Origin of the sequence: Pseudomonas sp. Fl5BN2, from assembly GCF_009908205.1 — a bacterium.
GTDB lineage: Bacteria > Pseudomonadota > Gammaproteobacteria > Pseudomonadales > Pseudomonadaceae > Aquipseudomonas.
Genome location: NZ_JAAARL010000028.1, coordinates 1 through 56,143, shown reverse-complemented (window position 1 = coordinate 56,143; position 56,143 = coordinate 1). Strand labels below are relative to the sequence as shown.

General features: G+C 59.2%; 56 protein-coding genes and 1 pseudogene. 23 read left to right on the top strand and 34 right to left on the bottom strand.

The genetic code is table 11. The features are described from left to right. Window positions 1-515: 515 nt before the first annotated feature. The 8 genes from GV819_RS28885 to GV819_RS28850 all read right to left on the bottom strand — a co-directional run bounded on the left by GV819_RS28885 (window position 516) and on the right by GV819_RS28850 (window position 8,401). On the bottom strand, window positions 516-956 hold the full coding sequence (locus GV819_RS28885) for a CBS domain-containing protein (protein ID WP_161759436.1): 441 nt from the start codon (window positions 954-956) through the stop codon (window positions 516-518). 169 nt (window positions 957-1,125) lie between these two features. Then, a complete protein-coding gene (gene solA / locus GV819_RS28880) occupies window positions 1,126-2,295 on the bottom strand; it encodes an N-methyl-L-tryptophan oxidase (protein ID WP_161759460.1) in 1,170 nt (389 codons plus the stop codon). A 22-nt stretch (window positions 2,296-2,317) separates the two neighbouring features. Then, the gene (locus tag GV819_RS28875) at window positions 2,318-2,842 is read right to left on the bottom strand and encodes a DUF2867 domain-containing protein (RefSeq protein ID WP_161759435.1); all 525 of its coding nucleotides are present in this window, start codon (window positions 2,840-2,842) and stop codon (window positions 2,318-2,320) included. A 388-nt stretch (window positions 2,843-3,230) separates the two neighbouring features. Further along, on the bottom strand, window positions 3,231-4,328 hold the full coding sequence (locus GV819_RS28870; RefSeq protein WP_161759434.1) for a polyamine ABC transporter substrate-binding protein: 1,098 nt from the start codon (window positions 4,326-4,328) through the stop codon (window positions 3,231-3,233). A 135-nt stretch (window positions 4,329-4,463) separates the two neighbouring features. Beyond that, window positions 4,464-5,360, bottom strand: a complete 897-nt coding sequence (locus GV819_RS28865) for an ABC transporter permease subunit (protein ID WP_161759433.1) — start codon at window positions 5,358-5,360, stop codon at window positions 4,464-4,466. Continuing rightward, complete coding sequence (locus tag GV819_RS28860; RefSeq protein ID WP_178125163.1) at window positions 5,357-6,238, bottom strand: ABC transporter permease subunit; 882 nt, start codon at window positions 6,236-6,238, stop codon at window positions 5,357-5,359. Before GV819_RS28860 ends, GV819_RS28865 begins: the two co-directional genes overlap by 4 nt. A gap of 29 nt (window positions 6,239-6,267) precedes the next feature. Then, window positions 6,268-7,410: a polyamine ABC transporter ATP-binding protein gene (potA, locus tag GV819_RS28855; RefSeq protein ID WP_161759431.1), complete on the bottom strand. Its 1,143-nt coding sequence runs from the start codon at window positions 7,408-7,410 to the stop codon at window positions 6,268-6,270. Window positions 7,411-7,645: 235 nt separating this feature from the next. Beyond that, window positions 7,646-8,401 carry a gamma-glutamyl-gamma-aminobutyrate hydrolase family protein gene (locus GV819_RS28850; protein ID WP_161759430.1) on the bottom strand — a complete coding sequence of 252 codons (756 nt, stop codon included), beginning with the start codon at window positions 8,399-8,401 and terminating at the stop codon, window positions 7,646-7,648. A gap of 266 nt (window positions 8,402-8,667) precedes the next feature. Between GV819_RS28850 and GV819_RS28845 the strand changes: the two genes are divergently transcribed. From GV819_RS28845 to GV819_RS28825, 5 genes are all read left to right on the top strand, one after another. Further along, entirely contained in the window at window positions 8,668-10,044 is a 1,377-nt protein-coding gene (locus GV819_RS28845) for a glutamine synthetase family protein (protein WP_161759429.1), read from the top strand. A gap of 100 nt (window positions 10,045-10,144) precedes the next feature. Beyond that, a complete protein-coding gene (locus tag GV819_RS28840) occupies window positions 10,145-11,635 on the top strand; it encodes an aldehyde dehydrogenase (protein WP_161759428.1) in 1,491 nt (496 codons plus the stop codon). A gap of 56 nt (window positions 11,636-11,691) precedes the next feature. Further along, window positions 11,692-12,972 carry an NAD(P)/FAD-dependent oxidoreductase gene (locus tag GV819_RS28835; RefSeq protein ID WP_161759427.1) on the top strand — a complete coding sequence of 427 codons (1,281 nt, stop codon included), beginning with the start codon at window positions 11,692-11,694 and terminating at the stop codon, window positions 12,970-12,972. A 241-nt stretch (window positions 12,973-13,213) separates the two neighbouring features. Further along, on the top strand, window positions 13,214-13,762 hold the full coding sequence (locus GV819_RS28830; RefSeq protein ID WP_161759426.1) for a cupin domain-containing protein: 549 nt from the start codon (window positions 13,214-13,216) through the stop codon (window positions 13,760-13,762). A gap of 190 nt (window positions 13,763-13,952) precedes the next feature. Then, a complete protein-coding gene (locus GV819_RS28825; protein WP_161759425.1) occupies window positions 13,953-14,888 on the top strand; it encodes a PoNe immunity protein domain-containing protein in 936 nt (311 codons plus the stop codon). 64 nt (window positions 14,889-14,952) lie between these two features. On the opposite strand, the gene GV819_RS28820 is transcribed toward GV819_RS28825, so the two are convergent. Next, window positions 14,953-15,489 carry a hypothetical protein gene (locus tag GV819_RS28820; protein ID WP_161759424.1) on the bottom strand — a complete coding sequence of 179 codons (537 nt, stop codon included), beginning with the start codon at window positions 15,487-15,489 and terminating at the stop codon, window positions 14,953-14,955. A gap of 262 nt (window positions 15,490-15,751) precedes the next feature. Here GV819_RS28820 and GV819_RS28815 point away from each other — a divergent pair, with 262 nt between their 5' ends. Next, entirely contained in the window at window positions 15,752-16,111 is a 360-nt protein-coding gene (locus GV819_RS28815; protein ID WP_161759423.1) for a hypothetical protein, read from the top strand. 134 nt (window positions 16,112-16,245) lie between these two features. Here the strand turns inward: GV819_RS28815 and GV819_RS28810 are convergent, their stop codons facing one another. Next, window positions 16,246-17,766: a 2OG-Fe(II) oxygenase gene (locus GV819_RS28810; RefSeq protein ID WP_161759422.1), complete on the bottom strand. Its 1,521-nt coding sequence runs from the start codon at window positions 17,764-17,766 to the stop codon at window positions 16,246-16,248. A 104-nt stretch (window positions 17,767-17,870) separates the two neighbouring features. Here GV819_RS28810 and GV819_RS28805 point away from each other — a divergent pair, with 104 nt between their 5' ends. The 3 genes from GV819_RS28805 (at window position 17,871) to GV819_RS28795 (ending at window position 19,596) form a co-directional block, all read left to right on the top strand. Continuing rightward, on the top strand, window positions 17,871-18,479 hold the full coding sequence (locus tag GV819_RS28805) for a TetR/AcrR family transcriptional regulator (protein ID WP_161759421.1): 609 nt from the start codon (window positions 17,871-17,873) through the stop codon (window positions 18,477-18,479). Further along, window positions 18,476-19,156, top strand: coding sequence for an HD domain-containing protein (locus GV819_RS28800; protein WP_161759420.1), 681 nt, complete (start codon window positions 18,476-18,478; stop codon window positions 19,154-19,156). The genes GV819_RS28805 and GV819_RS28800 overlap by 4 nt, the downstream gene beginning before the upstream one ends. 155 nt (window positions 19,157-19,311) lie before the next feature. After that, window positions 19,312-19,596: a bacteriocin immunity protein gene (locus GV819_RS28795; protein ID WP_178125161.1), complete on the top strand. Its 285-nt coding sequence runs from the start codon at window positions 19,312-19,314 to the stop codon at window positions 19,594-19,596. Between the two features lie 64 nt (window positions 19,597-19,660). Here the strand turns inward: GV819_RS28795 and GV819_RS28790 are convergent, their stop codons facing one another. Then, a complete protein-coding gene (locus GV819_RS28790) occupies window positions 19,661-20,557 on the bottom strand; it encodes a LysR substrate-binding domain-containing protein (protein WP_256667649.1) in 897 nt (298 codons plus the stop codon). 215 nt (window positions 20,558-20,772) lie between these two features. On the opposite strand from GV819_RS28790, the gene GV819_RS28785 reads away from it, so the two are divergent. From GV819_RS28785 to GV819_RS28775, 3 genes are all read left to right on the top strand, one after another. Beyond that, window positions 20,773-21,456 carry an NAD(P)H-dependent oxidoreductase gene (locus GV819_RS28785; RefSeq protein ID WP_161759418.1) on the top strand — a complete coding sequence of 228 codons (684 nt, stop codon included), beginning with the start codon at window positions 20,773-20,775 and terminating at the stop codon, window positions 21,454-21,456. 47 nt (window positions 21,457-21,503) lie between these two features. Next, entirely contained in the window at window positions 21,504-21,794 is a 291-nt protein-coding gene (locus GV819_RS28780) for a DUF1330 domain-containing protein (RefSeq protein ID WP_161759417.1), read from the top strand. A 255-nt stretch (window positions 21,795-22,049) separates the two neighbouring features. Further along, the gene (locus GV819_RS28775; protein WP_161759416.1) at window positions 22,050-23,027 is read left to right on the top strand and encodes a GIY-YIG nuclease family protein; all 978 of its coding nucleotides are present in this window, start codon (window positions 22,050-22,052) and stop codon (window positions 23,025-23,027) included. Window positions 23,028-23,493: 466 nt separating this feature from the next. Here the strand turns inward: GV819_RS28775 and GV819_RS28770 are convergent, their stop codons facing one another. From GV819_RS28770 to GV819_RS28745, 6 genes are all read right to left on the bottom strand, one after another. Beyond that, a complete protein-coding gene (locus tag GV819_RS28770; RefSeq protein ID WP_161759415.1) occupies window positions 23,494-24,747 on the bottom strand; it encodes a reverse transcriptase domain-containing protein in 1,254 nt (417 codons plus the stop codon). A 1,315-nt stretch (window positions 24,748-26,062) separates the two neighbouring features. Further along, the gene (locus tag GV819_RS28765) at window positions 26,063-26,491 is read right to left on the bottom strand and encodes a hypothetical protein (RefSeq protein ID WP_161759414.1); all 429 of its coding nucleotides are present in this window, start codon (window positions 26,489-26,491) and stop codon (window positions 26,063-26,065) included. A 306-nt stretch (window positions 26,492-26,797) separates the two neighbouring features. Then, window positions 26,798-27,457: a hypothetical protein gene (locus tag GV819_RS28760; RefSeq protein ID WP_161759413.1), complete on the bottom strand. Its 660-nt coding sequence runs from the start codon at window positions 27,455-27,457 to the stop codon at window positions 26,798-26,800. 183 nt (window positions 27,458-27,640) lie between these two features. Next, on the bottom strand, window positions 27,641-28,348 hold the full coding sequence (locus GV819_RS28755) for a lecithin retinol acyltransferase family protein (RefSeq protein ID WP_161759412.1): 708 nt from the start codon (window positions 28,346-28,348) through the stop codon (window positions 27,641-27,643). A gap of 122 nt (window positions 28,349-28,470) precedes the next feature. Beyond that, the gene (locus tag GV819_RS28750; RefSeq protein ID WP_161759411.1) at window positions 28,471-29,031 is read right to left on the bottom strand and encodes a hypothetical protein; all 561 of its coding nucleotides are present in this window, start codon (window positions 29,029-29,031) and stop codon (window positions 28,471-28,473) included. Then, complete coding sequence (locus GV819_RS28745) at window positions 29,028-29,597, bottom strand: hypothetical protein (RefSeq protein ID WP_161759410.1); 570 nt, start codon at window positions 29,595-29,597, stop codon at window positions 29,028-29,030. Before GV819_RS28745 ends, GV819_RS28750 begins: the two co-directional genes overlap by 4 nt. Window positions 29,598-29,939: 342 nt before the next feature. Between GV819_RS28745 and GV819_RS28740 the strand changes: the two genes are divergently transcribed. From GV819_RS28740 to GV819_RS28725, 4 genes are all read left to right on the top strand, one after another. Continuing rightward, complete coding sequence (locus GV819_RS28740; RefSeq protein ID WP_161759409.1) at window positions 29,940-30,446, top strand: sigma-70 family RNA polymerase sigma factor; 507 nt, start codon at window positions 29,940-29,942, stop codon at window positions 30,444-30,446. Then, on the top strand, window positions 30,443-31,408 hold the full coding sequence (locus GV819_RS28735; RefSeq protein WP_161759408.1) for a FecR domain-containing protein: 966 nt from the start codon (window positions 30,443-30,445) through the stop codon (window positions 31,406-31,408). Before GV819_RS28740 ends, GV819_RS28735 begins: the two co-directional genes overlap by 4 nt. Window positions 31,409-31,505: 97 nt before the next feature. Further along, a complete protein-coding gene (locus GV819_RS28730) occupies window positions 31,506-34,340 on the top strand; it encodes a TonB-dependent receptor (protein WP_161759407.1) in 2,835 nt (944 codons plus the stop codon). 164 nt (window positions 34,341-34,504) lie between these two features. Further along, window positions 34,505-34,792 (top strand): barstar family protein, encoded by a 288-nt coding sequence (locus GV819_RS28725; RefSeq protein ID WP_161759458.1) that lies wholly within the window; start codon window positions 34,505-34,507, stop codon window positions 34,790-34,792. A 119-nt stretch (window positions 34,793-34,911) separates the two neighbouring features. On the opposite strand, the gene GV819_RS28720 is transcribed toward GV819_RS28725, so the two are convergent. From GV819_RS28720 to GV819_RS28710, 3 genes are all read right to left on the bottom strand, one after another. Further along, entirely contained in the window at window positions 34,912-35,325 is a 414-nt protein-coding gene (locus GV819_RS28720) for a hypothetical protein (RefSeq protein ID WP_161759406.1), read from the bottom strand. 157 nt (window positions 35,326-35,482) lie between these two features. Then, on the bottom strand, window positions 35,483-36,109 hold the full coding sequence (locus GV819_RS28715; RefSeq protein WP_161759405.1) for a TetR/AcrR family transcriptional regulator: 627 nt from the start codon (window positions 36,107-36,109) through the stop codon (window positions 35,483-35,485). 12 nt (window positions 36,110-36,121) lie between these two features. Beyond that, the gene (locus GV819_RS28710) at window positions 36,122-37,342 is read right to left on the bottom strand and encodes a multidrug effflux MFS transporter (RefSeq protein WP_161759404.1); all 1,221 of its coding nucleotides are present in this window, start codon (window positions 37,340-37,342) and stop codon (window positions 36,122-36,124) included. 239 nt (window positions 37,343-37,581) lie between these two features. On the opposite strand from GV819_RS28710, the gene GV819_RS28705 reads away from it, so the two are divergent. Further along, window positions 37,582-37,815, top strand: coding sequence for a hypothetical protein (locus GV819_RS28705; RefSeq protein WP_161759403.1), 234 nt, complete (start codon window positions 37,582-37,584; stop codon window positions 37,813-37,815). Between the two features lie 5 nt (window positions 37,816-37,820). Here GV819_RS28705 and arsH read toward each other — a convergent pair whose 3' ends face one another. The 5 genes from arsH to GV819_RS28680 form a co-directional block, all read right to left on the bottom strand. Then, entirely contained in the window at window positions 37,821-38,522 is a 702-nt protein-coding gene (gene arsH, locus GV819_RS28700; protein WP_161759402.1) for an arsenical resistance protein ArsH, read from the bottom strand. Between the two features lie 12 nt (window positions 38,523-38,534). Beyond that, entirely contained in the window at window positions 38,535-39,005 is a 471-nt protein-coding gene (locus GV819_RS28695; RefSeq protein ID WP_161759401.1) for an arsenate reductase ArsC, read from the bottom strand. 28 nt (window positions 39,006-39,033) lie between these two features. Beyond that, a complete protein-coding gene (locus GV819_RS28690; protein ID WP_161759400.1) occupies window positions 39,034-40,317 on the bottom strand; it encodes an arsenic transporter in 1,284 nt (427 codons plus the stop codon). Between the two features lie 23 nt (window positions 40,318-40,340). Next, a complete protein-coding gene (locus GV819_RS28685; protein WP_161759399.1) occupies window positions 40,341-40,688 on the bottom strand; it encodes a metalloregulator ArsR/SmtB family transcription factor in 348 nt (115 codons plus the stop codon). A 366-nt stretch (window positions 40,689-41,054) separates the two neighbouring features. Next, complete coding sequence (locus tag GV819_RS28680) at window positions 41,055-42,281, bottom strand: FAD-dependent monooxygenase (protein WP_161759398.1); 1,227 nt, start codon at window positions 42,279-42,281, stop codon at window positions 41,055-41,057. A 100-nt stretch (window positions 42,282-42,381) separates the two neighbouring features. Here GV819_RS28680 and GV819_RS28675 point away from each other — a divergent pair, with 100 nt between their 5' ends. After that, window positions 42,382-43,323: a LysR family transcriptional regulator gene (locus tag GV819_RS28675; RefSeq protein WP_161759397.1), complete on the top strand. Its 942-nt coding sequence runs from the start codon at window positions 42,382-42,384 to the stop codon at window positions 43,321-43,323. Window positions 43,324-43,850: 527 nt separating this feature from the next. Continuing rightward, on the top strand, window positions 43,851-44,300 hold the full coding sequence (locus GV819_RS28670; protein WP_161759396.1) for a GNAT family N-acetyltransferase: 450 nt from the start codon (window positions 43,851-43,853) through the stop codon (window positions 44,298-44,300). Between the two features lie 230 nt (window positions 44,301-44,530). Here the strand turns inward: GV819_RS28670 and GV819_RS28665 are convergent, their stop codons facing one another. Both GV819_RS28665 and GV819_RS28660 read right to left on the bottom strand, forming a co-directional pair. Then, window positions 44,531-45,034, bottom strand: coding sequence for a GNAT family N-acetyltransferase (locus tag GV819_RS28665; RefSeq protein ID WP_161759395.1), 504 nt, complete (start codon window positions 45,032-45,034; stop codon window positions 44,531-44,533). 386 nt (window positions 45,035-45,420) lie between these two features. Further along, window positions 45,421-46,440: pseudogene (locus GV819_RS28660) on the bottom strand (helicase/relaxase domain-containing protein); the annotation flags it as partial. 423 nt (window positions 46,441-46,863) lie between these two features. Here GV819_RS28660 and GV819_RS28655 point away from each other — a divergent pair. Further along, complete coding sequence (locus GV819_RS28655) at window positions 46,864-47,235, top strand: histone-like nucleoid-structuring protein, MvaT/MvaU family (RefSeq protein ID WP_161759394.1); 372 nt, start codon at window positions 46,864-46,866, stop codon at window positions 47,233-47,235. A 78-nt stretch (window positions 47,236-47,313) separates the two neighbouring features. Here the strand turns inward: GV819_RS28655 and GV819_RS28650 are convergent, their stop codons facing one another. Further along, window positions 47,314-47,742 (bottom strand): DUF2628 domain-containing protein, encoded by a 429-nt coding sequence (locus GV819_RS28650; protein ID WP_161759393.1) that lies wholly within the window; start codon window positions 47,740-47,742, stop codon window positions 47,314-47,316. Window positions 47,743-48,013: 271 nt separating this feature from the next. Next, window positions 48,014-48,757, bottom strand: a complete 744-nt coding sequence (locus GV819_RS28645) for a TIGR03747 family integrating conjugative element membrane protein (protein WP_161759457.1) — start codon at window positions 48,755-48,757, stop codon at window positions 48,014-48,016. Between GV819_RS28645 and GV819_RS28640 the strand changes: the two genes are divergently transcribed. Both GV819_RS28640 and GV819_RS28635 read left to right on the top strand, forming a co-directional pair. After that, window positions 48,665-49,315 (top strand): hypothetical protein, encoded by a 651-nt coding sequence (locus tag GV819_RS28640; protein WP_178126120.1) that lies wholly within the window; start codon window positions 48,665-48,667, stop codon window positions 49,313-49,315. The genes GV819_RS28645 and GV819_RS28640 overlap by 93 nt on opposite strands. 159 nt (window positions 49,316-49,474) lie before the next feature. Next, window positions 49,475-49,636, top strand: coding sequence for a DUF2986 domain-containing protein (locus GV819_RS28635; protein ID WP_161759391.1), 162 nt, complete (start codon window positions 49,475-49,477; stop codon window positions 49,634-49,636). 87 nt (window positions 49,637-49,723) lie between these two features. On the opposite strand, the gene dsdC is transcribed toward GV819_RS28635, so the two are convergent. Genes dsdC through GV819_RS28620 form a run of 3 tightly spaced genes read right to left on the bottom strand, consistent with a single transcriptional unit; the run spans window position 49,724 to window position 53,449 of the window. Continuing rightward, complete coding sequence (dsdC, locus tag GV819_RS28630; protein ID WP_161759390.1) at window positions 49,724-50,659, bottom strand: DNA-binding transcriptional regulator DsdC; 936 nt, start codon at window positions 50,657-50,659, stop codon at window positions 49,724-49,726. Between the two features lie 47 nt (window positions 50,660-50,706). Next, window positions 50,707-52,059, bottom strand: coding sequence for a D-serine ammonia-lyase (locus GV819_RS28625; protein ID WP_161759389.1), 1,353 nt, complete (start codon window positions 52,057-52,059; stop codon window positions 50,707-50,709). A gap of 46 nt (window positions 52,060-52,105) precedes the next feature. Then, window positions 52,106-53,449, bottom strand: coding sequence for a gluconate:H+ symporter (locus tag GV819_RS28620; RefSeq protein ID WP_161759388.1), 1,344 nt, complete (start codon window positions 53,447-53,449; stop codon window positions 52,106-52,108). A gap of 368 nt (window positions 53,450-53,817) precedes the next feature. On the opposite strand from GV819_RS28620, the gene GV819_RS28615 reads away from it, so the two are divergent. Beyond that, complete coding sequence (locus GV819_RS28615; RefSeq protein ID WP_161759387.1) at window positions 53,818-54,246, top strand: GNAT family N-acetyltransferase; 429 nt, start codon at window positions 53,818-53,820, stop codon at window positions 54,244-54,246. A gap of 119 nt (window positions 54,247-54,365) precedes the next feature. Here GV819_RS28615 and GV819_RS28610 read toward each other — a convergent pair whose 3' ends face one another. Then, entirely contained in the window at window positions 54,366-54,785 is a 420-nt protein-coding gene (locus GV819_RS28610) for a hypothetical protein (protein ID WP_256667644.1), read from the bottom strand. 188 nt (window positions 54,786-54,973) lie between these two features. Further along, window positions 54,974-55,882 (bottom strand): glycosyltransferase, encoded by a 909-nt coding sequence (locus tag GV819_RS28605; protein ID WP_161759386.1) that lies wholly within the window; start codon window positions 55,880-55,882, stop codon window positions 54,974-54,976. Between the last annotated feature and the right edge of the window lie 261 nt (window positions 55,883-56,143).

The window sequence follows — 56,143 nt, the reverse complement described above, 5'->3', positions numbered from 1 at the left end:
CAGTTTTGTGGGGCTTGTGTAGGAGCTGGCTTGCCAGCGAAGGCGCTGGTTAGGGCGATGCAAGGCTTGCGAGCCTGTTCGCCGGCAAGCCTGCTCCTACGGGGGCTGTGCAATTTTGTGGGGCTTGTGTAGGAGCTGGCTTGCCAGCGAAGGCGCTGGTTAGGGCGATGCAAGGCTTGCGAGCCTGTTCGCCGGCAAGCCGGCTCCTACGGGGGGGCTGTGCAATTCTGTGGGGCTTGTGTAGGAGCTGGCTTGCCAGCGAAGGCGTCGGTTGGGGCGATGCAAGGCTTGCGAGCCTGTTCGCCGGCAAGCCGGCTCCTACGGGGCTGTGCAATTTTGTGGGGTTTGTGTAGGAGCTGGCTTGCCAGCGAAGGCGTTGGTTGGGGCGATGTAAGGCTTGCGAGCCTGTTCGCCGGCAAGCCGGCTCCTACGGGGGCTGTGCAATCTTGTGGGGCTTGTGTAGGAGCTGGCTTGCCAGCGAAGGCGCCGGTTGGGGCGATGCAAGGCTTGCGGGGTTATTCGCCGCGGATGTACTGCTCCAGCTGGCGGATCAGGTCGGCCTGCTCGGCAATCGCTTCCTTGACCAGGTCGCCAATGGACAGCAAACCCAGCAACTGGCCGTTCTCCACCACCGGCAGGTGCCGCAGATGGCTCTCGGTCATGATGCTCATGCAGCGATCCACGCTCTGGTGGGTGTCCACGGTGATCACCGGCGAACTCATGATCGCGCTCACCGGGGTGCCCACCGAGGAGCGGCCATGGAGCACCAGCTTGCGCGCATAGTCACGCTCGCTGATGACCCCGACCACCACGCCGTGCTCCATCACTGGCAAGGCGCCGACGTTTTTCTCGGCCATCAGCATCAGCGCTTCCAGGACCATCTGGTGCGGGGCAATGGTGTGCACTTGCTGGTTGTGCTTGGCCTTGAGTTTCAGCAGTTCTGCGACGCTCTTCATGGGGCGCTCCGGTTGTTCTACGTGGGGCGGCGATACGTCGCCCTGAGGGGTTTCTAAAGAATCGTAGAGACTGGGCCAACCGGCAAGGCTGAAAACGGCAGATAAGCAGCGAAAAACGCCAGCCTGCAGATTTTTTTTCATCGCGGCCCCCGAAACAGGGCCGTGGTTATCAGTTGAAGCGCTGCAGGGAAAAACTGCTCAGGTCGATTTTGCTGCGTCCGTCCACCTGCTGTTGCGCCAGGGCCTCGCCAATCGCCGCCGAATGCTTGAAGCCATGGCCGGAGCAGGCGCTGACCACGGTGACATTGGCCAGGTGCGGGTGGCGGTCGATGATGAAGCCCGAATCCGCGGTCACGGTGTAGGCGCAGACGCTGGATTTCACCAGTTCGGGCGCCAGGCCAGCGATATGCGGTGCCACCAGGTCGCGGAACAGGCGCTGGGCGTCGGCGCTGCTGGGCTGGCGGTCGAGGCTGTCGGGCTGGCTGCTGGCGCTGTATTGCTCAGTGGCGATCTTCACGCTGCCTTCGCCGGGAATCGGCGGAAAGCCGTAGCAGGCGTCCACGTCATCGGCGCTGTGGAGGATGAAGCTGGGGGAGCGGGCCGGGTAGCGCTCGGGTTCATCCAGGCGGAACCAGTACAGCTGCTGGCGGCACACCTGCAGCAGCGAATCGAAGGGCGCGCCCAGCAACTGCGCGGACCACATGCCGGCGCTGACAATGACTTGCCGGGCAAACAGCCGCGAGCCGTCGCTGATGATGTGCACCCCGTCATCCTGAGGCTTCAGCTCCAGCACCGTCTGGCCGGTGATCAGGGTTGCCCCCAGTTGCCGGGCACGGGTCAGTTGCGCGTCGATGCAGCGTTCCGGACGCACATAGCCGCCGCCGGGTTCGAAGTAGCCCCGGGCGCTGTCATCCAGAGGTGCGAACTGCGGGAAGCGCTGGCGAATCCCGTTGGCGTCCAGCACTTCGTGCTCGATCCCGTAGCGCCGGGCCAGTTCGATGCTGTGGTCGGTGAAGTCCTGTTCATTCGCCGGGCGTTGCGCCGGGGTGCTGGCGGTCATCACCAGTACCCCGCACTGCTCGAACAGCTCGACCTCGAGCTCGGCTTCCAGCTCGCGCCAGATCTGTTGCGAACGGATCGCCAGGGGTACATAGGCCGCGCCTTCGCCCACCGCCTGGCGGGTGATGCGGGTGTCGCCGTGGCTGGAGCCCTGGTCGTGGGGCGGGGCGAAACGGTCGATGCCCGCGACCTTCACGCCGCGCTTGGCCAGCTGATAGAGAGTGGCGGCGCCCATGGCGCCCAGGCCCACGACAACAACATCGAACTCGGGTGTCTGCACGGCAAAATCCTTGAGGGGCGGTTTAGTGGGCATTGATATTGGCCAGGGTCATGGGTGCGATGATCCGATGGAACGGCGCCACCGGCAGCATGTACAGGCGCCCCAGCAGATTGTGCGGGTGGACCAGGGTCGACAGCACCACCGGGCGTTGGCCCTCGGCGGTCAGCGGTAGGCGGTTGAGGGACAGGTAAACGTCCAGGTGCTTGTCGCGGTCCACCACCAGCACCTCGTCGGGGCTCTGGGAGATCAGGGTGAAGATGCCGACCCGGTCGCCCGCCTGGTAATCCTCGTCCGCCCGGGCCAGGTCGATGTGCCTCAGGTGCCCCAGGTCCTTGAGGCCGAACAGCTGCACCACGCGGTTGCGCAGGCCCATCATCCGCTCGATCCAGGCCGGGGTCTGGCTCATCAGGATCAGCAGGTGGCGCATGGCCGTACGTTCGGGGTCATTCGCCAGGGTGTGGCGGCAGTCGATGAAGGTCGCGCCCGGGGCGAAGGCGGCGATGCTCGACGAGGCGAGCAACGAGCAGGCAGTGACGCTGGCTGGCATGGAACCGATCCTTGGAAGCAATGCCCGATAGCGCAGGTGGCGATGGGCGGGGGGCCACTTTACTGCGTCGTCGGTGAGGTTTCCAAGGGCTCTATCGCCAGTGCTCTGAGGCGGTGCTTGGCGGCTACTCTGTGGCCTTGCAGCCAGCCTTGGGCCGGGATTGCCCGGCCGCTGGCTTGCAGAACCGCTGCCAGTGCGGTTGCGCCTGTCCGCCGCGACCGTTGCTTGCGCTCTTGCGGCTTTGGGGCAGGCACAAAAAAGGCGCCCGAAGGCGCCAAGGATTCACCCCAGCCGAGGGAGCGGGGTGAAGCCGTTCGCAGAAGTGTCGCGGTGGTAAGGCGCGACGTGAACGGAAGAGGGGGGCCGCCGCGCAGGCGGGCAACGAGGGTTACTTGCCGAGCTTGATCCGCGTCCAGCCACGGTTCATCACGCGCTGGATGGCAATCGGCTGGTCAGGTACGGCGTACAGGGTCGCCAGTACCGCCTGCGGTGGGTACGACGCCGGGTCGTTGCGGATCGCTTCGTCCACCAGCGGCGTGGCCGCCGAGTTGGCGTTGCTGTAGCCCAGGCTGTTGGTGACCTCGGCGATGATGTCCGCGCGCATCAGGAAGTTCATGAACAGGTAGGCGTTGTCGACGTTGGTCGCATCCTTGGGGATCGCCATCATGTCGTAGAAGCTGCCGGCGCCTTCCTTGGGAATGCTGAACGCGACCTTCTCCTTGTTGCCGGCCTCTTCGGCGCGGGAACGCGCCTGCAGCACGTCGCCGGAGTAACCCACGGCTACGCAGATGTTGCCGTTGGCCAGGTCGGAGATGTACTTCGACGAATGGAAGTAGGTCACGTAAGGGCGGATCTTCATGAACAGCGCCTCGGCTTCGAGGATCTGTGCCTTGTCCTTGCTGGTGACCGGGTAGCCCAGGTAGTGCAGGGCCGCAGGGATCATTTCGGTCGGTGAGTCGAGGAAGCTGATGCCGCAGGCTTTGAGCTTCTCGGCGTTCTCCGGCTTGAACAGCAGGTCCCAGGAGTTGGTCGGTGCGGTGGCACCCAAGACGGCCTTGACCTTGTCCGGGTTATAGCCGATGCCGATCGAGCCCCACATATAAGGGAAGGCGTGGGCGTTGTCCGGGTCGCTGGCGGAAGCGTTCTTCAGCAGCACCGGGTTGAGGTTCTTCCAGTTGCTCAACCGCGACTTGTCCAGGGGCTGGTAGACCCCGGCCTTGATCTGCTTGGCCAGGAAGCTGTTGGACGGCACTACGATGTCGTAGCCCGATTTGCCGGTGAGCAGGCGCGCTTCCAGGGTTTCGTTGCTGTCGAACACGTCGTAGGTGACGTGGATACCGGTCTCGGCCTCGAACTTCTTCAGGGTGTCCGGGGCGATATAGTCCGACCAGTTGTAGACGCGCAGCACTTTGTCGTTGGCCTGGGCAGCGGTAACCAGTACGCCCATCAAGGACAGTGAGAGCAGAGTCCTGCCAAGCATTTTCATCACTACAACTCCATTTCTTATTGTGCAGATTGCTGCGTTTGCAAGGTGGATATCGGGGTGGACGCCTTCGCCGGCAAGCCGGCTCCTACAGGTTTGTGTGGTCCGTAGGAGCCAGCTTGCTGGCGAAGCGGCGGCTCAGGCTGTCGCAGGCGTCGATACAGCCGGTTTTTTTGCCGCCGGTGGCTGCCAGGATTCATTGGCGGTGAAATCCATGGCTTCCTGGATCGCGCGTTTGCGATTGGCTTCGGCGCGGCGGCCAAAGTACCAGACCAGGAAGGTCACCAGGGACACCGCCAGCAAAATCAGGCTGGCCACGGCGTTGATCTCGGGTTTGACCCCCAGGCGCACCGCCGAGAACACTTCCATCGGCAAGGTGGTGGAACCCGGGCCGGACACGAAGCTGGCCAGCACCAGGTCATCCAGGGACAGGGCAAAGGACATCATGCCGCCGGCCGCCAGGGACGGCGCGATCATCGGGATGGTGATCAGGAAGAACACCTTGAATGGTCGTGCCCCCAGGTCCATGGCCGCTTCTTCGATGGACAGGTCCAGTTCCCGCAGGCGCGCGGAGACTACCACGGCTACATAGGCAGCGCAGAATGTGGTGTGGGCAATCCAGATGGTGACGATGCCACGCTCCATCGGCCAGCCGATCAATTGCGCCATGGCCACGAACAGCAACAGCAACGACAAACCGGTGATCACTTCAGGCATCACCAGCGGCGCGGTGACCAGGCCGCCGAACAGCGTGCGGCCCTTGAAGCGGGTGACCCGGGTCAGCACGAAGGCCGCCAGGGTGCCCAGGGCCACTGCGGCGACGGCGGTGTAGCAGGCGATCTCCAGGGAGCGCGCCACCGAGCCCATCAACTGCTGGTTATCCAGCAGGCCGACGTACCACTTGATCGACCAGCCGCCCCACACCGTCACCAGCTTCGAGGCGTTGAACGAGTAGATCACCAGGATCAGCATCGGCAGGTAGATGAACAACAGGCCGAACACCAGCATCAGTTTGGAAAATTCGAAACGTTTCATGCCCGTGCCTCCATCTCTTTGGCCTGGCTGCGGTTGAACAGCAAGATTGGAACAATCAGGATCGCCAGCATCACCACCGCCAGGGCCGAGGCCACCGGCCAGTCACGGTTGTTGAAAAACTCCTGCCACAGCACGCGGCCGATCATCAGGGTTTCCGGGCCGCCCAGCAGTTCCGGGATCACGAACTCGCCCACCACCGGAATGAACACCAGCATGCAGCCGGCGATGATGCCGTTCTTGGCCAGGGGCACAGTGATCTTCCAGAAATTGTTGAAGTTGCTCGAACCCAGGTCCGAGGCAGCCTCCAGCAGGCTCTGGTCGTGCTTCACCAGGTTGGCGTACAGCGGCAGCACCATGAACGGCAGGTAGGCGTAGACCACGCCTATATAGACGGCGGTGTTGGTGTTGAGGATTTCGATCGGCTGCGAGATCAGCCCGGTCCACAGCAGGAACGCATTGAGCAGGCCGTTGTTGCTGAGGATGCCCATCCAGGCGTAGACGCGGATCAGGATCGCGGTCCAGGTCGGCATCATGATCAGCAGCAGCAGGACGTTTTGCGTGTCCTTGCCGGTCTTGGAGATGGCGTAGGCCATGGGGAAACCCACCGCCAGGCACATCAGGGTGCTGAGCAGGGCCACCTTCAGCGAACCCAGGTAGGCCGAGATGTACAGCTCGTCACCGGCCAGCAGGCCATAGTTGCCGAGGTTCAGCAGCAGCTGGAATTTCTGTTCGGCGTAGCTGTAGATCTCCGTATAGGGCGGAATCGCCAGGGCCGCTTCCGAGAAGCTGATCTTCATCACCAGGAAGAACGGCAGCATGAAGAACAGGAACAGCCAGAGGAAAGGAATGCCAATCACCAGCTTGCGACCGCTGGGCAGCACACGGATCAAACGCTGATTGAGAGTGCTCATGTGCGCAGTACCACGCCGCTGTCGTCTTCCCACCAGACATAGACATCGTCGTCCCAGGTCGGCCGCGCGCCACGGCGCTCGGCGTTGGCCATGAACGACTGGACGATCTTGCCGCCGGGCAGCTCGACGTAGAACACCGAGTGGCCGCCGAGGTAGGCGATGTCATGCACCTTGCCCTTGGACCAGTTGTAGCGGGCGTCGGGCTTGAGGGTAGTGACCAGCATCTTTTCCGGGCGGATGGCGTAGGTCACCGACTTGTCCTGCACCGAGGTACTGACCCCGTGGCCGACGTAAATCTGCTGTTGCAGGTCCGGGCAGTTGATGATCGCGTAGCCTTCCAGGTCTTCGGTAACGGTGCCGTCGAAGGCGTTGACGTTACCGATGAATTCGCACACCAGGCGGCTCACCGGCGCCTCGTAGATGTCCACCGGGCTGCCGGTCTGGGCGATCCAGCCCAGGTGCATGATGGCGATGCGTTCGGCCATGGTCATGGCTTCTTCCTGGTCGTGGGTCACCATCACGCAGGTCACGCCGACCCGTTCGATGATCTCGACAAGCTCAAGCTGCATCTGCGAGCGCAGCTTCTTGTCCAGCGCGCCCATGGGCTCATCGAGCAGCAACAGCTTCGGGCGCTTGGCCAGGGAGCGGGCCAGGGCCACGCGCTGGCGCTGGCCGCCGGACAGCTGGTGCGGCTTGCGCTTGGCGTACTGGGTCATGTGCACCAGCTTGAGCATTTCCTCGACCCGGGCATCGATCTCGCTGGCCGGCAGGCGATCCTGCTTGAGGCCGAAGGCGATGTTCTGCGCCACAGTCATGTGCGGGAACAAAGCGTAGGACTGGAACATCATGTTGATCGGCCGCTCGTAGGGCGGCATGTCGGTGATGTCCACGCCATCCAGCAGGATGCGGCCTTCGGTGGGGCGTTCGAAGCCGGCGAGCATGCGCAGCAGGGTGGACTTTCCGGAACCGGAACCGCCCAGCAGGGCGAAGATCTCGCCCTGGTGGATCTCCAGGGACACATCGTCCACGGCCACGGTTTCATCGAACTTCTTGGTCACGCGGTCGATTTTAACCAGGACCTTTTGCGGGCTCTGGTTGCCTTCGAGGGCCTTGCGGTAAGTGCTGGAGGCGTTTGCCATGTGAAACTCCCAACAGGTGTCAGCAGCGGGGCCAATACGGCCCGGCTCAAAGGTTGATTGCCAACCCGCGGGGGAGCGGGTTGATTCGGCGCTGCCTTCCTGGCGGCCTGACGCTATTTGTTGTTGTGGTCTTGCCGTGTGTTGCTCAGGTCGAACGTCGGGCGCGCACAAGCGCGCTCGCCGCAGGACCGGGCGTGGTGACTCTTATTGAATGCCTGGGTTTTTTGATTGGCGCTCAGCGACGTTGCGCGGCCCGTTGCCGGCACGCCTGGCCAAAAGTCTGGAAGATCCGCAGGTAGGCCGGATTCGACAGCACCTGCCATTCCGGGTGCCACTGCACGCCGAAGGCAAAGGCCTTGCTGTGTTCCACCGACACCGCCTCCACCAGGCCATCCGGCGCCACGGCTTCGACCCGCAGCCCGGGGGCGACGCGGTCGATGCCCTGACTGTGGATCGAGTTGACCTGGATCTCGCCGGCCAGGCCCATGGCTTCGAACACACCGCCGGGCTGGATCGCCACCGAGTGCGCCGGGGCGTACTGCACCTCGATGCGTGGATCGTCGGCTTCGCGGTGATCCATGTAGCCCGGCAGTTCATGCACCTTCTGGTGCAGGCTGCCGCCAAAGGCCACGTTCATCTCCTGGAAGCCACGGCAGATGCCGAGCACCGGCACGCCGGCCACAATGGCGGCGCGCAGCAGGGGCAGGGTGGTGGCATCGCGCTGCGGGTCGTGGGCGGTGCCCGGCTCGCTGGGAGTGCCTTGGTAGTGGAAGGGTTCGACATTGGACGGCGAGCCGGTAAACAGCAGCCCATCCACTTGTCGCAGCAGATCCTCGATATCAATCAGGTCCGCCAGGGAAGGAACGATCAGGGGCAGGCCCTCGGCCGCGACGCTGACAGCACGCAAGTACTTGTCGCCGCTGACGTGGTAGGGGTGCAGGCCGATCTCTTTGATGCACGCAGTAACGCCGATCAATGGCTTGAGTGCCATTTTTATCACCTCGAAATTCACGCTGGAACGAGTTTTTCCAGAGCTTATCCGCGTTTATTTTAATTAACAACTTCAATGTAAAAAATTCTAACCTCTATTCGTCCGAAACCCTTGAGTGGCGCGGATTGCGCTGCGTATTGGCATTGATGGGGATAAAATAATTGACGGTCAGCCACCAATTTTGGCCCTTGACTTCGGTTTTTCTTTCGGATTGACTGCTGTCGTGTCACAGCAGTGAACATAATAATTAACACAATAGGTGCATCATGTCGGTCCCCCCGCGTGCCATTCAACTCAATGAAGCCAATGCTTTCCTGAAAAAACACCCCGAGATTCTCTACGTCGATCTGCTGATTGCAGACATGAACGGTGTGGTGCGCGGCAAGCGCATCGAGCGCACCGCGCTGCACAAGGTCTATGAGAAGGGCATTAACCTGCCGGCCTCGCTGTTTGCCCTGGATATCAACGGCTCCACGGTGGAAAGCACCGGCCTGGGCCTGGACATCGGTGATGCCGACCGCATCTGCTACCCGATCCCCGGCACCCTGTGCGTCGAGCCTTGGCAGAAGCGCCCCACCGCGCAACTGCTGATGACCATGCACGAGATTGAAGGCCAGCCTTTCTTCGCCGACCCGCGGGAAGTGCTGCGCCAGGTGGTGAGCAAGTTCGACGAACTGGGCCTGACCATCTGTGCCGCCTTCGAGCTGGAGTTCTACCTGATCGACCAGGACAACGTGAACGGCCGGCCGCAGTCGCCGCGCTCGCCGATCTCCGGCAAGCGTCCGCACTCGACCCAGGTCTACCTGATCGATGACCTCGACGAATACGTCGACTGCCTGCAAGACATCCTCGAAGGCGCGAAAGAGCAGGGCATCCCCGCCGACGCCATCGTCAAGGAAAGCGCCCCGGCGCAGTTCGAAGTCAACCTGCACCACGTCAGCGACCCGATCAAAGCCTGCGACTACGCGGTGTTGCTCAAGCGCCTGGTGAAAAACATCGCCTACGACCATGAAATGGACACCACCTTCATGGCCAAGCCCTACCCGGGCCAGGCGGGCAACGGCCTGCACGTGCACATCTCGATCCTCGACAAGCAAGGCAATAACATCTTTGCCACCGATGATCCAGCGAGCAACGAGGCCCTGCGCCACGCCATCGGCGGCGTACTGGACACCCTGCCGCAGCAGATGGCGTTCCTTTGCCCTAACGTCAACTCCTACCGTCGTTTCGGTGCGCAGTTCTACGTACCGAACTCGCCGACCTGGGGCATCGACAACCGCACCGTGGCCGTGCGCGTGCCCACCGGTTCCGCCGACGCGGTTCGCATCGAGCACCGGGTTGCTGGCGCCGACGCCAACCCTTACCTGCTGATGGCCTCGGTGCTGGCGGGTATTCACCACGGCCTGACCAACAAGATCGACCCGGGTGAGCCGGTTGAAGGCAATTCCTACGAGCAGAATGAACAAAGCCTGCCGACCAACCTGCGTGACGCCCTGCGAGTGCTGGACGACAGCGAAGTGATGGCCAAGTACATCGACCCGATGTACATCGACGTGTTTGTCGCCTGTAAGGAAAGCGAGTTGGCGGAGTTCGAAAACTCCATTTCCGACCTGGAATACAACTGGTACCTGCACACGGTCTGATGGCCGTTCCTTGGGGCCTGTACGAACACGCGCCGAGCCGGTTTTTAACCCGGTGCCGGCCGTGTTCGTACCGGGCCTAGTCCTGCGTGGAGTCGACAGCATGAGCAAAACCCGCAGCGACTGGGAGCAGCGCTTCCAGTCCCTTACCCTCGAAGGCCGGGCGTTTATCGACGGCCAGTACTGCACCGCTGCCAGCGGCGCCACTTTTGAATGCCTGAGCCCGGTGGACGGGCGCTTCCTGGCCAACGTCGCCAGCACCGATGCGGCCGATGCCGACCTCGCCGTGCAGGTGGCGCGGCGGGCCTTCGAGTCCGGCGTCTGGTCGCGCCAGGCCCCAGCCGAGCGCAAGCGCATCCTGATCCGTTTCTCCGAGCTGATCCTTGAGCACCAGGAAGAACTGGCGCTCCTGGAAACCCTGGACATGGGCAAGCCGATCGGCGACTCCATGGCCATCGACATTCCCGCCACGGCCAACGCGATCCGCTGGAACGCCGAAGCCATCGACAAGATCTACGACGAAGTCGCGGCCACCCCCGAGGATCAACTGGGCCTGGTGACCCGCGAACCGTCTGGTGTAGTGGCGGCCATCGTGCCGTGGAACTTCCCGCTGATCATGGCCAGCTGGAAATTTGCCCCGGCCCTGGCGGCGGGCAACTCGTTCATTCTCAAACCGTCGGAAAAGTCGCCGCTGACGGCGATCCGTATCGCCCAGCTGGCCCTGGACGCCGGCATCCCCCAGGGCGTGTTCAACGTCCTGCCGGGCTATGGCCACACCGTCGGCAAGGCCCTGGCCCTGCACATGGACGTGGACGTGCTGGCCTTTACCGGCTCCACCGCCGTGGGCAAGCAACTGCTGGTGTACGCCGGCGAAAGCAACCTGAAGCGGGTGTGGCTGGAAGCGGGGGGCAAGAGCCCCAACGTGGTATTCGCCGACGCCCCGGACCTGCGCGAAGCGGCCGAAGCCGCGGCCGCGGCGATCGCTTTCAACCAGGGCGAAGTCTGCACTGCCGGCTCGCGCCTGCTGGTGCAACGCTCGATCCACGAGCAGTTTATTCCGCTGCTGGTGGAAGCCCTCAAGGCCTGGAAGCCCGGCCACGCCCTCGACCCTGAAACCCGGGTCGGCGCGGTGGTGGACCAACGCCAGCTGGACAACGTGCTGCGCTACATCGAAATCGGCAAGGAGCAGGGCGGGCAACTGCTGGCCGGCGGTGCACGCACCCTGGAAAGCACCGGCGGCCTGTATGTCGAGCCGACGATTTTCGACGGCGTGACCAACGCCATGGCCATCGCCCGGGAAGAAATCTTCGGCCCGGTGCTTGCGGTCATCAGCTTCGACACCGAGGAACAAGCGCTGCAGATTGCCAACGACAGCATCTTCGGCTTGGCGGCCGGGGTCTGGACCAGCAACCTCAGCCGCGCCCACCGCTTCGCCCGGGGCCTGCGCGCTGGCAGCGTGTGGGTCAACCAGTACGACGGCGGCGACATGACCGCGCCGTTCGGCGGCTTCAAACAGTCCGGCAATGGCCGCGACAAGTCGTTGCATGCCTTCGACAAATACACTGAGCTCAAAGCGACCTGGATCAAGCTCTAACTCTTATAAGAACAGCGGGGCGGGCGATACGACCCGCACTTGCTGGAGAATTTCTCATGCAAAACTACGTGAACAGCTACTACGCCGAAACCCGCAACCCCACCACTGACTTCCCCATGCTGGAAGAGCTGGTGGAATGCGACGTCTGTGTGATTGGCGCCGGCTACACGGGCCTGTCCTCGGCATTGTTCCTGGCCGAAGCCGGCTACAGCGTCACTGTGCTCGAAGCGGCCAAGGTCGGCTTCGGCGCCAGCGGCCGCAATGGCGGGCAACTGGTCAACTCCTACAGCCGCGACGTCGACGTGATCGAAGAGCGCTATGGCGAAAAAAGCGCTGAAGTGCTCGGCAGCATGATCTTCGAAGGCGCCGACATCATCCGCCAGCGCATCCAGCACTACGACATCCAGTGCGACTATCGCCCCGGCGGCATCTTCGCGGCCCTGAACAACAAGCAGCTCAAGGGCCTGGCCGAACAGAAGCGCAACTGGGAGCGCTTGGGTAACAACAACCTGCAGATGCTCGACAAGGCGCAGATCGGCCGCGAAGTCGGCACCCAGAACTACATCGGCGGCCTGCTGGACATGCAAGGCGGGCACATCCACCCGCTGAACCTGGCCTTGGGTGAAGCCAGCGCCATCATTGGCCTGGGCGGCAAGATCTTCGAACAATCGGCGGCGCTGGAAATCACCTACGGCGAACCCAACGTGATTCGCACCGCCAAAGGCGTAGTCCGCGCCAAATACCTGCTGATCGCCGGCAACGCCTACCTGCAGCAAGACCTGGACCCACGGGTTACCCGCAAAAGCATGCCCTGCGGCTCGCAGATCGTGGTCACCGAACAACTGCCGGAACAGCTGGCCCGCAGCCTGATCAGCAACAACTACTGCGTGGAAGACTGCAACTACCTGCTGGACTACTTCCGCATCACCGGCGACAACCGCCTGCTGTACGGCGGTGGCGTGGTCTATGGCGCCCGTGAACCGGACGATATCGAACAACTGATCCGGCCGAAGATCCTCAAGACCTTCCCCCAGCTCAAGGACGTGAAGATCGACTACCGCTGGACCGGCAACTTCCTGCTGACCATGTCGCGCATGCCGCAATTCGGCCGTATCGAAAAGAACGCCTACTACATGCAAGGCTACAGCGGCCACGGCGTCACCTGCTCGCACCTGGCCGGCAAACTGATTGCCGAAATGATCCGCGGCGACGCCGAGCGCTTCGACGCCTTCGCCTCCCTGCCACACATGCCGATGCTCGGTGGCCGCACCTTCCAGGTGCCGCTGACCGCCATGGGCGCGGCGTACTACGCCTTGCGTGACCGCTTCGGCATCTGACCTCGACGCTGCTTCGGCTCTGGCCCGTGCTTGCGCGGGCTTTTACCCTGTAAAGCACTGCCCAGGCCGCGCGGGGCCTGGCCTGCAGCGGTGTTGCAATACAGCCATCGGCAGTCCTTACAGCCGCGGTGTTAAACATGTTTAAATAGCCGCCGTTTCAGGTTCCAGGGGCAGCCAAATCGCGATGATCGCGACCCAACCGCCACAAAATACCCTTAAGTTCCTCTCACATAAGGCTGTTATGGACACGGGCACTCGACTCAAACTCGTTCGCGAAAGCTACAAACTGTCCCAGCGCGAGCTGGCCCGTCGTAGTGGCGTGACCAATGCCACCATCTCCCTGATCGAACAGAATCGCGTCAGCCCCTCCGTCAGCTCGCTGAAAAAGCTGCTGGAAAGCATCCCCATGTCCTTGGCTGACTTCTTCACCTTCGACCAGCCGCCTCGTGAGCATCAGTACATCTTCCGCGCCAATGAACAGCCGGACCTGGGCCGTGATGGCCTGCGCCTGTTGATGGTGGGTGCCCCCGTGGCCAACCGGCAGATGCGCTTTCTGCGCGAGCAATACGCACCGGGCGCCAGCTCTGGCGAGGAAGCGATTGTGCATGCGGAAGGCGAGGAGTGCGGCCTGGTGACCCGCGGCACCGTGGAGTTGACGGTGGATGGGCAAGTGAGCGTGCTCAATCCAGGGGACGGGTATTACTTCCCGACCACCTTGCCCCATAGCTTTCGCAATATTGGCCAGGATGAGGCGGAGATCATCAGCGCCAACACCCCGGCGAACTTCTAAGTGGGTTGCTGACCGATTCAGCATTACCTGTTGAATGCCAGTCCTGCTGTCGCCGTATTCAAGCCTGCGCCTGCTGAGCCGCGGGCTTTGTTTTTGATGCAGGCACTGACTGCCAAGGTTGCCAAGTTATTGTTGTTACAGCGCGGTCGGGCAGGGCTTGGGGCGGGTGTCGTTCAGACAAGGAAGATCAATGATCAAGGACCGCAGACAAGCATTCCTGAGCGAAGCGCGCTTCAAAAACTTCTTCAGCAATTACCGCCGCAGCGTGGAGTTCTTTGCCGAGAACAGCTTCCAGGCCGATTCCGAGGAGCAGGAAAAGTCCCTCAGGGCCCGGCATTTCCAGAAGTTGATCTTCAAGGAAATCCTCATCCGCTACACCGCCGGCAACAGCATCGACCTGCTGATTCCCTTGCTGGAAACCCTGGTGGACAGTTACGAACAACTGCAAAAACAGTTGGCCCACTACGAGCAGATTCCGAACATCACCCCCTTGGCGATCGACGACTGGCTTGACCAGTATGAAGAGTGTGTCCAAGTGTTCAGCCTGTGCATCCTGCTACATCGCGCCGACCTGCTCAAACGCTTCGTGGCCCTGATCGACCCGGCGGGCTACGCAGGGGACGACACCCTCTACGAAGACCTGCTGAGCAAACTGCTGCCCGAGCGCAGCGATGTGGACGACTGGTACCACGACGTCTACACACCGCTGATACAGGCCATCTACGCGGACGACCCGGTCGAGGCCAGCGAGCTCCTGCAGCAGTACTGTAACGACTGGTACCCCGCGTTAGAGCAGGCGCCCTGGCACGACAGCCACCTGCAAGGAGACGAGGGCAGCTACTGCGGATACTGGGCGTTCGAGGCGGCGGCTATCGCCTTTCTGTATGGCATTGATGACAGCAGGGTCGAGCACAGGGTTTACCCCAGGGATCTGGTGGCCTATGCGAGAAACCTTCAGCCGAGTCACCCGAAACATGTAGCGCCGGTAGCGGCGGGACAATGCTGCAACAAGGCCGGTTATTGGTTCACCCCAGTGGAGCCAGAGTCGCGGCGCTATTTTGAAGAGGAGGACGTGATGCCTGAGTTTGACGGTGAAACGATCTGGTATTGGGTGGCGCAGGGGTAGAGGGGAGACGGGTATCGGCTAGAGCAGAGAAAGTAAATCTATCCCTCTGCCCCAGTGCCTTTTTCTAAAAGTTGAAGCGTTGGTCAAACACGGTCTGCTCACTCACCATCACGGTGCATTGGCGGGCCACTTCAACCGGCATCACCTTGCCCAGCAACGGCGCCAGCGACTTGTAGAACACCTTGTCGCAGGCGTCGTCTTTGCTGAAGGCTTGGGAGTTACCGGCCGCGTCTGCCGTAATCCGGCAGCCTGCCACCAATTCGGTGGGCAACTCGCTCAATGGCACTGTCTTCGAGCCGGAGCCCTGCAACTCGATCAGCTCCTTGCATGTGCCCTTGGCCGGACCTTCCTTAATGGTTTTGGTAAAGGCGACGCGTTGGTAGTCAGTACCGGTGAACAGCACCTGGTCGTTAACAGTGACTCGGTATTGTGATGGTTTGAAAGCGATGGTTTTGATGCAGAACTGCGTAGCGACTGGTTTCCCATTGACCTCAGAGGTGAACGCTTTGCAACCTGGGGTGGCCTGGGTGAAGGTAGTATCGGGCGAGCTCACACAACCGGCCAGTGATAGCAGGCACACACCGAACAGCATTCTTTTCATGGGACTTCCTGTGCTCAAACACACCGCCTCCAGCAGGCGGCTCCGGACGCAGATCATACCAGCGACCTGTTGGCCAAAGGCGCAGAAAGGCAAGGTGGAACCTTGGGGCAGGCTGATCCTGCGTAACCCCGGTTGAGTTGTTGAAAAACGAAAAAGGCGACGTAATGACCCGCAGATGGCTGTCCCTGCGTATCGTGCCGCTGGGGCACCGTCGTTGTTGGTTAGAATGGCGTGTTGAAGTCCATGCTCGCAAGGGAGCCCAATGAGCACTGAAAAGCCAGAGCTTTTGTTCATCCTTCAAAGGTTTCTAGATAAGGTTTATGAGAAGGCTTCGAAAAACCAGAGTGGTTTACTCAGAAGAAACCATGGCCATTACACATACGCCAATGAAATGCTCTTCGTCTACGTGACCATTTTCCCTAAAGAGGTTGAGCTTGTTTTTGAGAGCAAGCCGGTAGGTAACGGGGTTTTTAGTATTGCTTTGGATATGTGCATGTCCAGCGGAGAAATGCTGGCTGGCGACCTGCTGTCTCTGAATGGGAGATGCGAGGAGATCAGCGCGGCATTGGCCTCGCAAGAAGATTGGGTATTGACCCTGTTGTTGAAGTGCTTGGACAACTGATTCTTTTTTCGAGAGCGCGGACACCGCAGGCGTTTCGGTTTGCCGGTTCGCGAGCGCCAAGTTCATGCATTGACCGTTTCTGGCCGAAAGCGGACCCGGCCGATACGCAGGTGGCCGGGATGCCGCTGCCCACCTCAACGCGGAGCCGGGTCGCCATGCACCATGATTCGGCCGTCATATCCACAACTGATCCAGCGACCGGACCCGGTGGGGAGCACATCGGTTGCAAAGTTGTCGTGCGACCCGATGATCGCCCCCTGGCGTGATGACAGATTCCACCGGCTAACGAGTCCATCCTCGCCGCATGTCAGCAGCACGTGCCGCGCCTCGAATCGCACGCGCCGGACAGACCCGTCATGAGCGGCAAAGCTCTCCATGAGCGCCAGCCTCGGGCCGGTGGCTAGCAGGTGCACCGTGCCGTCAAGATCACCCGCAGCCAAGGTGACGCTGCCATCGGCGTCGATCCAGCTGGCCAGTGTCCTCAGGGGGCGGCCCAGATCGATCATGTGCAGGAAGTCCCGCTCTTCGGGTTGCCACAGCTTGACCGTTGCGTCCTCCGATGCGGTGGCGAAACCGCCGTCGCCCGAGGGCGCGATGGCCCAGATCCAACTGTCGTGAGCCTGGCGCCTGTCCGCTGCGCCCGAGGTCAGGTTCCAGAGTGTCACGCGGCCGTCGGCGGTCCCGGTGACGAGACGGCCACAGTCCAGCCGTGCACAGGACAGTACGGCCGAGTCCGAGGTGCCGACCAGCGTTGACGTCCCGGTCGCCAGGGACCAGCATCGGATCGTGCGGTCTCGCGAGTACGACACCAGCTCGCCAGGCGCCGTCTCCACCAGGCCCAGGATCGACTGTGTGTGGCCGTCGAGCTGGCCCAGGCACTCGCCCTCGTGGTCCCAAAGCCGGATGGTTGCGTCGCGCCCAGCGCTTGCAAAGCCCATCTCTCCAAGGCTGGCCAGCGCCCAGATGTATCCTTTGTGGCCAGGCTGGAAGGGGCCGTCGGCCTGCGGGGGATGCTGTGGCTCGTACATCAGGTCACTGCGCAGGACGTATTTTTGGCCAGAGTCCACTAGGGCGCCCGCGTGCCACAGCGCGTGGTCGAACACGATCAGGCTGCCCTTGCGCGGCCGCAGGCAGAGGCTGGCATTGCGGCCCGACATGGCCGCGGACCTTCCCTCGAAGAACAGCGTCTCGCCGCCGCTGAAGGCATCGTCGTTGAGATAGATCATGAAGGTCAGGCGTGACTGTGTGTGCTGGCGATGGTGCACTCCGTCCTGGTGGGCGCGGAACTGGGTGCCGGGCCGGTAGCGGCAAAAGCGCAACCGCTCATTGACACCGACCATGCGCCAGCGGTCCTCGTCCAGCATCGCACCGAGTCCCGGTGCCCGTGAGGCGCAGTGGGTCAAACGTTCGAAAAGTCGCCCGGCCAGGGCTGGGTCGTCGGCCACGATCCGGTCGTTGTCACGGTAGGAGGGCGGGTAGTCGGACCCAGCGTTGGCGAACCCGAGTTTTTCCGCAGCTTCCACCAAGGCTTCGCACTCGCTTGCCGAGAGAAACCCGTGTACGAGGATGCACCGCACAGCGTCACCCAGAGGCCGCTCGACCGTGACCGAGGGAGCGTTGGCTCTCGCCGCCAGTATTTCAGCGAAGGATTTCATGGTGATCTCCAAAGTTGGTCTATTGACCAACATTTGGCAAGCTAGGGTGTAGCGAAGCCGATGTCAATGCTAGGCTGGTCGCATGACCAATATTGGAGGATCACATGGCACGCCGTTCGAACACCGATGAAAGGCGCGGCCAGATCGTGGCGGCACTCCAGGCCGTCATGGCCAGGACCGGCTACGCCGGCGCCACCATCGCAGCCATTGCCCGGCACGCGGAGCTCGCTCCCGGCCTTGTGCATTACCACTTCAAGGACAAGCGCGAGATCCTGGTGGCCCTGGTCAACTCGCTGGCCGGCTACGCCCACCAGCGCTACGAGTCCCGGGCTGCTACGGCCCAAACGGCCGAGCAAAGGCTGCAGGCCTACATTGCCGCACACCTTGCCTACGGCTCGGACGCGCAACCCGATGCGGTTGCCGCGTGGGTGATGATCGGCGAACAGTCGGCGCACGACCCTGACGTGCGCGAGATCTATCAGGCTGTGCTAGCGGCGCAGATGAAACTCCTCAAAGGCCTGCTCCGGCAGCGATTCGCCGAACGTGGACGCCGCGTCCGGCGGCTCGACTCGCTCGTGGCTGGCATTACCTGTTTTATCCAGGGGGCGTTCACGCTGTCCACCACGGCGCGGCCGCTGCTGCCGGAGGCCTTCGCCGCACCGACCTTGAGCGCCTGGGTGGAGCGTTACATCGATGGGGAGCAGGAGCGATGACGGAATCAGCGCAAGGGGGCAGCACCCCATTCTCCACCAGCGTGCCCAAGGTTCCTGATGGTTTGGGTTGCACCGCCTGGGCTCGCGTCTGGGCGGAGCTTGGAGTCGAATGCCCGCCGCAAGAAACATACGCAGAGCTCATTCGACACTACTGCGAGCCGCACCGTGCGTACCACAACTGCCAGCATTTGGATGAATGCCTGCGGGTGCGTCGACTGATCAACGCGGCCTGTCACGCCCCGGCTGAAGTCGATCTCGCACTCTGGTTCCATGACGCCCTATACGACCCCCTTCGCAGCGACAACGAACGGCGCAGTGCGCAATGGCTGGACGACGTGGCCCGGGATAACGGCCTGGGCGATGAGGTGCGACGCAGACTGCACGGCCTGATCATGGTGACGCGGCACGACGGCGCTCCAGCGTCGGCAGACGAGGCAGTGTTGGTGGATACGGATCTGGCGATCCTTGGGGCATCGGCTGAGCGGTTCGAGGAATACGACCGGCAAGTCCGCCGCGAGTACCGATATGTGCCGCTGTTTGTCTACCGACGAAAGCGGCGCCAGGTCCTGGAGGGTTTCCTGGCACGCGGGCGCATCTATGCGACTGCCCCATACTTCGATGCATTCGAACAGCAGGCACGCGCAAATCTTGCACGCGCCATCGACCGCCTCGGCTGAGGGGCTGGCCGCAATTGCCTGGGTGATCGGTGCAAATCGGCGCAGAAGCGCTCTACAACGCCGGGGCTGTTCAGGCACCCTGGCGAACGCATTGCACAGGCTGGGGCGGTGTACGACGCAGCAAGCTCCAGGGTAACCCCCCCCACGAAATCCCATTGACCTTCACCCGAGAAAACAGGCACAACGTGGAAGAAACCTCTGACTTTACCGAAGCCGAATTCATTTCCTTCGTCAACAACATACGGCTCGTCAACAAGGGCGGGACGGGGCACGAGCTAGGTGAGTTGCTTGAGACGTTCAGTAGGCTCGCAGGCCATCCAGATGGCTACGACCTGATTTTCCACCCTGAACCCGGCGCCGATAACTCCGCCGAGGGTGTCACCAGGACAGTGAAGCAATGGCGCAAGGCCCAGGGGCTGCCGGGATTCAAGAACGACTGATTGCAGCGTCACCCACATCAAGAGACGCACTCAGGGTGAAAGATGGCCAGTAACTGCCATTCGGTCACTGCAGGCCATCACCGTCGCTACTCTGTGCAGCTTTGATCAGCCAATCACGCAACTGCCTTGCTACCGCACCCAGAGGCCGATCATTACTGCTGACCAGGTAGTAACCTTTCCCGGTCCACAGCGTGTACGGAAACAGCTGCACCAAGCTTCCGCGCTCTACATCATCTTCCACCAGCCAAGGGCTGGTCAGTACCAGACCCTGCCCGCGCCGGGCAGCGTCGATGGCCATTTCCGACTGGTCGAAACGCAGGTCGCTGGTCATGCCGTCAAAGGACAGACCGACTTGCCCCAGCCATCGCGACCAATTTGAGTGAGAGGTGGTGAAGAGCAGAGTCGCACGCACCATGTCATCCAGCCTTATCAGTTGCAGGCGCTCGCGGTAGGCAGGGCTGCAATAGACTCTGACCTCGTCACGCAGCAGCAACTGGACATCCAGATTGTCGTCTTGGCCGTCGAAATACCGCACCGCCAGATCGTAGGTTCGGGAGTGAACGTCCACCGTCTCGGCCGAGGCACTCAGGTGAAGCTTCAAGCCAGGATGGCTACCGGTCAGGGAGGGCATGCGCCTCGCGAACCAAGTGTTGGCGAACGCGGGTGGCAAGCTGAGTCGCACCTGAGATGCGCTGCGCCCCTGTACAGCGGCGTTAGCTTCGTCGATCTGTTGTAGCGCCGGCTTGATCTGTTCCCAGTAGTGCGACGCTTCTTCGGTCGGCTGCAATTTGCGCACGGTACGTACGAACAGTGGGACGCCTAGCCACTCTTCCAACTTGCGAATCTGCTGGCCCACCGCTCCCGGCGTGACAAACAGTTGTTGAGCCGCCAGCACCGCGCTACCTGTCTGCATGACGGCATCGAAGCAAGCGATGGCCTTGAGCGGAGTATCGGATCGCATGGTGTAGTTTTTCTCTTTCATAGCGTTAAAACAGATGATTTGTACCGCTTTGGCCACGTCAGAACAATCACCTCATCAGTCGTACCAACTATGCAGGTGCCAAGACATGAATATTCTGATCATCCACGCTCATCCCGAGCCGCGGTCATTCAATGGAGCCATGACGCAGACTCACAGAGCAGGGGCATGACGTACAGGTCAGCGACCTTTACGCCATGGGTTGGAGCGCAGCGCTTCAACCAGATGATTTTGCTGATCGCGCCGACGCCGACTATTTTGATCCATCAACGGAACAAGAACATGCCCAGGCCACGGCATCGATTTGCAGGGCGGTCGAGCGCGAACAAGCCAAAGTCGAATGGGCTGACTTGGTGATTTTGCAGTTTCCGATGTGGTGGTTTTCCATGCCCGCCGTGCTCAAAGGCTGGGTCGACCGGGTCTTCAGCCGTGGCTTTGCCTACTCATCCGGGCGCAAATATGAAACCGGACACCTCGTGGGCAAACGCGCCATGCTCAGTCTGACTACGGGCACCGCCAGTTCCCTGTACCAGCCCAACGGTATTGATGGCGACCTCCACCACATCCTCTGGCCCATCCATAACGGAATCCTGGCCTACACCGGCTTCACCGTGCTGCCGCCTTATGCCGCATGGATGCCTGCCCGAGTCAGCCAACAGCAACGTGAACAGTACCTGCAGGAATATGCCGAACGGCTGTCTCGGCTGGACGATCTGCAACCGCTGTTCTTCCACCCTCGTCGAGACTACGACGAGCATCAGCAGCTCAAACCGGGTGTCATCGCCCGCTCCGGCGTCCAGTGGAACCCTCGCGCTGGTCAGACTCAGGTGGAGTCGGCTTCATGCTTTGCACAGCAGCATCCTCAGGATGAAAAGGCCTAATAGGCGCAACAAACAAAAGAGCGCAAATCTGCATATGGGGCAATCAAGTGAAAGGCTATTGGATCATCTTCGGCTCGGATGTCATCGATGCGAATGCACAGCAGGAATACAACCGACTGTGGGCGCCTATCAGCGAAAGGTATGGAGCAAAGGTCAGGCTTCTGCAACCTGGAGTGCTGGTGGAGGCCTTGACCAGCAAGCGGGTACTTGCCGTCGAGTTTCCCAGCTACGAACAGGCCCAAGCCTGCAATATAGATCCTGCCTACGCTGAAGCGAGACTGTTTGCGTTAAGCGCTTACAAGCGCGAAATGATCATTATTGAAGGCGATTTGGCGTAATAGCAGAGCGGGCCGACGGAGGGTGGCTTCCCTGGGCGACGAGCGCAACTTAACTGTCGCTGGTTGATTGAAAGCCGCTGGTGGTAACAGGCAGCAACCGACCCATTCTGACTGACTCAGGTGTTGCAATGAAGGATCGAAGTGGGTCGCAGGCAGCCAATTGCTAAAGACCGCTGTTGGCCGGTAGTAGCCGTTCGTGAGGGGCAGCTATCGGCCAAAAGCGGACGGTGGAAATCTAGTCTTGAGGATCAGCACTTGACGTCCCACGTTTACATTCTGCGAGACCTAAAACACCCTAGATTCAAGATTGGCAAAGCGAACAGAATTCTCGCTAGAGCGCGGAGTTTTCGGTGGGAGTCGATTGATTTTCATCAGTCACTTGGCCTTCGCCTAGCATCTGAAACCGATGCGTATACCTTAGAAAAAATCTTACACCGCACCTTCCGCCTCGCTAGCGTTGACCCTCTCGAAGTGGTCGCGAGTGGAGGAAGCGCAGACGGCGCAAGCGAATGGTTCAGCACCAGTTGCTTGCCGCGCTTGCTGCAATATTTGAAGGACAACCAGGATCTGCATCCACACGTAATGGTCAGTGGAGTGGAGCTAGCCGCGCTGCTCGAAAGGCAGCTTCAGCCTTCACAAGCTGATGTTGCTCGCGAGCAACTTAAAATGGAAAAGGAGGCACGTCGTATTGAGCGTGAGGCGGAACTCATTGCGTTCCGACGCACACAGCTGGAAGGCCTCCGAGCCAGCCTGAAGGTAGTTCATCCGAAGATAGCCCAAGAGCTGGAGCGCCAAAAACAGAACGGCAACATCGTCGGAATCTGCGATACAAGCATGGGATCGTACCTGATGCTTGCCGATACAGTACCACTGCCGTCAGGCGCTTTGTTGTGGGGGCTGAAGCCACTATCGACGCACTACGATTACCCACGTGGTGGCGGTTCGATAATGAGTAGCTTCAGCCAAATGACCTGGCCGGAGGGAACAATCTCCAAAGTCGAATTGCCCCGTGCCCACTTGCGTGACGATTCACTCTCTGAAACGGATGAAATTATCTATGAGGTTTTCCGAGAGGAATTCGAATGGTTCAATCAGCTACAACGCATTCCTGGAGAATGGATCAGCGCAATTTTTCCCCACGGCCTTTTTTTGACCCCTTCATCAGACGATCACCAAAGCAAGCGTGCGATCGAAAATGTAATTGGCGCCTTATCGAATGCCCGGTGCCGGTAGCGGAGTCAATTGAAGGTCACTCGATCTGGTATCTAGAACCTCAATCTGAATGTTTGAACAACGTAGGGAAAGGGTCTGATGCACACGCGCAGCAGTATTCAAAAGCACATAGCTCAGACTGGTGAGAAGGTCAGTAGGTGGCGCACCTGGGCAGAGGCAAAGGAGAGGCAGGCAACACCCTTACTGCAAGAGAGTCTTCCTTCTGGCTACTCGAATTGGTTTGCTGTGGTGAGGGGCCATTCGATCTGGTGGATCTACACCGATACATCTGACGGTGGTGTCTGGAGCAGCCAGGGGATGGCCGTCACCGGCTTTAGAATCGCCTACGACGAATCCCTAGCGCAGAAGCTCTATGGGCTAGTTTATGAGCACATAGTAAAAAAGTAATGCCACCTGCTTTCGTTACTGATGAAGAAACCCAGCATGGCGTCTGTAGAATCATAAAGACGCATTGAGGCAAAAGCGGTCACTCCGTTTCTCTGCGCTCCGAGTGGACCGCTGCAAGCAGCCTTACCCCCAACATCCTACGCTGGGCCGTGCCATTTGTTTTTTGAAAGAGATTCGCTTTCTCTACTTCATACTGCGCCAATGCACTTGTGATGTAGTCATCCAAGCTCTTTATCCACTGACCACTGCTGCAAAAGGAAAAGGCTTTTCCCCAACCCAGGATTACTCGGTCGAGATTCTGTAGCGCGCCAGAGTAGGACCCCTTTGGGGATATATCTCCAGCTTCGACACTGAATTTCATCATACGTATCGATGCGTCTAAATCGGATTTGATCCGTTTCTTGAATCGCTCCCTCGTAGCTGTAGATGGCTGGACCAATCCTGCCGAAACGAAGCAGCCCAAGAAATCGAATCCTTTAGCTGTAAGGCCCCTTGAAGCTTTGTCGCTTGTTGCTAACGGCCGGTATGCTTCAAGTGAGAGCTTTTTGAGCTCAGTCTGTGCTTTGCTAAAAGCACGATCCACACAGCCCATGTCCTTCCCGAGGATCAGGAAGTCATCGATGTACCGAAGACAAGTGACCTCACCATCGTTCATGTCCCTGTCAAAGTCATGCAGGTACAAATTGGCTATGAGTGGGGATAGTGGAGATCCTTGAGCTACACCCTCCATCCCGATGGGGAAGATCTCATCCAGACCCTGTCGTCGAAGCACGTCAATATTCGCAAGGTCTGTGGTGATCGCTGCTCGGAATAATGCAATCGTGTCAGGGCATATGATGTGAGGGGCCACGAGTGTCATCACACGGGCCTTGTCAATTCTAGTGAAGAACTCGGCGATATCTGACCTGATATGGAAGGCGGCTCCTTTGGCAATGGCTGCTTTGGCGTCGGCTATCGCCATCGAGACCCGTTTATCTTTTATGCCTCCGTAGCTCGTAGGGGTAGCCAGCGCTTCTTTCACGAACTTAATACGGGATAAGGCGTCGAGTAGAGCCCGCTGGACGATCCGGTTGGGTATAGGTGAAAGCACAATCGGGCGAGAATTTCCGTTGGCTTTGGTTTTTGCCACGCCGGTCTGCTTTTGGAAGGTAAAGGTCTTCTTGGATAGCGCGCGCTGGATGTCGGAAAGCGACCGGGGGAGTTGGCTCTCGAAATCCTTGGCTTCGTTTCGGATAGTTTCGGATGATGAAGAAAAGGCGCTTTCTTTGACCTTCCTCCACGCCGAATACAACGAATCCCCGCTATAGATCCTACGGTAAAGCGACGAGGCCACAAAAACTCCTTGTTTGTTGGGAGACACCAGTGAACTCTCACCCAACTGCTACAGGGGACCTTCAACCTTCGGGAGACCGCGAAGCCTTAACGGCGATCTTGGTCGCGACCCGGACAGCAACCTCCGAAGAGAGATGGCTGGCGTCTGTCAAACTTGGTTCAGTGCTGTGAGGCGGCTGCACCAGCAAGCAGGCGAGGCTGATCGCAGTCACGAAACTCTGTGATGCGGCGAGCGCCAAGCTGGCACGTTTTTGCATAAACGCATGATTACCCCTAAAGATTCCGTCAAAACACGATAAATCGTAGCTTTTTGGGCCTCGCGGTTAAGCTTGCGCCATGCGCCAGGTTGGCACGTTTTTGCACGATCGCAAATTGTCCTCCGAAGGCCCCGCCAAGGTGAAAATCGTACCTTTTTGGGTTTCGCGGTCAAGCGCACGCCGTGCGGCTGAACATCGAACACCGCGCTGAAAGTAAAGCTGCTAACCGTCTGGTGACCCCAACGTACAGACAGAGTTACGGTTATTGACGCAGCAGTCGAGCGGTGCCCTTTACCTTCGGGAGACCGCGAAGCCTTAACGGCGATCTTGGTCGCGACCCGGACAGCAACCTCCGAAGAGAGATGGCTGGCGTCTGTCAAACTTGGTTCAGTGCTGTGAGGCGGCTGCACCAGCAAGCAGGCGAGGCATCCCGATGTTAATCAGCCGTGCGGCCAAAAGCCATCTATTTGGCGGCTCGTTTATTGGAAAGCGATAGGATGAGGATTGGGTTCACAAGACTGCTCGCTTAAAAATATCGCGAAAGTGAATGCCCTCAATCAGGCGCCAGACTCTAACGCTAGCGATAGCCGTCTATGGCGCAAGCTCAAATGCCCTACGGATCGAGCGAAACCAGAACCGCATCGACTGTCTGCTTTCGGCCCAGGCCGTGTGAAAACGCATGCACCGTTTTGAAGTCTGCGTTGCTACGTAAAATCTGCCAGCGTTTGGTTAGTCAGCAGACCTGAAATTTACGTAGAAAAGCGATTTTCGTCCCGATTATGACTGTCAAGCTTGCTCTAAAACGTTTTCACACAGCCTGGGCCAATAGCTGCCGGTCACGAATGGCAGCTAATGGCCGAAAGCTGCCGCTCAAAATCTGATTACCGTATGTTTTTGAAACGATAAACCGAACGATCTTTTACCTAAGAACTGTCATCGAGCGAATACCGCATCTACCGCTCAACGCGTCAACGCAGGCAGGCGACTGGTCATCACGGGTCAAAAACTATGGGTAGAGGTCACACAGGCTGCCGTTGCCGTTCGGCTTGTGATATCGACCTAAGGCTTGGCTCGATCCCATCGACACTCCGTCAACCGGTGCACATCGGTTCCGCTGTTTTCTCGCCTGTCGATGTCGCCGTCGGCGTTCAGGTAGATATCGGTATTGGGCCATTGCGGTGTGATGCTGATGCAATGATTACGCCCGGTGTTTTTGCTCCACCACGAAAATTCCATAAAGAACTCGTCGTCCGGGAGGAGTGCGCCATGATTGGTTGCACCGCCTCCGGGAAGCATTCCTCCTTTATCAATCCGATCCTGGACATTCCAGATGTACCTGAGCTCATCCCGGCCGGCTTGCGAGTAGTGAACAATCACCGTTGGCAACGCGATGTCCCAATGAGTGGCCAGCCATAACAGCAGCGGTATCCAGAGCAGCTTTATGTACCATGGCCGGCGCGTGCCTGCATGGGGGGGCAAGAATTTCATCTCCATGTATTCCTGGTGGTACAGCCAGCCCTGCCAGTGGCGCAGGTGCTTGAACCGGCAGCCTCAATCCTCTGCCGAAGCTTGCGCTTCACGAGCACCTTCTTCGGCCCGCTTTGCCGATGTGCCCGGGCTGGTTTTTCGTGCAGCGATTCATCTCTTTCTACCCGGCTCGAAAGTGCCTGGCTGAGATCGGCTTGGAGCTGGCCCTTGGGCGTTTTTTCGGGGCGTGGGGTTAAGAGTGGAGAAGCCTTGTCGCAGCCGGTCGTTGTCCACTTCCGACTGCTGTGTGGCATCTCGCGTTGACTGTCAGCACCCGGGAGCTTTGAGTCCCGTGCCGATGGTGACCGCGCTGACCTGGACCTTTTCAAAGGCCTTCTGTGCGACGGCGTCGTATTTCTGGTCGCAGTTGAAGCGTGTCTCCATCACGTAGTCTTCGCCCTCGGCTTTGCGCATCTGCGCTTCCCACTGGTTGGCGGCGTTGAGCGCGGCATCCGAGACCAGCACCACCTCCAGCAGCACTTCTCTGAAATCTACGGCGTGGGGGCCTTCCCAGTGGGCATAGACCGAGGGATCGGCGGCGTTTCCGCACATGCTCAGGCAACTGGCGCTGTAGCTCAGGCCGCCACCGGACGATGCGGTAAAGGCACCTACGGTGAGGGGGTTGCCTGGAGCGGGGGCGAAGGTGCCGACGAACTGGGTCAGGTCGGCCTGGCACTTGGGCGTCAGTTCCATACGCAGCTTGTTGACTTTGCCGCCTTCTACCGTGGCGGTGATGTCGCAGCCCTGGACTTTGAACTTGTGCTCGTCGCCGAAGGATTCCCGAGGGATTCCGGCGACGGATTCAAAGTAACGCTGATTGGTGCCCAACATCTCGCCGTTGAAGACTTTGGCAACGGAAGCGGCATGGGCAACGTCAACAGACAGGGCCAGTGTCGAGGCAAAAAGGCAGTGGATCAGCTTGTTCATGGGAGAGTCCTTTCAATGGGATGACCAGTACCCGTGGTCATCTTCAGATGGGGTCGGGGGCGCGAGTGTAGCAGGCGTAGATGCTGCGCTTTTCCGGTTTTTACTGTGTGCTGACCCTGGGGAAAGAGCAGGGCGCAGCTAGTTATCTTGAGGCGTTAGTCGTGGGCATCCGGCAGGCCGCGATCAGTCCGTAAGCCAATCCCAGAGACTGCTCACCAAATAGGCTGCGCCTGCGGCTACCGCTGCGGTGGCCAGTGCGGGGGCCAGTGCTGTTCCTCCAGCGAACCCTACGGCGCCAAGGCCCGCAGCAGTCAAGCTGGAGGTGCCGCCAGCGGCGGCCAGACCCGATGCGGTACTGACGACACCCTTGGCCAGAGCTTGACCTGTCAATGAACGCGCTACTTGGCTCACGGTTGTGCTTGCGGCCTGTCCGGCCAGCATGTTGCGTGCCGCGGCACTACCACCTTGGGCGAGCAAGGCCTTGGTGGTTTGCTCAGCTGCTTGTTTGGCCGCTTGGTGCATCAGCAGGCTGCTTGCGGCTGTGCCCAGGCGTTGCTTGGCGACCCTGACCTGTTCGCTGGTGTGCCGATCGGTGGCGCACCAGTTGGCAAAGTGCTCGCAGTTGTTGAACACAAGATTGTATTCATCCTCGCCCAGCCTGGACCGGGCCCGGCGACAGATATCGGGGCCTCTGAAATAGACTTTCCTGTAAGTCTTGACCCTGGCGTTCTTGCCTTGCAGGAAGGCTTCAAGGGAGGTCGACTCGATGCATCCCTTATGCAGACCCGAGCCCATGCCGGAATAATGGACCACGCGATTCCTGCCGACGAAAATCCCGTGGTGGGTGTAGAGGCCTCTACCGACAATCAGATGCGTTCCAGTGGGGTACATTTTTAGATGAGGCTCCAGCTTTGTGCATTGGGGAAGCTTGACGCTAGCAGATGGCGTCGAAAGCCCGATAAGCGAAGGGCTTCACCGAGACGCTATCCTCGAAAAACAGAGATTCGAGACACTCATTGGTAGCCGCGCCAGTAGGCCTCGACATGCCACAGTGGGCGTCCCGTCAGGACCTCACGTATGCCATTGATCACGGCTTGATACTGCTCGGCATCGAACTTCGACCAGCGTTGCTTGCGTGCTTGTGCCCAGATTTTCCGTAAACCGCCAATATCTTGATCGTAGAGCTCATCCAGCAAGAGCTTGTCGATAGGGGGATGCAGGGCCTGGACATTAGGATGCAGCTCCTGGCCGGCGCAGACAAAGGCACCCTTGAGATAGACATTGATGAGCTTTGCCGCAACGCCGTGGCCGAAGCCGACCAGGCCCTTGTTGTTGGCGGCTTCGATTGCGCTCTCGCGCCAGATCTTGTGCTGGGTATCGATGCGCTCGGGAGACGGCAGCAGTTCTGGGTCCGCCAGTAGCAGGTGCAGTCCTGTGGCTTCGATGATCGCCTTGCCAGTGCTCACATCGAAGCGACAGGTCTTGGTGCTCGCTGCGCGACTTGCGGCCCAGGCGGTGTAGCGGTGGCGGTGTTCGGCAATGTCGTAGGGCTTGATCATTGTCGGAGCGTTCATGCGCAGATCTCTATCTGTTCATAGGCGTATAGCCAATACAGTGTCCGTTGGTTGTTGAAGGTCTTGACCTCGACCACGCCACGTTTCTCAGGCAGCCAACTGTTGTCCCAGGCCCGAGTGGTGTCTTCCATTTGCCACCAACTGACAATGTTCGGGTGCCAGGTTTCGGCAAGCATCAAGCGGTAGACACTGCGTGTCTTGGTGGAAGGGGAGATGAACTTCTCCAGTACCGGGGCCAGGTTTTCCGCTTTCATGCGTTCGAAGTCGATACGCAGTTGTTCGGCTTTCTTCGGAGTGAACAGGCGCTTGGCCTCAACAAAGAACACACGCTCCTTGTCGAACAACATGCAGTCGATCCGATACTCATAGCGTTGGGTGAGCGGGTTGAGGAACGGCACTTCCATGAACGCATGGGCGTTGTTGCGTGCTCCAAAGGCATTGGCCAATTGAAAGGTGAGGTTGCGTTCGTTCATGCCATTGCGGCCATAGGACGGGTAGAACGAGCTCAAGCTGTCGGAAAAATTTTCCGCGGCTTGTTGAATCACGCTGTTGATTACTCGACTCACAGTATCCCTCTGCTTTTATCCTTGAAAACGGGCTTGCCCAGGTGATTGCGGCCCTGAGCAGGGGTTGCATCATAAACATCGGGACGCTGACATGGCCATTAAAATGCCGCTATTTGTGTCGTGCGTTCCTCACTGGGCCTAGAGCTAGGCATCGGCGTACTTGGGAGGTGGCAGGCACCTTGAGTTCAGGCCCGCAGTTTCAATGATTGACGTATCGGTGTTTACGTTAAAGCCGCCAATTTTGCTGATCGCGACTTTTGGCGCCTCTCACCCCATCCCCCCTATACAACCCCCACCGCAAAACCATAAAATGAGAAGCATTATCATTAATGCGGATCTGACATGCACGACGACAGCATTGCCTCGCCCGTCGCCCAGCTGTATGCGAACCATCACGGCTGGCTTCGGGGCTGGTTGCATCGGCGCCTGGGGCACACCGCCGATGCCGAGGACCTGGCGCACGACACCTTTATCCGGGTGTTGCGCTCCCAGGAGGATGTGCGCGAACTGCGCCAGCCCATGGCGTTTCTCGCGACCATCGCCAATGGCTTGCTGATCAATCGCTGGCGGCGCCAGGAGATCGAGCGGGCTTACCTCGAAGCCCTGGCCGCGCGGCCGGTGGCCGAGGAGCCTTCGCCCGAAGTCCGGCATTTGATGATCGAGACCCTGTTGCAGTTGGATTCGCTGCTGGTGGGGTTGTCGATGCGGGTGCGGCAGATTTTCTTTCTGTCCCAGCTCGACGGTTTGACCTACCCGCAGATCGCCGCGCAGTTGAGCCTGAGTGTGGCCCAGGTGCAGCGGGCCATGAGCAAGGCGTTCAGTGTCTGTTATGCGAGCCGTTTTGAATGAGTAATGCTGCTGTTGACCCGCGGGTGCGTGACAGCGCCATCGACTGGCTGGTGCGGATGCAGTCCGGGCTGATGAGTGCCGCCGAGCACCAGGCCTTGCAGCAGTGGCGGCAGGCGAGCGCCGATCACGAATACGCCTGGCAACGGGTCAGCAGTTTGCCGCTGTTGCTGCAGCCCGGGGTGAGTCTGTTGTCCGACGCCACGGCGCGTCGGGCGTTGGAGTCGGCGGGGGCCGATCCGCAGCGGCGACGGCAGGTGCTCAAGTGCCTGCTCGCGTTGGGTCTGCTGGGGGGCATGTCCTGGCAAGGGGCGGATTCCACCCTGGTGCGTTCGGCCTTGGCGGGTTACCGCACCCGCATCGGTGAGCGGCGGCGCTGGGCATTGGCGGATGGCAGTGCGCTGTGGTTGAACACCGCCAGTGCGGTGCATCTGGACTGGAACCCACAGCAGCGCAGTGTGCAGTTGATCGAGGGTGAAATGGCCCTGGATGAACCGGCCGAATCCGCTTCGCTGCAGCTGCTGACGCCGGATGCGGTGTTGTATAGCCGGGGCGCCAATCTGCTGGTGCGCCAGGATCGGCATGGCACCCTGGTGACGGTGTTGCGCGGTCTGGTACAGGTGAGTGCGCGGCATCATCCGGCACCCTTGGCGCTGAAGGCTGGCTGGCAAAGCCGGGTCAACAGTCAGGGCGTCGGGGCCCCAAGCCCCATCGATGTGTTTCTGGCCCAGGCCTGGTTGCGCGGCATCCTGCCGGCGGAGCGGATGCGCCTGGATACCTTGCTGGCGGAGCTCTCGCGTTATCGCCCGGGCTTTTTGCGTTGCAGCGAGGCGGTCGCTGCGTTGCGTGTGACTGGCAGTTTCCAGTTGGACGATACCGATGCCGCGCTGGCGTTGTTGACCAATACCTTGCCGGTGCGCATCGAGCGACGCACCCGTTATTGGGTGACTGTGGTGCCTGTCTGAATATTTTTTTTCACTCGCGCGATAGTTTTTTCGAAGTGGCCGGGCCTTTAGGTATTACCCATCGAAACAGGTGGGTGTCGACCCCTAGGAGCCTTGCATGATTTTCCCCGCCCGAGTCTTGTGCCCCCGCACGTTTACGCTACTTTTGCTCAGCCTGCAGCCGCTCTGCAGTGAGCTGGTGTTTGCCGTTGGCGAGCGTCACTACAGCATCGGCGCCGGCCCACTGGACCAGGTGCTGTCGCGCTTTGGTGCCGAGGCGGGGATCAGCATGGCAGGCAGTGCGTTGCTCACGGTCGGCAAGCGCAGCCAGGGCCTGCAGGGGGATTTCAATACTGACGCGGGCCTGACCCAGCTGTTGGTGGGCACCGGCTTGAGCTATCAGCGCCAGGCTGACGGTGGTTACGCCTTGCGGCTGCGCCAGGAGGCGGTGTCGCTGCCGACCCAGAAGGTCAGGGGCGAAAATCCCGATCAGGAGGAGGTCTACCGGGCACCGCGCTCGTCGGTGTATATCTCCGGCGAGGACCTGCAGCGCTTTGGCGCGATCTCGGTCGGCGACGTGCTCAAAGGCCAGCCCGGGGTCCAGGTTGGCGACAGCCGCAATGGCGGCGGCCTGGATGTGAATGTCCGCGGCATCCAGGGCCAGAGCCGGGTGGCGGTGACGGTGGACGGCTCGCAACAGGCGCTGGATGTCTATCGCGGTTATGCCGGGACCCAGCAACGCAGCTACATCGACCCGGACATGATCAGCGATATCGCCATCGACAAGGGCCCGAGCCTGACCTCCAGCGCCATCGGTGGCACGGTGAAGATGCGCACGATCGGCGTCGGCGACATCTTGCAGGACGGCAAGAATATCGGCCTGCGCTTGAAGGGCGACCTGTGGAACAACGGCGTCGCGCCAGCCTCGCGTGATCCTCATTCCAGAACCGAGGACCTGTATTCGGAACCGCACCAGAGCCGTGGCGGCCTGTTCGGTTCGGACGCGGAGTCCGGCAGTGTCGCGTTCGCCTATTCCCATGACTTGTTCGACGTGGTGGCGGCTTATGCCAAGCGCAACCAGGGCAACTATTTTGCCGGTAAGAAGGGCCAGGACCGCTACCGTACCTTTGACCGCTACGACCGCGAAGAAACCACTGTCGCCACCACCTATAACGCCGGTGAGGAGGTGCTGAACTCCTCGTCGCGGACCGAATCGCTGCTGCTCAAGACCACGCTGCGCCCGGCGGACGGCCACACTTTCGACCTGGGCTATCGCCGCTACGACGGGCGCATCGGCGAGATCATGCCGTCGGATATTTTCCGCTTCGGCACCGGGGGCATCTATCAGTACCCGCTGGGCCACACCAAGATCGATACCTACACCGCGCGCTACAACTACCTGCCTGAGGCTAACCCGCTGGTAGACCTGACAGCCGACCTGTGGATGACCGATGCGCAAACCAGCCAGTTGAGCGCCTGGTCGGCACCGGCCTCCCAGGCCTACCGCACGGACCGTTCGTGGAACCGCCAGGCCAACCGCCGTACAGGGGGCGGCCTGGCCAATACCTCGCGGTTCGAGACCGACTACGGCGATTTGAAGCTGGACCTGGGTAGCTCGTTCCAGCTGGAGGAACTGCGTCCGCAAAAAGGCGTGGTCACCACCCAGGACGATATCAACGCCAACCGCAGCTTGCGCGAAGGTTCGCGGCAAGAGTTCAGCTTCAACGGCAAGCTGGAATACAAGCCGGTGGATAGCCTGACGCTGTGGGGCGGCGGTCGTTACACCCACTTTCACAGCAAGGATCACGTCGCCAATGCAACGGCGCGGCGAGAGGAGCGCGAGTTGCGCTTCCTGAGTGTCTCGAACGGCGACAGATCCGGCAACATGCTGTGGTTCCCGGACTCGAGCGGGCAGTACACCGACGCCACGGACCCGCGGTTGAACAACGGCATTGTCTTCAAGAACACCAACTACCCTTTCGAGGGTGTTCGCTACAACGACTTTGGCGCGGTTGATTCGACGGTCTATCCATCCGAGGTGAGCAGGGTGGTCACCGGGTTTGACTATTCGGGCAAGGAGAGCAACAGCGGGAGCGCCTTTGCCCCGGCCTTCGGGATCAATTACGAGGTGCTGCCAGACACCTTCGTCTATGCGTCCTACACCCAGGGCTTTCGCATGCCGTCGTTGTTCGAAACCGGCTACGGTGTGCAGCAGACCACGCCGGGCAAGGGCTTGAAACCCGAGCGCTCGAGCAACTGGGAAGTCGGCGCCAGCACCCTGCAAAAGGGCCTGCTGTTCGATGACGACTCGGCGGCGATCAAGGTGGCCTACTTCGACAACACCATCAAGAACTACATCACCCGCTACTACGACCCGAGCCCGGGCCTGTGGGGCCTGATGCGCTTCAGCAATACCGACAGCTACCAGACCCGCGGCCTGGAGCTGCAGTCGCACTACGATGCGGGGCGGATGTTTGCCGACTTCTCGTCCACCTACTACCTGAAGACCGAGACCTGCGATGCGGCTTTCGCGGCAACACTGCGGGCCAGCAGCAATCAGTATCGAGATTTGAGCAATACGCCGGACTGCACGCCGGGCAGCTTCATGGGTTCCTACACCAACACCCAGAACCCACCGCGCCTGGCGGCGAACCTGACCACCGGCCTGCGCTTCTTTGACCAGAGCCTGACTGTCGGTACTCGCGTCACCTACACCTCGGGCCCGACCGTGACCGCCGACGAGAACTGGCAGACCGGCGCCACCACGCCGCAATTGAACTACCGCCAGGTCGCGCTGTTCGATCTGTTCCTCAACTACAAGTTGCAGGAACAGGCCAGCCTCAACGTATCGCTGCAGAACCTCACTGATCGCTATTACCTGGACCCGCTGGCACAGAGCTTCATGCCGGCACCCGGGCGCACGCTGCGGGTGGGGATGCAGGCGAAGTTCTGAGGCGCTTGCCCGCGTTAACGGCCTGCGTCTGGCGCTGGCCGTTTGCTCGATGGCGCTGCTGATCAAGGGCCGCGAATGATGCACAAGGGCGCTGTCCGAGCACCGCTGCCGAAACGAACTTCAGTTACCCTGTGCACCCGTGAACGACGTTTGAGGTGCTGATGATGACCCGCTTGGCGGTGGTGGAAATTGACTTGAGTGAGGTGGCGAGCGCCAGCGAACTTCATCGCGCCTTGAAGGATGCGCTTGGCTTTCCCGGCTGGTACGGCGGCAATTGGGACGCTTTCTGGGACGCGATCACCGGGCTGGTGCCAATGCCCATACAGCTGAGGATTTCAGGCTGGGATGCGTTATCCAGAAGTTTACCGGCGGATGCGAAGCTCCTGCAAAAATGCCTCGCACGGATGAAGAGCGAGTATCCAGAGTCCGCAGCGGATGTGCTGTTTCACTAGAGGCTTTTCAAGCCAGCACTCGACCGATTCCGGGTAAAAGCAGCGCCTCGTTGAGGAATATTTCCAGTCGAGCCAACTGCGAAATCCAAAGGGCAATTCAAGACATTCACCCTGGCTCATCAGAACCGCATTGCACATTCTGCAGCATCAGCTTGTATGCGTAAGGCCAGGCCCGATTCGAATTGAATCACCAGGTGATGGTCCGCGGGGAAGATATCCGTGAGGTAGAACTCTTCGGTTGCGGCGTCGGGATGTACAACGCCAATCGCGTGAACACAACGGCCATCCTCGTCGATGGCGTCTGGCTCCCTCCCTGCGGCTGAAAAATAGCTCACCCCCTTGAAGGTGATGATTATTTGTTCTGCTTCTTCGTCAGGCACCCAAGCGTCGGGCCATCGAACGAAGCTCAGCACGAGTGAGCGATCTACGATGTCGTATTTGATGGCGCTGGCTTCGTAGAAATTATGCAGATCGTAGGCGCGGCCCTGTACCTCGACCTCGATGTGCCCGAATGCGAAGTCATGAAATTGCATGGGTTGGCGCTGCTCTCTTGGTGGAATGCGGTTAAACGCCTGGTGGTGTGGCAACGCCTGATACTGGCCGAAAGGGCGCCGTCGCCAATGGCGATTCGACGCGGACAGTCCCGGCCAGCGTGCGAGTTCGAAACATGCGTGCCATGAGTTGCTAGAGTCAGCTCCGTTGACCGGCTTTGCCGCTGGCAACGACCGGCACCCCGGGCAGGCCGATGATCTTGATCAACTGGCGTAGCGCTTCGAGACGGCGCGAGTATGCCTGCTCATTGCCGTAGATGAGTTCGACATGCAGGCTGTCGATCAACGCCATGTAGGCCTCTGTCAGCAGTTCGACACGCGGTGTATCGATGTCCGGATAGGCGACTGCAAGAGACGCCTGGAAATGCTCACGAATGACCGTCAGGTAGTTCTCAAAACCAGACTTCACGCCTGGTTCGATCAGCGGTGGCGGATAAAATCCCGCACGGAACAAGAAGCGCAAGGCACTGCTGCTGCCGTATCGATCTTGCAGGTTGTCGACATAGCGCTCGCCAGGTACCGGGTCGTTTGCGGCTGCCGAGAACTGCGCGGTTACGTAGTCCCGTTCATTGTGCAGCGCGAGACCCAGCACCGCCATGTAGAGCTCGTCCTTGCTAGCGAAGTGGGCATAGAGCGAGGGCTTCTTGATCCCTGCGCTAACGGCAATGTCGTTCAGCGATGCCGCGTCGTAGCCGCGATCGGCAAAATGCGTCAAGGCAAACTGAACAACGCGTTCAGCCGCTGGAGTGAGGGTAACCGAGGTCATGGCATGCTCTTGTCAATGGCCAGAAAGAGTGAATGTAGCGTCGCTGCTCTTGGGCAGGCTGATCCGGGTCAGCAGACAAACCACTAGAGCGCTGAGCGTCAACAGGGCTGTCCAGGCGATGGGACCGTGCTCCACCACCAAGGCTGAAATGGGGGTAGCGCTAGAGGATACAGACAATTGGATGGCACCGAGCAAGGCCGCTGTCGAGCCTAGCGCACGTTCCTGGGACGACATCACCAGCGACATCAAGGTCGACTCGGCAATTCCCAAGCCGAACAATGCCAATGCCATCCCCGCAGCAACTCCAGCCAACCCCACCTGGGTCATGGTCGCCAACAACGTCACCAACGCGCCTAGAGCCATGCAGCCGACACCTATCAGGCTCAGGCGGTTGAGGCCCAGGGTGCTGATCAGCCTGCCCGCCAGGATGGCACCCAACAGAATGGCGAAACCGGTCACCCCGAACAGCATTCCGAACCTCTGCGGGGACAAACCGTAAACCTCCTGGTAGACGAGTGTGGCGCCTCCAATGTACGCGAAGAGAAAGAAAAACACGGCGGCAACCGCCAGCGCAGGCAACAGAAAACCCCGGTCTTGGCCGATGCTCAGGTAGGTTCGGCACGCTGCTGTCAGGCGCAGTGGTTCGCGCTTATGCGCTGCCAGCGTCTCCGGCAGGTTCAACCAGCTGTTGCCCAGCACTGCAACGCCAAGCAGAGCCAGGGTAAGCATCACTGCGCGCCAGCCAAAGTGCGTATCGATGACGCCGCCCAGGGCTGGAGCGAGGATTGGCGCAACCCCTTCAATGGTCATTAACAAGGCAAACAGTTGGGTCGCCATCACGCCTCGGCTGACATCGCGAACCATGCTCATGATGACAACCAGCGTCATCGCACTGCCTAGCCCTTGCAAGAAGCGAAAGCCAATCAGTGCCTGGAGCGTGGGCGCCCAGGCCGAGCCCAAGGAGCATAGGATAAATAGAACCAGGCCGGCCAGCAGCGGCCGCCGCCGCCCGTAGGCATCCACGAACGGGCCAAACAACAACTGCCCGGCACCCATGGCCAACAGAAAGAACGTCAGGGTGAGCTGGACACTGGCAAAGCTGACGTCATAGTCCCGAGCGATTTCGGGAAGGCTGGACAGATACATGTCCACCGCGGAAGGCCCAAGAGCGCCGATGACTCCCAAGCCAACCGCCAGTTTGAGTGGTACACGATCCGCTGAAATGCTGTTCATTCATATTTCTCGTTGCTATTACTACCTACCGGTCGGTAGGTTTGCGGATAATGATAAATATCACCCCTTTATGGGTCAACTCGGATTTTGCTTGGGCAGTCATTCTGGTGTGAGCCGCAGGCATCGGCACAGGCGTCAGCCCGACTCATCGTGCAGGCCAGACCGGCGCATCACTGAGATCCCGGATCTCGCCCGCCAAGTAGCGCGTCAACGCTACCCAGTGTTCAAGGCGGTTATCCATGGTGTTGGTGGTTGCTGGTCTGTTGGGCAGCGGTGCGGCTGTCCACCGGTTCGGTGCTCGCGATGGCGAGTTGCACCTGGATCAGGCCCATGCCGTGGATTTCTCTACCCGCGATGCCATCAGCGGATCTCTAGGATCGGATCTCTCGACCATCACCTTCGGGATTCGAAATCCGGATACCGCTGAAAGGGTCTATCCGCTGGCGGAGGTTGGGGCGCTGGAAAAGCACTAACGGCGTCAGATCGAACCCTGGTTGACGCGCGCCGTGAGCTGCTCGGCGCTCTCTTTGCGCTCCGAGTAACGGTCCACCAGAAAGTCCTGGCGGTGGCGCAGCAGCAGAGTGAACTTCACCAGCTCCTCCATCACATCGACGACCCGGTCGTAGTACGCCGAGGGTTTCATCCGACCGGATTCGTCGAACTCCAGGTAGGCCTTGGGCACCGAAGACTGATTGGGGATGGTGAACATGCGCATCCAGCGGCCCAGGACCCGAAGCTGATTGACCACGTTGAAGGACTGCGAGCCGCCACAGACTTGCATCACCGCCAGGGTCTTGCCCTGAGTGGGGCGCACGGCACCCAGCTCCAGGGGAATCCAGTCGATCTGGGCCTTGAACACGGCCGACATCGCGCCATGTCTTTCTGGCGAACACCAGACCTGGCCCTCCGACCACAGCACCAGCTCGCGCAGTTCCTGCACCTTGGGATGGGTTACAGGGACAGCGTCCGGCAGCGGTAATTCACCCGGGTTGAAGAGGCGCGTCTCGGCACCCAAGTGCTCCAGCAGGCGAGCGGCTTCTTCCACCAGCAGGCGGCTGAACGAGCGTTCGCGGGTCGAGCCGTACAGCAGCAGGATGCGCGGTTTGTGCTCACCGGGGTGGGGCGTGGCCTGGCTGCTTTCGAGCAGGCTGAGATCAAGGTTGGGCAGGTGTTCTGACATGTTTCCTCCAACTTAGAGCGAGCCGATTCGATCCAGCTCGTGTTTGAGTTCAGTGCGGCTCAGGGTGGCAAAAGGCAGGTCGAGGAAGGCTTGGCAGCGTCGCTCGATGCGCGCCAGGGTGGCTCGGAAAGCGGCCTCGATCGCCGCTTCGTCACCAATCACCTCGGAGGGATCTTCCAGGCCCCAATGGGCTTTCAGCGCCGGGCCGAAATACACCGGGCAGGTTTCGCCCGCGGCCTTGTCACAGACCGTAATCACGATCTCTGGAGGGTGGTCCGCGAAGGCCTCGTTGCCTTTGCTGTACAAACCCTCGATGGCAATGCCGGCCTGCTGCAGCGTGGCAAGGCTGCGCGGCAGTACCTGCCCCTTGGGAAAGCTCCCGGCACTCAGCGCCTTGAATCCGCTCGGTGCCAGGTGGTTGAACATGGCTTGCGCCAGGATGCTGCGGCAGCTATTGGCCGTGCACATGAACAGGACTCGCATGGATTGCTCCTGCCGCTGGAAGCGGACATCAAAGGCTCAGGCGCAGCGCCAGGGCCGTCAGGGTGATCAACAGCACCGGAAGGGTCAGCACGATGCCGACCTTGAAGTAGTAACCCCAGCTGATGCGCAGGCCTTTGCGCTCCAGCACGTGCAGCCAGAGGAGGGTGGCGAGGCTGCCGATGGGGGTGATCTTCGGGCCGAGGTCGCAGCCGATGATGTTGGCGTAGATCATTGCCTCGCGGACCAGCCCATCGGCGCCGCTGGCTTGGATGGACAGTGCACCGATCAGCACGCTGGGCATGTTGTTCATCACCGATGACAGCAGCGCCGACAACAGGCCGGTGCCAATCGTGGCGCTCCACAGGCCCTGTGCGGCCAAGCGGTCGAGCAGGTGAGTGAGTTGATCGGTCAGCCCGGCGTTCTTCAGGCCGTACACCACCAGGTACATGCCCAGGGAGAAGACCACGACCTGCCAAGGCGCGCCCCTCAGCACGCGTCGGGTAGAGATTTTGTGACCCTTCGCCGCGACCGCGAACAGCACTGCTGCGCATACCGCTGCTACAGCGCTGATGGGAATGCCCAGTGGCTCCAGGGCGAACAGGCCAACCAGCAATGCCAGCAGGGTCCAGCCGCCAACGACAAAGGTGGCGCGGTCGCGAATCGCCTCTTCAGGCCGCCTCAGCACATCGCTGGCATAGCGTTGCGGCAGGTCTTTGCGGAAATACAGGAACAGCACCAGCAAAGTGGCCGCGACGCTTGCCAGGTTCACCGGCAGCATCACCGAAGCGTATTCGCTGAAGCCCAGCCCGAAGTAGTCGGCGGAGACGATGTTCACCAGGTTCGACACCACCAGCGGCAGGCTGGCGGTGTCGGCGATAAAACCGGCGGCCATCACGAAGGCCAGGGTTGCCGCCGGGGAGAAACGCAGCGCCAGCAGCATGGACATGACGATGGGCGTCAGGATCAGCGCCGCGCCGTCATTGGCAAACAGCGCGGAGACCGCCGCGCCCAGCAGCACGCAGAACACGAACAAGCGGTAGCCGTTGCCATTGGCCCAGCGCGCCACATGCAGCGCTGCCCATTCGAAGAGGCCCGCTTCATCCAGTAACAGACTGATAATGATGATGGCGATAAAGGTCGCGGTCGCGTTCCAGACGATGGCCCATACCGTGGGGATGTCCTGCAACGACACCGCGCCCACCGCCAGGGCGATGACCGCGCCGATCGTCGCGCTCCAGCCTACGCCGAGGCCCTTGGGTTGCCAGATCACCAGCACCAGGGTGAAGACGAAGACTGCTGCAGCTATCAGCATTGAAGGCTCACTCGTTTGGGGATTCAGCAGCAGGCAGCAGCGCGGACAGGGCGCCCGTGCATGTTCTGCAGGCGGGCAGCATTTTTCTCCAGCCAGGCGACGTTGGCCTGCAATGTCACTTGGAGGATCTCGTTGACCCAGGCCGGCAGCTCTGGATTGAGGCGGTAATAGACCCATTGTCCCTGACGGCGATCCAGCAGCAAGCCACTGCTGCGCAGTTGGGCGAGGTGGCGACTGATCTTCGGCTGGCTGTCGTCGAGGGCGCACATCAGCTCACAGACACACAGCTCTCCTTGGTGGGCGATCAGCAGAGTGGCACGGGTGCGCGTCTCGTCAGCCAGGCTTTTGAAGACCTCGGGAGGGGTGATCATCGGCAATGCCCTTTATATTCGGATAATCGGATATACGGATTTCCATATGTTATGGCAAGCGATTATTTGTCGAGGGTTGGCGCCTGGTGTAAACAACGGTTCATGAGAGGGGCTATCGACCCGCTTCAGTCATTCAGAACCGGCTAATTGGCAAAGGCCTGGACTGCCCACGTTTTTTTAGATGCAGTGGGGGCCCGCAAGGAGTCGACTCCCGCCTGTGGCCCTCATGCAAGCTGATCGGATGCGGACAAAGAGACGTTCGCATAAGGCCTGAGGAATCATATCCAGCGACTGTAAAGCTCAGCCGAGCGCTCAACTTTCGTCACTAGGGACATGACTTTCTATCCGTGCGGAATACAGCGCACATCATTCAAGGCTGTACAGGCTGCCAAAGCCGCCTCCCGCCATTGACCTGCTGTCAGCGCCACCAGGCATCGGTAGACCCTGTCCCCATCCGGCTGCCAAGACCTGCACGTCACGCACGGGATCGGACGCCTTAACCCTCTCATTGCGGATGCGACAGGTTTCAGGATCTGTGGCGAATAACCCGCGTGCGAAAACCCGGCCCTGCTCCGCCAGTCTCGCGGTTTTGGGGGCGCGAACTTTCGCAAACACCTGGAAGATTTCTTCCAAGCCTCCACTGGCACCATCAAGGCACCGAGCCAAATGCCACGCATCCTCCAGCGCCTGGCAAGCTCCCTGTCCCGACGTCGGCAACGGCGCGTGTGCGGCATCCCCGACCAGCAGTACATTCGCCCGACTCCATGTATGCAGCGGCTCTAGGTCATGCACCGCAATAAGCCGGATGGCATTCTCGGGCGTGGCATTGATGATGCGTGAGACCGGCTCAGGCCATTTCGCGAAAAGATTCTCGACCTCCTTGCGCATATCTGCGGTGGGCGTGGCCTCATTTAAGGGCCGTGCCTGCGCCGCGGCCCAATACACCAGTTCGGGTCGAACCGCCACGCAACCAAAGCGCTCGCCCGCTCCCCAGAAGTCCTGGATCGAAATATCGTCCACCAGCGGATGCGGCCCCTGCGCCACGCCGATCCAGTTCACAAAGCCTTGATAGATTGGTGTGTTGTCACCCGCGACAAATTTGCGCGCCACTGACTCCATGCGGCCGTCGGCGCCAATGAGCAGATCCGGGCAGATGCTCGCGCCATTTTCGAAATGGGCCACGGCTCTGCCATGAGCATTCAGCTCAATGCCCACCGCCCGGCGCCCGAACTCCACCGCAATCCCTGCTCGGGCCGCATGGTCCAGCAGCACCTCCTGCAAGTGCCTGCGCAGCACCGTGTAGGTTGGGTATCCCATCGTCCGGTCCAGCAAACCAATATCGAGGCCCCCCAGTGCATTTCCCGCAGCATCCTGACGACGCATTGTCAGCGGTCGACCGCCAATGGCCTCAATGTCTTGCAGCAGTCCCAGTTCGTCCAGCACAAAGCTGGCATTAGGCCAGAGCGTCACACCGGCTCCCATGGTTGCCGGTACCGCACGACGCTCATAGACCCGTGGGTTGTAACCCTGCTTGCGTAATGCCAGTGCCACGCTCAGGCCCGCAATGCCGCCGCCCAGTATTCCAATTTCCACGCTGAAGCTCTCCTTAGGCAAAAGCGCATCTTAAATTTCGCCACTACAGAGAATTAGCATGCAAAAATGGGACAGATTCATACCTCAAGCGGGATAATTAATGCGCGATACACTCGATCTGAATACTGTTCGTGTCTATGTGGCAGTGGTTGATGAGCAAAGCTTTGCTGGCGCATCACGTCTATTGGCCATGCCTTCCTCCAACGTCAGCCGCCACGTTGCAGCACTGGAGCGAAGACTCGGCGTACGCCTGCTGGAGCGAAGCACCCGTCACCTGCGGATGACGGAAGCCGGTCGACTGCTCTACGAACGAGCAAAGCCCTTGCTCGACACCCTGCTCTCCACGCAGGAAGAGCTTGGTGTGGTACAGCGCGAACTGCGTGGTCCTCTGAAGATGTGCATGCCTGGAGAGGCACCAAGGCTGCTGGCTCCCATCCTCGCCGAATTCTGTAGCCTCCATCCCGGAATCGAGCTCGAATGCGACACCCGGATGACCGGGCTAGAGGTACTTCGAGAGGACGTCGATCTTTCTATCGTCTTCCACCGGGGCCATCAGGAGGACAGCGCTTTCATCACCCGCGAACTCGCCACACTGCCCAGCATCGTGGTTGCCGCCCCCTCCTTGCTGGCCAGGACCGGTGTACCACGCCATGTGCGCGAACTTAAATCTCTGCCCTGCATCACCACCCTCAGTGCGCTGAAGGGCCAGCCCTGGCAGTTTGAGGACGCCGCGGGCCAAATCGTCAAGGTGCCGGTCCGCAGCCGCTACCGCGTCAACAGCGGAGAACTGGCCGTGGCAGGCGCACGGCAAGGCATCGGCTTCGCGATTGTGGCGGCCTACCCCTGCCAGGAAGACCTTGCTACAGGCCGATTGCAGGAGGTACCACTGGACCTGCGCCCCGCGCCACTGCAATTGCTAGGGGCATACAGCCATCGCCATTCTGTGACTGCGCGTGTCCGGGCGCTGCTGGAATTGATACAAGTGCGGTTGGCTGGATCAGTTAACCATCCCATGGGTCCTAGACCTTGTGGGTCGGTCTAGGATCGAAATGGGGCACCAGGCTCAAAATGGAGCCCTCGGGAGCGCATGCAGTCGGGATGACTTTCTCAATGTCGGCTCTTGGCCGGTAGCTGCCTATCACGAGGGGCAGCTATCGGCCAGAAGCGGTTGTTCAACATGGTTGGCCAACAGCCCTTTCACGTGAGACGTTTTTCTGAATATCGAATTGTGAGCGCAATACTAAATACGCTGACGCATGATAAGCTCTTACGACGTCAAACAGATAAACAGTAAAAGCTCGAACAGCATGCTGATATTTTTTAAAGAGGAAGCCCAAGGCTTGAAGGTTGCACCTCGCTGGCCATCCTCTAAAGTAATAATTGGAAAATATATTTCTTAATTTTCTTACTGTTATTAAATACGCCAAAGGAGCACTCGAGCAGTGCGGCTCCAGCATTCACCACAACCAAGCAGAGAGCATGCAAATCCATTGTGATTTTAATGGATAAGCTGGAAGTTCTTCTATTCTGCAGGAAACTGCTCTGCCAGTCATAACTCAAGGACAAGTAGTGAATATTGAAGTCAAAATTGCACCAAAGAACTCGCAAGGAATTTTGACCACTATGCTGGTCGATTACTTACAGGAGCTGGGCGTAGAGACAGAGTATCCGTACCTTCCACTTTACTGGGAGGAGCCTGAGAGGCACCCCTACTTCATTCTTGCGAATGACAAGGTTGCTGGATTTGCTCTTGTGAGAACATTGAGTGATGCGCCATTGTTTGAGATGGCCGAATTTTTTGTAGCGAAATCGTATCGTGGCGACTCAATCGGAAGAGAGGCGGTGCGTACACTCTTTAAATTACACGCAGGAGCCTGGCGAGTTTCAACCATGATTGACAACGTGAGCGGACTAAAATTTTGGCGGGCAGTCGTACCAGCGGATACCCCTGTTAGTCGCATCGAAGAGCCGGGTGAAGCCCCTTATGTGCTGTTGTTATTCAACACCGCCAAGCGCTAGATTGTCTCGCTGCATCCCAATCAGCCACAGTTGATTTATCAGCATCATTGAGTGGGCCCAATAGCAGCAGAACCTTTTGCAAAGCTTGGTAGTAAAATGAAAGGACCGTGCCTTCAAAATGGCCCCAGCGGCATCGAGCGTCAGCACAAAAAAACTGCGCGACTCGGCACACTAGAGCCAGATGATAACCATCCAGAAACGGACGTCACACAACACTAAAAACTCTCAAACTAACGTAGGCGAGCCATTGCAAGTGCATCGACAAAGACACCGTCACGAACAGCATATTTTCGCAATGTCCCTTCAACTTCAAACCCAAATTTTTGGTACAGGGATTTAGCAGCATTATTGTCCGAGTAGACCGTTAGCTCTACTCGGTGAAGATTCATCCAGTTATCAGCTATCTCCAAAGCGGTACCCATCAATTGGGTCCCTACACCTTTACCGTGCCAAGCTAGCGCGACACCCATATAGATTGAGCCGACATGGCTTTGTCGTATTCGTGAATACTGGTCTAACCCAATATTACCGATGACTTTGCCTTGGTGGACTGCCACTAATTGTACCCGACGCTCATCGCAGCCAGATAGACGGCTTCGCCATATATCATTTGGTTGATAAGGCATCTGAAGTACTTGACGGCATACCGTTGGCTCGTTGTAGAGCGCTGTCACACCTTCGACGTGCACCTCTGTAAATCGCTCAATAACTATTTCTTCGAACGAGGTGGTCACTTTGCATCATCCTCTAGAGGGAATATGGCAAAGCAGTGTAGTAAATTAAGATGATAAATGGCTAGCGTTGCTGCCAACGGCATCAACGTGAATCACCCAGAGTTTTCTAGATACATCCCACTGACTGCTTTTGGCCGAGAGCTGCCGAACGTGAACGGCAGTAAGTGGCAGATTCTCGCCTGTCAGAATCGATCTCAATTGGCCAGCTCCTGCAGCTCATGGTCTTGAAAGGTACTGGTCAAGCTCGAGTACAAGCACCCAGATAAGTTGAGTACGATCAGCTCGCCAACTAAAGCGCAACCTCGCCTGAAACCTCAATAGAAAAACTCGTTGCGTGCTGAAGTTCTTCTCTGGTGCTCTGCTGAGCAGTGAGCTGTAGCAATCCCTTATGTCAGCGCCAGATACTGATTGTTCAACGGTAATTGGCTGAACAGTAAACCAGGATCTTTGAGCAAGTAACCATGTAGTCGCCTGGACTTACGTGGTCCTGTCACTTCACAGGTCCAGATGTTCAAACCGTTGAGCTGTTTACGATGTAGCTGTAACTGCTCAAAGCGCTTTTGCACCCACTGCCAGTCTGAAATCTTATCTTGTTTGGCCAAGTGAGCTGTTTGGGGATGTTCCTGCGCGTAGCGCTGAAACACGCCTGGACTTACCAGGTAGGCAGTGTCGACGACGGTATGCACCAGGGCTTTTGTGTCGTTGATGATGAGTTTGTGGGATGCGATATGTTGGCTCAGCCAGTTGAGGAAGTGTTCGCCGGAAGGAGGGGCGTTGTGCTTCGGGGATGCTGGCGAGTCGTCCAGCGGGAGGTGTCTTTGAGGCGCTAGATCTTTACTGTCTAGATCAGGAACATCTGACGGATAGTCGATGGGACCAAGAAACTCTGGCAGGTCATTGATTCTGTAAGGAAGGTCGATCGGTGGCTGATTATCGACTGGGAGTCGTTCGTCAATTGCGTTTGCCGGGAGAGTAGAGGCAGTGGTCTCTTCCTCTACAACTTTGATCGTTCCGGCATAAGGATCGGGACGTTCATCTTTCTCCCAGGTCAGTGCTGGAGCCAGTCGCAGTAACGTCAGGGTATGTCACCAATCACCATGGGTGACAGTTGCTTTCCAGATGGCTTTGTTGTCTTGAGTGGCCTGGAGAATGCCGTGGTCCTGCAATACGTTGAACACATCGGTGTTGCTGGTAGGAATACCCTCGATACCCTGGCCCAACAGGTGTGCACGTAGCTTGTCCGAGACCGTCTTGCTCACCAGCCACAATGAGTCCGCTGTCAGCCAGCCATCTGACGCTTTGGCTTGGTTCAGCTTCAGTTCTTCCTTGATCAGATAGCGCAGGCCCTCGAGCAGTTTGCGCTGCCGCGCGTTGCGTGGAGCTGCCAGTGCTTTACCTGGATCACCTCGCCGCGAGCAGCTCTGGTTCGGAGGGGATCTCACTGGCGTGTACAGGCTGAGCCATCAGTATTGCCATGACGACGAACACTGGTAGTGCCTGGTTCAAGAGCAGCGATTGTTTGCTGATCAACTTCATTGCGTCGTGCTCGTTTGGCGTGAACGGCACCATGGTGAAAGGACGCGAGGTTTCTCACTGCAATGAATGGATAGCGGGGTATCACCGCATTGAAGTGACTAGTGAGTGGGAAGGCATATTGGCACGGGTTTGAAGTGTCAGAGGGGGAGTTTGATAGATGGGTTCTTCTCAATGTTCAGTCCCTACGCAAGATGAAAGTAAAAGTTTCATTGAATAGGGTGGTGACTTGACGCTCTCTAAGTCTTAACATGGCAAAGTTGAATTTAGAATTAACCCTTTGAGGAAAATGCAGAATGTCCCGTCTAGCCGAGTTTCGTAAACTGGAGCAGCAGCTCGCCACCCAACTCGCAGAGCTCGAGTCGATGAAAAGCGATTCCGGTTTGAAGAAAGAGATGGAGTTTGAAAGCAAGCTGCGTGCGTTACTGGGTGAGTACGGCTTCAGCTTGCAGAATATTATTAATATTCTGGATCCAGAGGCTGGTAGCCGTGTCTCGACGTCAAAAGGTGCACCAGTAAAAGCAGCTCGTAAGGCGCGGGATGTGAAGATTTACAAGAACCCTAATTCGGGCGAGCTGATCGAAACCAAAGGTGGTAATCACCGTCAGTTGAAAGAGTGGAAAACTGAATTTGGTGCAGATGTTGTTGAGTCTTGGCGCACCCAGTAAGGGATGCTCCGATCAATTCAGAAAACGAGCCCGCGTCCTCATGATGAGGTACGGGCTCTTGACTGAGCAAGCCTGTAATCAGAAACGCATACCCTGGAACGGATTCCAGCTTTGTTCACCTTTCACTTCTTTCAGGTAGTACGAGTAGTTGGTCATGAGCGCATAAGTCATGGAGACAGCGATGTTCAGACCTGTGGTCAACGGTTTGGGAAACTCCATACCCAAGATCGCAAAAATCACACTCAACACGACATTGATCGTAAGTATGATGCCCAGCATTGCAAGATTTTTCTTCCAGAGCCCCAAGACGAACAGGTAAATAGGGCCGAAGAAAAATGCAATCACGTTGGCGTTAATGAGCATTTTCTTCTTGAAGCCAGGCAGCGTCTTAATGGCTACCTTGTATCGTGGGTCGCTTGGCGAGCCATAAGTGTCAAAGAAGTTAAAGCGCTCCTGCCATTTGGCGCTGTATTTTCCAGTGCTTTGTACTTGTTCGTTTGTGCTCATTTCCGCGATTCCTGATATTCCATAATGTGATACTTTTTCTTCCGTTGTTTTCTGTGCTGCTTTTTTCTTGTTTTTAGCGTGCTGATTATATTGGTTTTTTGAGAGGGGAGATCAAGTGGATTTCCTGAGGCGTTTGCTCTGCCCGATTTATCGCGGACTCCACGACACTTGGACACCCGGCCCAAGGGCATTGGGCATTCGTTTCACGTTCACCTGGATCGCATCGCCAAAGGTCAGGTCGCCATTACGGCTTCAAGGTCGTGGTGGACACCTACAGGTATTTCTTAAAGCTCCCAGCCATGATGTTTACCGCAAGCCCCAGCATGATCGCGCCGGGCAGCAGAATCGGTAGCGGGTTCACGCTGATCGGCAAGGCGAGGTACACAACCCACGGGAGCACGGCCAGGAGCAGCACCGACGCCTTGGCGCGGTGGTAGACAAACCCCGACTCGCGCCCGGCACCAACGCGTCGAATGTCTCGCCGCACCAGTCCATCCACCAGGTCGACAAAGGCACTGAGCAGGGCGAGCACCAGGATGAGTACGCGCGCCATCACCACCAGTATGATGAAGGCCGCGGCGATCAAATATTTCTCCAGCCAGATGTAGGCCTGGCTGACGAAGTATCGAAAGTCCTTGGCACCATTGGCTGCCGCTGCGGCCTTTGCTGATTTCTCATGTATCCAGTCGGCCAAATGGCTTTTCACGAAGATCCATTCATAGGCCTGTTGGACCAGTTGAGGCGCCGTCTGCCCGGGTTCCTGCACCACGGCGCTGCGTGTGAAGTGCTCGGAAAGCTGTGCCAACTCAAAGCTCAGCATGTTGGACGCATGCTGCCAGCCTTGCTCGGGCCAGAAAAAATGCATGCCCAGGCATTCGATTGTGATGCTCAGAAGTAATGAGCCACACAGGACACCGAACAGATGAAATTCACCGATCAATTTGCCGCCGCATTCCCAGCCGGCAATCCACTGCCGGCACTGTTGCGACAAGCCCTTGAGTTGATGGAAGAGCATGGCTGCGTCCGCAGTCGTCGTGATGGCGTGCGCTACATGACTGTGCACCCCGAACCTGAGCATAGCGATATCGCTACCACCGCTTTCTATGTGCCGAAGCCCGCCACTAGCGCCTACTGGACCGCAAGTGATGACCCCGAGGTGAACCAGCGGCTGTCCATATTCCTCAGAACCGGCGGCGACGGCTCGTGGGCCGGGCTGTGGCTGGACGACAACGGACAGCAGCGAGTGGTCCACCTGGGCTCGGGGTCCGGGTCGGTGATGCTCTGTGTGCTGACCGATAGCGTGCAAGACCTGTTGCGCCTGCTGGCAATCGGTTACGACGAGCTCTGCTGGCGGGAGCAGTTCGAGCGGACCCCTGAGGAGGTTCGGGAGGATGAATACGACGATGACGACCACCCGCCAGCACCCCAGCTGTTGCGCAACCACGTCGAACGGACGCTTGGACTAAGCATTCCGGCTCGGGCAGCGGAGATCGTGGTCAGTACCGAAAGCATGGATGCATTGCAGTCGAGCGATCCGTTCTGGAATTGGCTCAAGCAGGTTAGGGGAGAGTGATCCGCCTCCGCCAAGGCGAATAACGGCTAACCCATCAATCAAGCAGACGCCTGGCAGCGCCGGTTATTTCCAGCGTCATGCGCCAGGAGTGCACCACAGGGATCTGCTCCACGGGTTCAAGCTGATATCATCCCTGCACTCACAAACCGAGCGAAAAACATGAACCGTCGCAAGAAAATAAAGCAGTTACTCAAGGCCCACGCGAAGAAGGCCAGTGCCAAGTTGGCGCCGCAAAGCAAGAATAAATACATCAGCAAGGCTGACCGATTGAAGCTGGCGGCTGAAGCCGGTCCCGATTCGACCATCACTCCAGAGAGCTGATCTCAGCTTCTTGAGCATCCGCGAACTTGCCTATCTGCTCAGGACAGGCATTGCGTTGGCATTCACTGCCATCCCGACCTCGGCGTTTCAATCCTGTGCTTGCTCGACCAGCCAATCGATCAGCGCCTGGAGTCTCTTGGGCATCGTTGCATGAGCAGGGTGAACCAGGTAGTAGCCATAGTTGACCGCTTCTCTGAACCCTCCGAACGGCAGTACCAGCTCGCCATCCTGAATCCGCTTGCGAACCAGTTGTTCTCGGCCAATGGCCACGCCGGCATGGTTGATTGCTGCCAGCGTACTCAGGTCGGATCGGTCGAACGTCATGAAGCGGCTCGGCAGTTCGCTGCTGTCGCCCACTGCATCCAGCCATAGACGCCATTCCGCATCGAAGGAAATGTTGTCCCACGCTGCAACGTCATGCAGCACCGTGCACTGTGATAGGTGCTCTGGGTGCCCGATCAAGCCATGTTCCTCGGCATATTCCGGGCTGCACACTGGCGCGATTCTCTCCGGCATGAGCCGCAGGCTTTCCAGGCCGGGGTGCTCGCCATTCGAATAGCACAGCACCAGGTCGATGCGGCGGGTGCGATAGTCGATCGGTTCATTGCCGACCCGCACATCCAGCTGGATCCCGGGATAACGGGCGGTGAAGTCGGCAAGCCTTGGCACCAGCCAGCATTGCGCTACCGAAGGCCTGGCGTAGAAGCACAGCTGTCCTTCGATCTGAGCGTTCGAGCGCTCTTGCACCGCGTCCGACAGGGTGTCCATGGTGTGCTGCATGACCTTGAAGATCCGCTCGCCGTCATCGGTCAGTTCGACTTTCCTGGGTAACCGATGGAACAGCTTGAGCGATAGCTCTTCCTCCAGGCGAGCGATGCGATGACTCACCGCGCTGGCAGTCAGGCAGAGTTCATTTGCAGCGCGGGCAAAACTCAGATGGCGGGCGGCGACCAGAAAAGTATGCAGGTTGGACAGGTGGGCGCCGTTGAGTTTTGGCGCTTTGGTCAGACCCGGTGCTGGCATTGCTGTGACCTCTTCTAGTCAACCGCCGTTCGCGCGGTAGGTGCGGGTTAGCGCGAAGGATGTTGCAGCGCACGCCCCTTATCAAGGTAGGTGGCGAATTCCGCGGCGGGTACCATGCTGCCGCCGGTGCCCCAGATCAAGTGGGTTGCATTCGCCAGCCGGGCTGCAGAGAGGCCCATGCGCTGCAGATACTCGGTGTTGCGCAGTACCCGCACGATTCCAGGTGCTCCGGCCAGCGCAGAAGGTTCCAGCTGCACATTTTCCAGTTCGTAGGCCAGGAACATCAGGCGATAAAGCTCTTCATCGGTGACCGTATAGTAACCATCGATCAGCCGTTGCATGGCCTTGCCGACGAAGCCGGAAGGCCGGCCCACCGCCAGGCCGTCCGCGGCGGTGAGGTTGTCGATGCCGAAATCCTGGACACTCACCTGGTCATGCAGGCCGGTGTGGACGCCAAGCAGCATGCAGGGGGAATGGGTGGGCTCGGCAAAAACACAGTGCACCGCATCGCCAAAGGCCAGCTTCAAACCAAACGCGACGCCTCCAGGGCCGCCACCCACCCCGCAAGGCAGGTAGACGAAGAGCGGATGCTCGGCGTCGACCTTCACGCCGGCCAATTCGAATTGGCGGCTCAGGCGTTCGGCAGCAACCGCGTAGCCGAGAAACAGGTGCGGCGAGTTCTCATCGTCGATGAAGTAGCAGGCCGGGTCGTTTTCGGCTTGCAGGCGGCCATTTTCCACCGCGACGCTGTAGTCCGATTCGTACTCGACCACTGTCACGCCGTTGGCCCGCAGCTTGTCCTTCTTCCATTGCCGGGCATCCGCTGACATGTGCACCGTGGCCTGGAACCCCAGCTTGGCGCTCATGATGCCAATGGACAGGCCCAGGTTGCCGGTGGAGCCGACGGCGATCTTGTAGTGACTGAAGAACTCCAGGGCGCTGTCGCTGGCCAGCACTGCGTAGTTGTCGTTCAGGGTGATCAAGCCTGCTTGCAGGGCCAGGTCTTCAGCGTGCTTGAGCACCTCATGGATGCCGCCCCGGGCCTTGATGGAGCCGGAGATGGGCAACTCGCTGTCTTTCTTCAACCAGAGTGAACCGAGCTCAGGCATGCCGGCTTCACTCAGAAGCCGCTCTTGAAGCATCTTCAGTGGCGCGATGCCCGACTCGATGATTCCACCTGTCTCAGCGGTTTGTGGAAACACTTTGGCGATGTAGGGGGCGAAGCGGCGCAGGCGCTCGCTGGCCGCCTTGACGTCATCCGCATTCAGCCCGACATCACTCAAGGCGATGGCGGTCGGGGCAATGGCCGGATTGAACCAGCTGACTTCCTGCAGTGACACCAGCTCCTTGATGAGCGGATGGCTGGCATACCAGGCGTCTAGGGTTTTGCCTTGAATCATGTGAACTACCTATCGTTATGTCGGGGGTGAAGCAGCCAGGGCTGCGTCACAGAAATTTGGACAGTATCAGGGTAAAGATCAGTGCCGAAACAGAAGCAAGGACCGTAGCACCGGTAAACTTCTTGATGGCCTCAGACAGGGAAATACCCAGGTATTCCTTGACCACCCAGAACGCCGAGTCCGTGACATGGGTCCAGCCGATAGCGCCGGCACCGATGGCGATGACCAGGATCTCTGGGCTGTATTCAGGGTGTTGTCCGAGGATTGGCAGCACCATGCCGGCGGCGCTGATCATGGCCACCGTGGCCGAACCCACGGCGAAATGCATCAGCCCGGCGATCAACCACGCCAGGATGATCGGATTGATCTGCGATTGCCCCAGCACCTCGGCCAGGACCTTGCCGATGCCACTGCCGATCAGCATGTCGTTGAACGCACCACCGGCACCGATGATCAGCAGAATGCCTGCCAATGGCGGAAAGCAGCGGTGGGTCAGGCTGAGCAGGTCGCTCATGGCCAGCCCGCGGCGCAGCCCGAGCGACCAGTAGGCGAAGCAGATCGACAGCACCAGGGCAATCAGCGGGTTGCCGATAAAGGACACCCACTCCAGCGCCATCGAGCCCTTGGCCAGTAACGGTGCCGTCAGGGTCTTGCCTACCATCAGTGCCAACGGCAACAGCACGGTGACCATCGCGATCGCGAAGCTGGGCGGGTTGCTTTCATCGATGACCGCTTCGCTGCGCTCGGCCAGGAACTGCGCCTGGCTGGGCGAAGCCTGTCGGGTGCAGGTCAATTTCACCCAGATCGGCCCGGCAATCACCGCGGTTGGCAAACCGACGATGAGCCCGTACAGGATCACCTTGCCGATGTCGGCATTGAGCATGCCGGTGATCGCCGTCGCGGCAGGGTGTGGCGGGAGAATGCAGTGGACCACCATCAGCGAGGTTGCCAAAGGCACGCCAAGGTAAAGCAGGTTGATCCTGGTCTGGCGTGCGACGACGTAGATCAACGGAATCAGCAGGACAAAACCCACCTCGAAGAACACCGGAATGCCGGCAATGAAGCCGACCAGCATCATTGCCCAGGAGGCATTTTTCTCCCCCAGCAACTGCAGGAGCGTGGTCGCGATGCGTTTGGCGCCACCGGACTCTTCGAGCAGCTTGCCGAGGATGCTGCCTAAACCGATGATGCCGGCGAGGAAGCCCAGCGTACTGCCCATGCCCTTCTCAAACGCCGAGACGATGGCCGTCGGCGGCATGCCGGTGCCGATACCCACGATCAGGCTGGCGGCGATGAGGGACAGGAAGGGGTGCACACGAAATTTGCCGATCAGGACCACGATCAGCAGGATGGATGTTCCAAGGATCAGTAGCGAAAACGTAGGGGTCATTGTCAGATCTGCTCCATCGCAGCTCACATCCTTGCGAGTTATTGTTGTTTGTTTGCGATGGATTTAATTTCAGCGCTCTAGCGGGCACAAACGATGAATCATCACGCCTTGGATGAACCCTGGTCATCTATGTTTTTATACCTTTGCGCTCACTATCGGCGGCGCTCGAACGGACTCTCGGCAGATTCGTCATGCAGAGGCAGACGCGTGGCGGCAATCATCAGTCTGATCCGCCCGGCACGGAGCAATGGGCATGCAGCGGAGGCCTGCCGCAAGGGCGTTTTCACCGGCCAGCCGACGTCGCAGGCGCATTGCCTAGCGCTCGGGTGGAGGCCCGCTCAATTCAATACAACTCAAGGGAGAAGGCTGTGAACTTACGGATCGAGATAGAAGAAACGCCTCAAGAGGCCGATTACCAAGCCATTCTGGCACCGTTGAGTGAGTACAACCGGGAACACGCTGGACAGGTGCGAAGCGAAAAAATAGCGATCCTGATCAAGGATGAAATGGGTGGCACTCAGGGAGGTCTATACGCCAAGGTTTCCGGCCAGTGGTTGTTCGTTGAGTTGCTGGTGGTGCCTGAAGTCGCCCGAGGGCAGGGAGTGGGCTCGAAGTTGATGAGCATGGCGCAAACGCTGGCTCGCAAGAAGGGCTGCCAAGGTATGTGGCTGGACACTTTCTCCTTCCAGGCGCCGGACTTTTACCTGAGGCTTGGCTTTAGCATATTCGGCGAACTCAAGGATTACCCCAGCGCCGGACACAGCCGGTTTTTCATGCAAAAGCGCTTTGATGTCTAGGCCATAACAAGCCGGTTGCCAGGCTGCCCTGATCCTCCCGCTCAAAACGCTGGCGCGAGCCGGGCGTGTGGCCGTGCTCAACCCGGACCACGCTCCCGACCCAAGCCTTGCAACCCTACCTAGGCGTGTACATCAACGCCTATCTGGGCTTGCAGCCAATCCTGATAGACCGCTGTGCTGTCAGTCGACAGGCCACCATTCCTGGCACTGATGGCCTTGCCGTCCAGGCGGCCGATGTCGAGCAGATATTGCAGGCCCTTGAGCACATGGGTGGCGTCGTTCTGGTTAAGCGAGGCGACATCGGGCAGTTCGACAGCGTTGCTTTTATCGTCGAATTTCGCCCAGGTCGGATTGGCTCTGTAGGTGGCTGTCAGCTGTGCTGTCGAGCGTTCCGACTGGCGGAAACTCTCGTCGAGCTGGGCCTGGATTTTCGGCGTCGCGTTGAGGACTTCGATCCTGCCGGCGGTGACCGTGCCGTTCTCCAAAGACCTTACGAGCGCATCAACGGCCGGCAGTCGGGGTGGGGTGCTTCCGATCATGTTTTTACTCCCTGGTTGGTGAGCGGGGAGCACAGCAAAAGTCAGGCCATGGGTTGCTGGTCTTGTCCGGCAAGGCCTCCTCGACGTTGCCGGGGCAGGGCCGTGGCATGCGCTTGCCAGGGCTGGCAAGGCATTGCCACCCGTACCAGGGCAATCATCGCCTGCTGATCAGCGGTGTTTGAGACGATTCAATGCGCGCGCAGCCTGGAGGAGTAGGCGCTGATCAGTGACTTGAGTTTCGCCAGAGGCGCGCCACCAGACAGCTCCTGTTGCAAGTGTCGCCACAGGCTGGTTGGCGCCATTGAGTCGGCCTGCAATGGCTTGCCCCTGGTTATCTGCTGGTACATCCGGGCTCTGCGATGGTTCTCGGAGTAGCCGCCCATGGCGGCAACCGTGCCACTTTGAATATGGTCCAGATACGTAAATATCTTCCGTGGCGAGATCAAGCCGATCTTGTAGTTCAGTGCGCTCATGCGGTCTTGCAGTTCATACCCCGGGTTGCGCGAATCCATTTGAAAGTGCAGGCCATATTGTTTGATCAGGCGAGCGTTCCATAAGGTGCAAAAGCTCTTCAAGTGCGTTTCTTTATAGGGTTTCGGCTCCCTGGCGTTGGCCCCCAGGGCGCGCAAGCCACGGCGGGTGTAGTGCTTGCCGAAGCGCGAAATCCTGCGCCACACCGAGCGCAGTATTCCCCGGTCCAGTTGCTCCAGGCAGCCGACCGCTGCAACTTCAGGCTGAGCACCACACTGCTTGAGCATCAGTGAGAAAATCGTCGGGTCGTAGATGAAGGTGTCGCTGTGCAGCAAAAACAGGTACTCGGTTTCCACCCGTTCCAGTGCGAGGTCAAGCGCCCGGCCATGGGCCACGTTGCCGGCTTCGGGAGCGCTGGGTTTGCGTTCAATCAGGTTGATCCAGTTCAGGCTGCGCAGGTAGTCGCAGCTGGCATCCCTGGAGTCGTTGTCGACCACGAACACCGGAACGCCCTGGCCTTGCAACGCCTGGTGCAGCAGTTGCAGGCAGGTTTTAGTCAGTTCAAGGGATTTGTAGTTAACCAATACGATGCTGAAGTTCGCTTGAGTGGTCAGTGTGCTGGTCATGGTCGGGTCGATCTCGAGTCATCAATGGGTTGATTGGCAGGCAGGGTTGCGCCAAGGACAGGCTTCTCGATGTTTCAAGTGCAGGGCATTTGAATCTTCAGTAGTCGATGCCCGTGGTGCAGGTAACGCCTGTGCTTGATGGGCAGGCATACGCTGCCGATTGCTGCTGATTCTGGAGGGGGCAACCTTTCAGTCTGTTCCCCGCCAGTTAAATTTTTTGACAGGTGCGGAGCCGGCCCACAGGGTCGAGCCTTTGTGGGC

Excerpts from the sequence above, each read along its gene's own strand:
- GV819_RS28645 (WP_161759457.1), bottom strand. The coding sequence starts at position 48,757 with ATGCTCTTCCATCAACTCAAGGGCTTGTCGCAACAGTGCCGGCAGTGG.
- GV819_RS28815 (WP_161759423.1), top strand. The coding sequence starts at position 15,752 with ATGAGCACTGAAAAGCCAGAGCTTTTGTTCATCCTTCAAAGGTTTCTA.
- GV819_RS28865 (WP_161759433.1), bottom strand. The coding sequence starts at position 5,360 with ATGAAACGTTTCGAATTTTCCAAACTGATGCTGGTGTTCGGCCTGTTG.
- GV819_RS28825 (WP_161759425.1), top strand. The coding sequence starts at position 13,953 with ATGATCAAGGACCGCAGACAAGCATTCCTGAGCGAAGCGCGCTTCAAA.
- GV819_RS28605 (WP_161759386.1), bottom strand. The coding sequence starts at position 55,882 with ATGACCAGCACACTGACCACTCAAGCGAACTTCAGCATCGTATTGGTT.
- potA (WP_161759431.1), bottom strand. The coding sequence starts at position 7,410 with ATGGCAAACGCCTCCAGCACTTACCGCAAGGCCCTCGAAGGCAACCAG.
- GV819_RS28875 (WP_161759435.1), bottom strand. The coding sequence starts at position 2,842 with ATGCCAGCCAGCGTCACTGCCTGCTCGTTGCTCGCCTCGTCGAGCATC.
- GV819_RS28710 (WP_161759404.1), bottom strand. The coding sequence starts at position 37,342 with ATGAACAGCATTTCAGCGGATCGTGTACCACTCAAACTGGCGGTTGGC.
- GV819_RS28835 (WP_161759427.1), top strand. The coding sequence starts at position 11,692 with ATGCAAAACTACGTGAACAGCTACTACGCCGAAACCCGCAACCCCACC.
- GV819_RS28820 (WP_161759424.1), bottom strand. The coding sequence starts at position 15,489 with ATGAAAAGAATGCTGTTCGGTGTGTGCCTGCTATCACTGGCCGGTTGT.
- GV819_RS28845 (WP_161759429.1), top strand. The coding sequence starts at position 8,668 with ATGTCGGTCCCCCCGCGTGCCATTCAACTCAATGAAGCCAATGCTTTC.
- GV819_RS28690 (WP_161759400.1), bottom strand. The coding sequence starts at position 40,317 with ATGCTGATAGCTGCAGCAGTCTTCGTCTTCACCCTGGTGCTGGTGATC.
- GV819_RS28830 (WP_161759426.1), top strand. The coding sequence starts at position 13,214 with ATGGACACGGGCACTCGACTCAAACTCGTTCGCGAAAGCTACAAACTG.
- GV819_RS28735 (WP_161759408.1), top strand. The coding sequence starts at position 30,443 with ATGAGTAATGCTGCTGTTGACCCGCGGGTGCGTGACAGCGCCATCGAC.
- GV819_RS28635 (WP_161759391.1), top strand. The coding sequence starts at position 49,475 with ATGAACCGTCGCAAGAAAATAAAGCAGTTACTCAAGGCCCACGCGAAG.
- GV819_RS28640 (WP_178126120.1), top strand. The coding sequence starts at position 48,665 with ATGAAATTCACCGATCAATTTGCCGCCGCATTCCCAGCCGGCAATCCA.
- GV819_RS28655 (WP_161759394.1), top strand. The coding sequence starts at position 46,864 with ATGTCCCGTCTAGCCGAGTTTCGTAAACTGGAGCAGCAGCTCGCCACC.
- GV819_RS28725 (WP_161759458.1), top strand. The coding sequence starts at position 34,505 with ATGACCCGCTTGGCGGTGGTGGAAATTGACTTGAGTGAGGTGGCGAGC.
- GV819_RS28870 (WP_161759434.1), bottom strand. The coding sequence starts at position 4,328 with ATGAAAATGCTTGGCAGGACTCTGCTCTCACTGTCCTTGATGGGCGTA.
- GV819_RS28800 (WP_161759420.1), top strand. The coding sequence starts at position 18,476 with ATGACGGAATCAGCGCAAGGGGGCAGCACCCCATTCTCCACCAGCGTG.
- GV819_RS28650 (WP_161759393.1), bottom strand. The coding sequence starts at position 47,742 with ATGAGCACAAACGAACAAGTACAAAGCACTGGAAAATACAGCGCCAAA.
- GV819_RS28755 (WP_161759412.1), bottom strand. The coding sequence starts at position 28,348 with ATGTACCCCACTGGAACGCATCTGATTGTCGGTAGAGGCCTCTACACC.
- GV819_RS28765 (WP_161759414.1), bottom strand. The coding sequence starts at position 26,491 with ATGAAATTCTTGCCCCCCCATGCAGGCACGCGCCGGCCATGGTACATA.
- GV819_RS28885 (WP_161759436.1), bottom strand. The coding sequence starts at position 956 with ATGAAGAGCGTCGCAGAACTGCTGAAACTCAAGGCCAAGCACAACCAG.
- GV819_RS28610 (WP_256667644.1), bottom strand. The coding sequence starts at position 54,785 with ATGATCGGAAGCACCCCACCCCGACTGCCGGCCGTTGATGCGCTCGTA.
- GV819_RS28625 (WP_161759389.1), bottom strand. The coding sequence starts at position 52,059 with ATGATTCAAGGCAAAACCCTAGACGCCTGGTATGCCAGCCATCCGCTC.
- GV819_RS28705 (WP_161759403.1), top strand. The coding sequence starts at position 37,582 with ATGGTGTTGGTGGTTGCTGGTCTGTTGGGCAGCGGTGCGGCTGTCCAC.
- GV819_RS28760 (WP_161759413.1), bottom strand. The coding sequence starts at position 27,457 with ATGAACAAGCTGATCCACTGCCTTTTTGCCTCGACACTGGCCCTGTCT.
- GV819_RS28810 (WP_161759422.1), bottom strand. The coding sequence starts at position 17,766 with ATGAAATCCTTCGCTGAAATACTGGCGGCGAGAGCCAACGCTCCCTCG.
- GV819_RS28730 (WP_161759407.1), top strand. The coding sequence starts at position 31,506 with ATGATTTTCCCCGCCCGAGTCTTGTGCCCCCGCACGTTTACGCTACTT.
- GV819_RS28850 (WP_161759430.1), bottom strand. The coding sequence starts at position 8,401 with ATGGCACTCAAGCCATTGATCGGCGTTACTGCGTGCATCAAAGAGATC.
- GV819_RS28840 (WP_161759428.1), top strand. The coding sequence starts at position 10,145 with ATGAGCAAAACCCGCAGCGACTGGGAGCAGCGCTTCCAGTCCCTTACC.
- GV819_RS28620 (WP_161759388.1), bottom strand. The coding sequence starts at position 53,449 with ATGACCCCTACGTTTTCGCTACTGATCCTTGGAACATCCATCCTGCTG.
- GV819_RS28715 (WP_161759405.1), bottom strand. The coding sequence starts at position 36,109 with ATGACCTCGGTTACCCTCACTCCAGCGGCTGAACGCGTTGTTCAGTTT.
- GV819_RS28695 (WP_161759401.1), bottom strand. The coding sequence starts at position 39,005 with ATGCGAGTCCTGTTCATGTGCACGGCCAATAGCTGCCGCAGCATCCTG.
- GV819_RS28785 (WP_161759418.1), top strand. The coding sequence starts at position 20,773 with ATGGGTTGGAGCGCAGCGCTTCAACCAGATGATTTTGCTGATCGCGCC.
- arsH (WP_161759402.1), bottom strand. The coding sequence starts at position 38,522 with ATGTCAGAACACCTGCCCAACCTTGATCTCAGCCTGCTCGAAAGCAGC.
- GV819_RS28675 (WP_161759397.1), top strand. The coding sequence starts at position 42,382 with ATGCGCGATACACTCGATCTGAATACTGTTCGTGTCTATGTGGCAGTG.
- GV819_RS28790 (WP_256667649.1), bottom strand. The coding sequence starts at position 20,557 with ATGCGATCCGATACTCCGCTCAAGGCCATCGCTTGCTTCGATGCCGTC.
- dsdC (WP_161759390.1), bottom strand. The coding sequence starts at position 50,659 with ATGCCAGCACCGGGTCTGACCAAAGCGCCAAAACTCAACGGCGCCCAC.
- GV819_RS28685 (WP_161759399.1), bottom strand. The coding sequence starts at position 40,688 with ATGATCACCCCTCCCGAGGTCTTCAAAAGCCTGGCTGACGAGACGCGC.
- GV819_RS28720 (WP_161759406.1), bottom strand. The coding sequence starts at position 35,325 with ATGCAATTTCATGACTTCGCATTCGGGCACATCGAGGTCGAGGTACAG.
- GV819_RS28740 (WP_161759409.1), top strand. The coding sequence starts at position 29,940 with ATGCACGACGACAGCATTGCCTCGCCCGTCGCCCAGCTGTATGCGAAC.
- GV819_RS28750 (WP_161759411.1), bottom strand. The coding sequence starts at position 29,031 with ATGAACGCTCCGACAATGATCAAGCCCTACGACATTGCCGAACACCGC.
- GV819_RS28805 (WP_161759421.1), top strand. The coding sequence starts at position 17,871 with ATGGCACGCCGTTCGAACACCGATGAAAGGCGCGGCCAGATCGTGGCG.